The 52,315-nt window shown below is 70.6% G+C and carries 63 protein-coding genes (2 of these 63 only partly in view); 32 read left to right on the forward strand and 31 right to left on the reverse strand.

The window, feature by feature from the left end; translation table 11 throughout:
• The 3 genes in view from dapA to WG923_RS22155 are tightly spaced (at most 28 nt apart) and all read left to right on the forward strand, a layout consistent with a single transcriptional unit that may run on beyond the window.
• Positions 1-105: the 3' portion of a 4-hydroxy-tetrahydrodipicolinate synthase gene (gene dapA / locus WG923_RS22145; RefSeq protein WP_340353173.1), read on the forward strand. Its footprint begins 783 nt before the window's first position; 105 of the gene's 888 nt are visible here — the last part of the coding sequence; its start codon lies off the left edge, out of view; the stop codon is at positions 103-105.
• Between the two features lie 28 nt (positions 106-133).
• Positions 134-1,210, forward strand: coding sequence for an outer membrane protein assembly factor BamC (gene bamC / locus WG923_RS22150; RefSeq protein WP_340353174.1), 1,077 nt, complete (start codon positions 134-136; stop codon positions 1,208-1,210).
• 2 nt (positions 1,211-1,212) lie between these two features.
• Positions 1,213-1,992 carry an MBL fold metallo-hydrolase gene (locus tag WG923_RS22155; protein ID WP_340353175.1) on the forward strand — a complete coding sequence of 260 codons (780 nt, stop codon included), beginning with the start codon at positions 1,213-1,215 and terminating at the stop codon, positions 1,990-1,992.
• Positions 1,993-1,999: 7 nt separating this feature from the next.
• Here WG923_RS22155 and WG923_RS22160 read toward each other — a convergent pair whose 3' ends face one another.
• The 4 genes from WG923_RS22160 to WG923_RS22175 form a co-directional block, all read right to left on the reverse strand.
• Entirely contained in the window at positions 2,000-3,646 is a 1,647-nt protein-coding gene (locus WG923_RS22160) for a filamentous hemagglutinin N-terminal domain-containing protein (RefSeq protein WP_340353176.1), read from the reverse strand.
• A 265-nt stretch (positions 3,647-3,911) separates the two neighbouring features.
• Positions 3,912-4,163: a hypothetical protein gene (locus tag WG923_RS22165; protein WP_340353177.1), complete on the reverse strand. Its 252-nt coding sequence runs from the start codon at positions 4,161-4,163 to the stop codon at positions 3,912-3,914.
• Positions 4,164-4,326: 163 nt separating this feature from the next.
• Positions 4,327-4,836: a hypothetical protein gene (locus WG923_RS22170; RefSeq protein WP_340353178.1), complete on the reverse strand. Its 510-nt coding sequence runs from the start codon at positions 4,834-4,836 to the stop codon at positions 4,327-4,329.
• A 26-nt stretch (positions 4,837-4,862) separates the two neighbouring features.
• Positions 4,863-6,002: a cupin domain-containing protein gene (locus tag WG923_RS22175; protein WP_340353179.1), complete on the reverse strand. Its 1,140-nt coding sequence runs from the start codon at positions 6,000-6,002 to the stop codon at positions 4,863-4,865.
• A gap of 22 nt (positions 6,003-6,024) precedes the next feature.
• Here WG923_RS22175 and WG923_RS22180 point away from each other — a divergent pair, with 22 nt between their 5' ends.
• Positions 6,025-6,519, forward strand: a complete 495-nt coding sequence (locus WG923_RS22180; RefSeq protein WP_340353180.1) for an FKBP-type peptidyl-prolyl cis-trans isomerase — start codon at positions 6,025-6,027, stop codon at positions 6,517-6,519.
• A 186-nt stretch (positions 6,520-6,705) separates the two neighbouring features.
• Here the strand turns inward: WG923_RS22180 and WG923_RS22185 are convergent, their stop codons facing one another.
• The 3 genes from WG923_RS22185 to coaBC all read right to left on the reverse strand — a co-directional run bounded on the left by WG923_RS22185 (position 6,706) and on the right by coaBC (position 9,066).
• Positions 6,706-7,215, reverse strand: a complete 510-nt coding sequence (locus tag WG923_RS22185) for a glycine zipper 2TM domain-containing protein (RefSeq protein WP_340353181.1) — start codon at positions 7,213-7,215, stop codon at positions 6,706-6,708.
• Positions 7,216-7,381: 166 nt separating this feature from the next.
• The gene (dut, locus tag WG923_RS22190; RefSeq protein WP_340353182.1) at positions 7,382-7,828 is read right to left on the reverse strand and encodes a dUTP diphosphatase; all 447 of its coding nucleotides are present in this window, start codon (positions 7,826-7,828) and stop codon (positions 7,382-7,384) included.
• 11 nt (positions 7,829-7,839) lie between these two features.
• The gene (coaBC, locus tag WG923_RS22195; protein WP_340353183.1) at positions 7,840-9,066 is read right to left on the reverse strand and encodes a bifunctional phosphopantothenoylcysteine decarboxylase/phosphopantothenate--cysteine ligase CoaBC; all 1,227 of its coding nucleotides are present in this window, start codon (positions 9,064-9,066) and stop codon (positions 7,840-7,842) included.
• Positions 9,067-9,155: 89 nt separating this feature from the next.
• Here coaBC and WG923_RS22200 point away from each other — a divergent pair, with 89 nt between their 5' ends.
• The 6 genes from WG923_RS22200 (at position 9,156) to WG923_RS22225 (ending at position 14,352) form a co-directional block, all read left to right on the forward strand.
• Positions 9,156-10,838 (forward strand): CTP synthase, encoded by a 1,683-nt coding sequence (locus tag WG923_RS22200; RefSeq protein ID WP_340353184.1) that lies wholly within the window; start codon positions 9,156-9,158, stop codon positions 10,836-10,838.
• The gene (gene kdsA / locus WG923_RS22205; protein ID WP_340353185.1) at positions 10,835-11,689 is read left to right on the forward strand and encodes a 3-deoxy-8-phosphooctulonate synthase; all 855 of its coding nucleotides are present in this window, start codon (positions 10,835-10,837) and stop codon (positions 11,687-11,689) included. Before WG923_RS22200 ends, kdsA begins: the two co-directional genes overlap by 4 nt.
• Positions 11,682-11,972: a DUF1330 domain-containing protein gene (locus tag WG923_RS22210; protein ID WP_340353186.1), complete on the forward strand. Its 291-nt coding sequence runs from the start codon at positions 11,682-11,684 to the stop codon at positions 11,970-11,972. The genes kdsA and WG923_RS22210 overlap by 8 nt, the downstream gene beginning before the upstream one ends.
• 143 nt (positions 11,973-12,115) lie before the next feature.
• Positions 12,116-13,408, forward strand: coding sequence for a phosphopyruvate hydratase (gene eno / locus WG923_RS22215; RefSeq protein WP_340353187.1), 1,293 nt, complete (start codon positions 12,116-12,118; stop codon positions 13,406-13,408).
• Between the two features lie 12 nt (positions 13,409-13,420).
• Positions 13,421-13,696 carry a septum formation initiator family protein gene (locus tag WG923_RS22220; protein ID WP_340353188.1) on the forward strand — a complete coding sequence of 92 codons (276 nt, stop codon included), beginning with the start codon at positions 13,421-13,423 and terminating at the stop codon, positions 13,694-13,696.
• Positions 13,693-14,352, forward strand: a complete 660-nt coding sequence (locus WG923_RS22225; RefSeq protein WP_340353189.1) for an AAA family ATPase — start codon at positions 13,693-13,695, stop codon at positions 14,350-14,352. The genes WG923_RS22220 and WG923_RS22225 overlap by 4 nt, the downstream gene beginning before the upstream one ends.
• A 69-nt stretch (positions 14,353-14,421) precedes the next feature.
• Here WG923_RS22225 and hslO read toward each other — a convergent pair whose 3' ends face one another.
• Together hslO and WG923_RS22235 are read right to left on the reverse strand one after the other, a co-directional pair.
• Entirely contained in the window at positions 14,422-15,387 is a 966-nt protein-coding gene (gene hslO, locus WG923_RS22230; protein WP_340353190.1) for an Hsp33 family molecular chaperone HslO, read from the reverse strand.
• A complete protein-coding gene (locus WG923_RS22235; RefSeq protein WP_340353191.1) occupies positions 15,387-15,908 on the reverse strand; it encodes a gamma carbonic anhydrase family protein in 522 nt (173 codons plus the stop codon). The genes hslO and WG923_RS22235 overlap by 1 nt, the downstream gene beginning before the upstream one ends.
• 74 nt (positions 15,909-15,982) lie before the next feature.
• Between WG923_RS22235 and WG923_RS22240 the strand changes: the two genes are divergently transcribed.
• Positions 15,983-16,816, forward strand: coding sequence for a ferritin-like domain-containing protein (locus WG923_RS22240; RefSeq protein ID WP_340353192.1), 834 nt, complete (start codon positions 15,983-15,985; stop codon positions 16,814-16,816).
• Between the two features lie 6 nt (positions 16,817-16,822).
• Here WG923_RS22240 and WG923_RS22245 read toward each other — a convergent pair whose 3' ends face one another.
• The 3 genes from WG923_RS22245 to WG923_RS22255 all read right to left on the reverse strand — a co-directional run bounded on the left by WG923_RS22245 (position 16,823) and on the right by WG923_RS22255 (position 18,429).
• A complete protein-coding gene (locus WG923_RS22245) occupies positions 16,823-17,125 on the reverse strand; it encodes a GlsB/YeaQ/YmgE family stress response membrane protein (RefSeq protein WP_340353193.1) in 303 nt (100 codons plus the stop codon).
• 7 nt (positions 17,126-17,132) lie between these two features.
• Positions 17,133-17,402, reverse strand: coding sequence for a translation initiation factor IF-1 (infA, locus tag WG923_RS22250; protein WP_340353194.1), 270 nt, complete (start codon positions 17,400-17,402; stop codon positions 17,133-17,135).
• A gap of 238 nt (positions 17,403-17,640) precedes the next feature.
• Positions 17,641-18,429, reverse strand: coding sequence for a S1 family peptidase (locus WG923_RS22255; RefSeq protein ID WP_340353195.1), 789 nt, complete (start codon positions 18,427-18,429; stop codon positions 17,641-17,643).
• 78 nt (positions 18,430-18,507) lie between these two features.
• Here WG923_RS22255 and WG923_RS22260 point away from each other — a divergent pair, with 78 nt between their 5' ends.
• Positions 18,508-18,849, forward strand: a complete 342-nt coding sequence (locus WG923_RS22260) for a hypothetical protein (protein WP_340353196.1) — start codon at positions 18,508-18,510, stop codon at positions 18,847-18,849.
• A 218-nt stretch (positions 18,850-19,067) separates the two neighbouring features.
• Positions 19,068-20,804 (forward strand): cation:proton antiporter domain-containing protein, encoded by a 1,737-nt coding sequence (locus WG923_RS22265; RefSeq protein ID WP_340353197.1) that lies wholly within the window; start codon positions 19,068-19,070, stop codon positions 20,802-20,804.
• Positions 20,805-20,862: 58 nt separating this feature from the next.
• Here WG923_RS22265 and WG923_RS22270 read toward each other — a convergent pair whose 3' ends face one another.
• The 6 genes from WG923_RS22270 to WG923_RS22295 form a co-directional block, all read right to left on the reverse strand.
• On the reverse strand, positions 20,863-21,552 hold the full coding sequence (locus WG923_RS22270; RefSeq protein ID WP_445322962.1) for an RNA polymerase sigma factor: 690 nt from the start codon (positions 21,550-21,552) through the stop codon (positions 20,863-20,865).
• On the reverse strand, positions 21,549-21,872 hold the full coding sequence (locus WG923_RS22275) for a cupredoxin domain-containing protein (protein WP_340353199.1): 324 nt from the start codon (positions 21,870-21,872) through the stop codon (positions 21,549-21,551). The genes WG923_RS22270 and WG923_RS22275 overlap by 4 nt, the downstream gene beginning before the upstream one ends.
• Before the next feature lies 1 nt (position 21,873).
• On the reverse strand, positions 21,874-22,398 hold the full coding sequence (locus WG923_RS22280) for a DUF4142 domain-containing protein (RefSeq protein WP_340353200.1): 525 nt from the start codon (positions 22,396-22,398) through the stop codon (positions 21,874-21,876).
• Between the two features lie 113 nt (positions 22,399-22,511).
• Positions 22,512-23,480 (reverse strand): Bug family tripartite tricarboxylate transporter substrate binding protein, encoded by a 969-nt coding sequence (locus tag WG923_RS22285; RefSeq protein ID WP_340353201.1) that lies wholly within the window; start codon positions 23,478-23,480, stop codon positions 22,512-22,514.
• 32 nt (positions 23,481-23,512) lie between these two features.
• Positions 23,513-24,397, reverse strand: coding sequence for a site-specific tyrosine recombinase XerD (gene xerD / locus WG923_RS22290; RefSeq protein ID WP_340353202.1), 885 nt, complete (start codon positions 24,395-24,397; stop codon positions 23,513-23,515).
• A gap of 55 nt (positions 24,398-24,452) precedes the next feature.
• A complete protein-coding gene (locus WG923_RS22295; RefSeq protein ID WP_340353203.1) occupies positions 24,453-25,424 on the reverse strand; it encodes a tripartite tricarboxylate transporter substrate binding protein BugE in 972 nt (323 codons plus the stop codon).
• Between the two features lie 168 nt (positions 25,425-25,592).
• Between WG923_RS22295 and WG923_RS22300 the strand changes: the two genes are divergently transcribed.
• Positions 25,593-26,507: an AEC family transporter gene (locus WG923_RS22300; protein ID WP_340353204.1), complete on the forward strand. Its 915-nt coding sequence runs from the start codon at positions 25,593-25,595 to the stop codon at positions 26,505-26,507.
• A 35-nt stretch (positions 26,508-26,542) separates the two neighbouring features.
• Positions 26,543-27,001, forward strand: a complete 459-nt coding sequence (locus WG923_RS22305) for a hypothetical protein (RefSeq protein ID WP_340353205.1) — start codon at positions 26,543-26,545, stop codon at positions 26,999-27,001.
• Between the two features lie 46 nt (positions 27,002-27,047).
• Here the strand turns inward: WG923_RS22305 and WG923_RS22310 are convergent, their stop codons facing one another.
• Entirely contained in the window at positions 27,048-28,508 is a 1,461-nt protein-coding gene (locus WG923_RS22310; protein ID WP_340353206.1) for a hypothetical protein, read from the reverse strand.
• On the opposite strand from WG923_RS22310, the gene WG923_RS22315 reads away from it, so the two are divergent.
• Positions 28,486-28,911 carry a hypothetical protein gene (locus WG923_RS22315; protein WP_340353207.1) on the forward strand — a complete coding sequence of 142 codons (426 nt, stop codon included), beginning with the start codon at positions 28,486-28,488 and terminating at the stop codon, positions 28,909-28,911. The two genes, WG923_RS22310 and WG923_RS22315, sit on opposite strands and share 23 nt — an antisense overlap.
• 104 nt (positions 28,912-29,015) lie before the next feature.
• On the opposite strand, the gene WG923_RS22320 is transcribed toward WG923_RS22315, so the two are convergent.
• Positions 29,016-29,579 (reverse strand): helix-turn-helix transcriptional regulator, encoded by a 564-nt coding sequence (locus WG923_RS22320; protein ID WP_340353208.1) that lies wholly within the window; start codon positions 29,577-29,579, stop codon positions 29,016-29,018.
• 95 nt (positions 29,580-29,674) lie between these two features.
• On the reverse strand, positions 29,675-30,724 hold the full coding sequence (queG, locus tag WG923_RS22325) for a tRNA epoxyqueuosine(34) reductase QueG (protein WP_445322964.1): 1,050 nt from the start codon (positions 30,722-30,724) through the stop codon (positions 29,675-29,677).
• A gap of 15 nt (positions 30,725-30,739) precedes the next feature.
• Between queG and tsaE the strand changes: the two genes are divergently transcribed.
• The 4 genes from tsaE to WG923_RS22345 all read left to right on the forward strand — a co-directional run bounded on the left by tsaE (position 30,740) and on the right by WG923_RS22345 (position 33,590).
• Positions 30,740-31,246, forward strand: coding sequence for a tRNA (adenosine(37)-N6)-threonylcarbamoyltransferase complex ATPase subunit type 1 TsaE (gene tsaE / locus WG923_RS22330; protein WP_340353209.1), 507 nt, complete (start codon positions 30,740-30,742; stop codon positions 31,244-31,246).
• The gene (locus WG923_RS22335; RefSeq protein ID WP_340353210.1) at positions 31,246-32,574 is read left to right on the forward strand and encodes an N-acetylmuramoyl-L-alanine amidase; all 1,329 of its coding nucleotides are present in this window, start codon (positions 31,246-31,248) and stop codon (positions 32,572-32,574) included. Before tsaE ends, WG923_RS22335 begins: the two co-directional genes overlap by 1 nt.
• A 332-nt stretch (positions 32,575-32,906) precedes the next feature.
• Positions 32,907-33,113, forward strand: coding sequence for a glycine zipper 2TM domain-containing protein (locus tag WG923_RS22340; RefSeq protein WP_340353211.1), 207 nt, complete (start codon positions 32,907-32,909; stop codon positions 33,111-33,113).
• 252 nt (positions 33,114-33,365) lie between these two features.
• Positions 33,366-33,590: an osmotically inducible lipoprotein OsmB gene (locus tag WG923_RS22345; protein ID WP_340353212.1), complete on the forward strand. Its 225-nt coding sequence runs from the start codon at positions 33,366-33,368 to the stop codon at positions 33,588-33,590.
• On the opposite strand, the gene WG923_RS22350 is transcribed toward WG923_RS22345, so the two are convergent.
• The 3 genes from WG923_RS22350 to WG923_RS22360 all read right to left on the reverse strand — a co-directional run bounded on the left by WG923_RS22350 (position 33,587) and on the right by WG923_RS22360 (position 36,541).
• Entirely contained in the window at positions 33,587-34,063 is a 477-nt protein-coding gene (locus WG923_RS22350; protein ID WP_340353213.1) for an aromatic-ring-hydroxylating dioxygenase subunit beta, read from the reverse strand. The two genes, WG923_RS22345 and WG923_RS22350, sit on opposite strands and share 4 nt — an antisense overlap.
• 82 nt (positions 34,064-34,145) lie before the next feature.
• Positions 34,146-35,471 (reverse strand): aromatic ring-hydroxylating dioxygenase subunit alpha, encoded by a 1,326-nt coding sequence (locus WG923_RS22355; protein WP_340353214.1) that lies wholly within the window; start codon positions 35,469-35,471, stop codon positions 34,146-34,148.
• A gap of 416 nt (positions 35,472-35,887) precedes the next feature.
• Positions 35,888-36,541, reverse strand: a complete 654-nt coding sequence (locus WG923_RS22360; RefSeq protein ID WP_340353215.1) for a DedA family protein — start codon at positions 36,539-36,541, stop codon at positions 35,888-35,890.
• Between the two features lie 43 nt (positions 36,542-36,584).
• Here WG923_RS22360 and mutL point away from each other — a divergent pair, with 43 nt between their 5' ends.
• Both mutL and WG923_RS22370 read left to right on the forward strand, forming a co-directional pair.
• On the forward strand, positions 36,585-38,462 hold the full coding sequence (mutL, locus tag WG923_RS22365) for a DNA mismatch repair endonuclease MutL (RefSeq protein WP_340353216.1): 1,878 nt from the start codon (positions 36,585-36,587) through the stop codon (positions 38,460-38,462).
• Positions 38,463-38,515: 53 nt separating this feature from the next.
• Positions 38,516-39,358, forward strand: coding sequence for an alpha/beta hydrolase (locus WG923_RS22370; RefSeq protein ID WP_340353217.1), 843 nt, complete (start codon positions 38,516-38,518; stop codon positions 39,356-39,358).
• On the opposite strand, the gene aroD is transcribed toward WG923_RS22370, so the two are convergent.
• The 3 genes from aroD to WG923_RS22385 all read right to left on the reverse strand — a co-directional run bounded on the left by aroD (position 39,345) and on the right by WG923_RS22385 (position 40,910).
• Positions 39,345-40,127 carry a type I 3-dehydroquinate dehydratase gene (gene aroD, locus WG923_RS22375; protein ID WP_340353218.1) on the reverse strand — a complete coding sequence of 261 codons (783 nt, stop codon included), beginning with the start codon at positions 40,125-40,127 and terminating at the stop codon, positions 39,345-39,347. The two genes, WG923_RS22370 and aroD, sit on opposite strands and share 14 nt — an antisense overlap.
• Before the next feature lie 52 nt (positions 40,128-40,179).
• Positions 40,180-40,425 carry a hypothetical protein gene (locus WG923_RS22380; RefSeq protein WP_340353219.1) on the reverse strand — a complete coding sequence of 82 codons (246 nt, stop codon included), beginning with the start codon at positions 40,423-40,425 and terminating at the stop codon, positions 40,180-40,182.
• Between the two features lie 98 nt (positions 40,426-40,523).
• Positions 40,524-40,910 (reverse strand): response regulator, encoded by a 387-nt coding sequence (locus WG923_RS22385; protein ID WP_340353220.1) that lies wholly within the window; start codon positions 40,908-40,910, stop codon positions 40,524-40,526.
• A 123-nt stretch (positions 40,911-41,033) separates the two neighbouring features.
• On the opposite strand from WG923_RS22385, the gene miaA reads away from it, so the two are divergent.
• Complete coding sequence (gene miaA, locus WG923_RS22390) at positions 41,034-41,972, forward strand: tRNA (adenosine(37)-N6)-dimethylallyltransferase MiaA (RefSeq protein WP_340353221.1); 939 nt, start codon at positions 41,034-41,036, stop codon at positions 41,970-41,972.
• On the forward strand, positions 41,972-42,616 hold the full coding sequence (locus tag WG923_RS22395; RefSeq protein ID WP_340353222.1) for an ABC transporter ATP-binding protein: 645 nt from the start codon (positions 41,972-41,974) through the stop codon (positions 42,614-42,616). Before miaA ends, WG923_RS22395 begins: the two co-directional genes overlap by 1 nt.
• On the opposite strand, the gene WG923_RS22400 is transcribed toward WG923_RS22395, so the two are convergent.
• The 3 genes from WG923_RS22400 to WG923_RS22410 all read right to left on the reverse strand — a co-directional run bounded on the left by WG923_RS22400 (position 42,617) and on the right by WG923_RS22410 (position 43,940).
• Positions 42,617-43,222: a thioredoxin fold domain-containing protein gene (locus WG923_RS22400; RefSeq protein WP_340353223.1), complete on the reverse strand. Its 606-nt coding sequence runs from the start codon at positions 43,220-43,222 to the stop codon at positions 42,617-42,619.
• On the reverse strand, positions 43,219-43,614 hold the full coding sequence (locus WG923_RS22405; RefSeq protein ID WP_340353224.1) for a response regulator: 396 nt from the start codon (positions 43,612-43,614) through the stop codon (positions 43,219-43,221). Before WG923_RS22405 ends, WG923_RS22400 begins: the two co-directional genes overlap by 4 nt.
• A gap of 65 nt (positions 43,615-43,679) precedes the next feature.
• On the reverse strand, positions 43,680-43,940 hold the full coding sequence (locus tag WG923_RS22410; protein WP_340353225.1) for a hypothetical protein: 261 nt from the start codon (positions 43,938-43,940) through the stop codon (positions 43,680-43,682).
• Positions 43,941-44,163: 223 nt separating this feature from the next.
• On the opposite strand from WG923_RS22410, the gene WG923_RS22415 reads away from it, so the two are divergent.
• The 5 genes from WG923_RS22415 (at position 44,164) to hemG (ending at position 49,288) form a co-directional block, all read left to right on the forward strand.
• On the forward strand, positions 44,164-44,643 hold the full coding sequence (locus WG923_RS22415) for a hemerythrin domain-containing protein (protein WP_340353226.1): 480 nt from the start codon (positions 44,164-44,166) through the stop codon (positions 44,641-44,643).
• 37 nt (positions 44,644-44,680) lie between these two features.
• Positions 44,681-47,197, forward strand: a complete 2,517-nt coding sequence (locus WG923_RS22420) for an ABC transporter permease (protein WP_340353227.1) — start codon at positions 44,681-44,683, stop codon at positions 47,195-47,197.
• The gene (locus tag WG923_RS22425) at positions 47,197-48,246 is read left to right on the forward strand and encodes a lipocalin-like domain-containing protein (protein ID WP_340353228.1); all 1,050 of its coding nucleotides are present in this window, start codon (positions 47,197-47,199) and stop codon (positions 48,244-48,246) included. The genes WG923_RS22420 and WG923_RS22425 overlap by 1 nt, the downstream gene beginning before the upstream one ends.
• Positions 48,247-48,319: 73 nt before the next feature.
• Complete coding sequence (locus WG923_RS22430) at positions 48,320-48,652, forward strand: hypothetical protein (RefSeq protein WP_340353229.1); 333 nt, start codon at positions 48,320-48,322, stop codon at positions 48,650-48,652.
• Between the two features lie 108 nt (positions 48,653-48,760).
• Positions 48,761-49,288: a menaquinone-dependent protoporphyrinogen IX dehydrogenase gene (hemG, locus tag WG923_RS22435; RefSeq protein WP_340353230.1), complete on the forward strand. Its 528-nt coding sequence runs from the start codon at positions 48,761-48,763 to the stop codon at positions 49,286-49,288.
• Positions 49,289-49,337: 49 nt separating this feature from the next.
• On the opposite strand, the gene WG923_RS22440 is transcribed toward hemG, so the two are convergent.
• Positions 49,338-51,029 (reverse strand): acyl-CoA dehydrogenase family protein, encoded by a 1,692-nt coding sequence (locus WG923_RS22440; protein WP_340353231.1) that lies wholly within the window; start codon positions 51,027-51,029, stop codon positions 49,338-49,340.
• 114 nt (positions 51,030-51,143) lie between these two features.
• Here WG923_RS22440 and WG923_RS22445 point away from each other — a divergent pair, with 114 nt between their 5' ends.
• The 3 genes from WG923_RS22445 to WG923_RS22455 all read left to right on the forward strand — a co-directional run.
• The gene (locus WG923_RS22445; protein WP_340353232.1) at positions 51,144-51,566 is read left to right on the forward strand and encodes a nuclear transport factor 2 family protein; all 423 of its coding nucleotides are present in this window, start codon (positions 51,144-51,146) and stop codon (positions 51,564-51,566) included.
• A gap of 105 nt (positions 51,567-51,671) precedes the next feature.
• The gene (locus WG923_RS22450; protein ID WP_340353233.1) at positions 51,672-52,184 is read left to right on the forward strand and encodes a GFA family protein; all 513 of its coding nucleotides are present in this window, start codon (positions 51,672-51,674) and stop codon (positions 52,182-52,184) included.
• 20 nt (positions 52,185-52,204) lie between these two features.
• Positions 52,205-52,315, forward strand: partial view of a VOC family protein gene (locus tag WG923_RS22455; RefSeq protein WP_340353234.1) — the 5' end (the start) only. Its footprint extends 324 nt past the window's final position; 111 of the gene's 435 nt are visible here — the first part of the coding sequence; it begins with the start codon at positions 52,205-52,207; its stop codon lies beyond the right edge, outside the window.

The raw sequence follows: 52,315 nt of genomic DNA on the forward strand, positions 1-52,315 counted from the left end.
ATGGGCCTGATGGGAGGCGCGCTGCGCCTGCCGATGACGCCGCTCGCCAAGGCCAACGAAGCCGTGGTCGAGGGCGCGCTGCGTGCTTCCGGCCTGCTGGGCTAGGCACGCGAAGTATCCAAGAGGGGATTCCATGAAGTTGATCGCGAAGTTCGGCCTCGTCGCCGTCGTCGCCGCGCTGTCCGCCTGTTCCGTGCTGCAGGAAGAACGGATCGATTACAAGAGCGCCACCAAGGGCCCGACGCTCGAAGTCCCGCCCGACCTGACGCAGCTCTCGCGCGACTCGCGCTACGTGGCGCCGGGCGGCGCCGTCTCGGCCAGCAGCTACAGCATCGGCCAGGCCGTGCCCAACCTGCCGACCGCCGCCACCGCCGTGGGCGACGTGCGTATCGAGCGCGCGGGCAGCCAGCGCTGGCTGGTCGTCAACCGCTCGGCCGACCAGCTGTGGGGCCCGGTGCGCGACTTCTGGCAGGAGAGCGGCTTCCTGCTCGCCATGGACCAGCCGAACCTCGGCATCATGGAGACGGACTGGGCCGAGAACCGGGCGAAGATTCCGCAGGACATCATCCGCAACACGCTGGGCAAGCTGATCGACTCGGCCTACTCCACCTCCGAGCGGGACAAGTTCCGCACCCGCCTGGAGCGCTCGCCCACCGGAGGCACGGAGATCTTCATCAGCCACCGCGGCCTGGTGGAGGTCTACAACAGCGACCGCAAGGACAGCACCGCCTGGCAGCCGCGCCCGGCCGATCCGGAGCTGGAAGCCGAATTCCTGCGCCGCCTGATGGTCAAGCTGGGCGCACCGCAGGCGCAGGCCGCGGCCGCCGTCAACGTGGCGCCGGACCGCCCGACCTCGCGCATCGCCACCGTGAACAGCCAGCCCGTCGTGCTGATCGACGAAGGCTTCGACCGCGCGTGGCGCCGCGTGGGCCTCGCGCTGGACCGCACCGGCTTCACGGTGGAGGACCGCGACCGCAGCCAGGGCACCTACTTCGTGCGCTACGTGCCGCCGAACCCGGACAAGAAGGACCCGGGCTTCTTCGGCAGGCTGTTCAGCCGCGAGAGCGCCGAGCCGCCGCTGAAGTACCGCATCAACGTGAAGACGGAAGGCCAGACCACCACCGTCTCCGTGCTGAACGCGAACGGCGCGCCCGAGACCTCGGCCAACGCGCAGCGCATCGTGCAGGTCATCGCCGACGACCTGAAGTAGCGGTGATCCGGTTCAAGAGCCTGGGCAGTGGCAGTTCGGGGAACGCCACCGTGGTCCAGGCGCGCGGTGGCACCTCGGTGGCGCACCTGCTGGTCGACTGCGGCCTCGGCATCCGCGAGCTGGACAAGCGCCTGCGCGCCGCGGGCATGCTGGCCGACCAGATCGACGCCGTCTTCATCACCCACGAACACGGCGACCACATCGGCTGCGCGCGCGCCCTCGCCCTGCGCGAGCGCATCCCGGTGTACATGAGCGAAGGCACCTATGCCGCGATCGGCGAACCCGATTTCGAGGGCCTGCTGCGCATCGCCTGCGACGGCCTCGCCTTCGAGGTGGGAGCGCTGCAGGTGCGCCCCCTCACCGTGCCGCACGACGCGCGCGAGCCGCTGCAACTGACCTGCACCGACGGCGACACGCGCCTGGGCGTCGTCACGGACCTCGGCCACGTCACCGCGCACGTGATGCAGGAGCTGGCCGGCTGCGCCACCCTGCTGCTGGAGTGCAACCACGACGAGGACATGCTGCGGACCTCCAGCTATCCGCCCTTCCTCAAGCGCCGGGTGGGCGGGCCGTACGGGCATCTCGCCAACAGCGCCGCGGCAGCGCTCGCGCAGTCGGTGCTGGCGGCAGGTGGCCTGCGGCAGGTGGTGGCGGCGCACCTGAGCGAGCAGAACAACAAGCCCGAACTCGCGCGTGCGGCGCTCGCGCAGGCGCTGGGCTGCGGGCCCGGCGACGTGCACGTGGCCGACGGCGCCAGCGGCAGCGGCTGGCTGACGGCCTAGAAACGCGTCAGGAGCCGGCGCGGCACTGCGCGTCGGTCAGCACCACGCCGCCCTTCCCGCGCTTGCCCTTGCCGCCTTGCGGCCCCGCGCCCAGCACGCGCGCATCGGAGTCCGCGGAGCTACCCGCCGGTTGCGAGAGCGAAATGAAATCGTCCTCGGACGGATCGCGCAGCTGGCTGCCCTTGCCGAGGTAGTCCGCGGTCTCGCTCGCCGTCCCGACGGCGCCCGAGCGCACCTCGGTGGACTGGCCCGCGATCGGGATGATGGGAACACGCCCGCGCGTCGGTCCCGAGGAACCGCCGCCGTCGCCGCCCGCATCGGAGCCGCCGCCCCTGCCCGAGCCGGAACTCCCGGGACCACCGGAGTCGCGCGGACCGCCCGAGTCGCCGGAACGCCCGGGGCCCGAATCGTTGTCCGGGGCGGGGCCGCCCTTCGCGCCGTCGCCGTTCACGTCGACGCCGCCCTCGAAGCGGATGCGGCCGCGCGCCGAAACCTCCACCAGGCCGCCCGCGCCGCCGCCGGCGCCGCGCGCCAGGATGCGGCCGCGGAAGTCCATTTCGCCGTTGCTCCAGGCAACCACCGTGCCCCCGTCGCCACGCAGGGTGGCATCGGCACGCAGCAGCACGCCCTTGTCCACCTCCACGTCCCGGGCGTTGGCGATGCGCGGGTCGCGGCCGTCCAGCCCGCCGCCCACCAGGATCTCGCCGCCGCCGGCTGCGTGGCTCACGTCGATCACGGTTTCCGACTTCAACTTCAGCTTGTCGGCGGTCAGCTGGACGGACCCGCCCTTCGCTGCGGTCGTGGCCAGGATGCGGCCCTCGATTTCGGCCTTGTCGGTGGCCTGCAGCACCACCTTGCCGCCCACGGTGATGGCACTGCGCGCCTGGACCAGGCCGCTGTGGTGCAGGTGCCCGGCGAAGATCGCCACCGAATCGCCCCGCAGGGTGCCGAGGTTCACGGCGCCGTCGTCCGGCGCGCGCAGCTGCATGCGGATGCCTTCGAGGCCGCGCCCGGTCACTTCCACCGTGCGGCCCGCCGCCAGCACGACGTCGCCGCCGGTGGCCTGCAGCAGCGCCTTCGAGCCGGTCGCTATGTCGCGCCCGATCAGCACCACGTCGCCGCCGCTCGCCAGGATGCGGCCGTCGCCCTGCACCTGCAGGCTGCCGTCGTTGTGCCTGAATTCGCCCAGGTCGCCGGCGCCGAACAGCAGGCGGCCGGCGATCGCGTTGTCGCGGCTGATGCCCAGCGTAGACGCGGTGAAGCCCGCGGTGTCCACCACCGCGCCGGCGCCGACGGCGATGCCCGCCGGGTTGACCAGCACGAGGCGGCCGTTCGACCACAGCGTGCCCGCGATCGCGCTGGGGTTGCCGCCCAGCACGCGATTGATGGAGGTGCTCGCGGCGTCCGGCTGCTGGAAGCGCACCGACTCGCCCTGGCCGACGCCGAAGCCGGACCAGTCGAGGACGGAGCGCCCGCCGGCGCCGTTCACGGTCGTGACGGTGGTGACCTTGCCGTCGCGGCCGATGCTGGCCGAGCCGTGGACAGGCACCAGGCCGGAGGGCTCGGCCATCACGGTGAGGCCGAACGATGCCGCGATGCCGGCGCACAGCGCGCGACGGGCGAAGCCCAGGGTGGAGGTACTGCGTAACGCCATCTCTTCCCGCGCAACGAGTTGCAAAGGACTGCAGTGTTGAGGCGCTCGCCTGGCGCCAGTGAGGCGCAGGTCGCTAGATGCTGTCGGACAGAGCCGACAACCGTGAGCGGGGCGTGAAGGGATTCACGGATGGCGCGCCCCGATCGCCCCCGCGGCTTGCCCAGGCTGGGAAAAAGACACAGGCGCCCCCGAGTGCGGCGGGCAAAAGAAAAAGCCGCCCGAAGGCGGCTTTCTCATCGACGCGCGAAGCGCTTCGCGCGAAGGCTTACTTCGTCGCGGCGGACGCGGACGAAGCGGCGGCAGCGGCGGAGTCGGCAGCAGCCGCGGCCGAGCCTGCAGCGGCGGACGCCGCAGTGTTCGCCGCATCGGCGGCGGCGGGGGCCGGCGCCGGCGCCGGCGCGGGGGCCGGAGCAGCAGCGGGGGCCGGGGCGGGAGCGGGCGCCGGCTCTTCCTTCTTGCCGCAGGCGGCCAGGGCAGCGGCGGCGACCAGGGTGGCCAGAACGAGCGATTTCTTCATTTCAGTTTCCTTCTTAGGGATGGGGACAACGATTCCGGAACTTTGTCCTGGCGGGCGAAGCCGCTAGTGACCGAGTGGAGAGGCTCGAGCCCTTTCCAGCTCAGCCAAAAATTATAACCTCAAAGGGTTTTTCCTATGGGCGGCAGCCGGATCCAGGGAACTGTCAAAGGCCGAGCGTGGTGGCGGGAAAGGCGGGCGTCGCCTTGAGCAGCCACTCGTTGAGCGACTCGCGCAGCAGCACGCGGCGCTCGGGCTCGCTGCCGCAATAGCCGCTGCTGCGGTCCACGTTGCGGCGCTCCAGCACCCACGCCGGGCTCCACAGCGCGCTGGGCAGGTCGAGCCGGTCGGCGCCGGCACAGGCCAGCGGGGTGATGATGTGCGACCACTGCCGGCGCCACTGCACGAAGCGCGCGTGGTGCCGCAGCACCCCGTCGTAGCTGCGCGCGAGCAGCACCATCTTGCGTCCGCCATGCGACCACGCCTGCAGCGACTCGGCGACGCCGCGTTCGCCGAGGGGCCAGTCCTCGAAGTCGGGGTCGCTCAGCACGATCTCGCGCCAGCCCTCGCGGGCCGCGCAAGCCAGCGCGTCGCGCACCAGCTGGCGGAAGTCGTCGCGGCCCTCGAAGCGGCGCGAGGGCAGCGGCGCATCGGTGGCCCGGGATTCTTCGTTCATCGCTCTCCTCCGTACGCCAGGTTTCGCTATCGCCCGCCCCGGGCGTCGCCCGTGGCGTGGGCCCAGCCGGCTTCGCACCACGACAGCAGCAGTTCGCGCGCGCCGTCGCTCGCCAGCGCGAGCTCCTGCGCGTCGAGGCGGCGGCGGTCGGCCAGCCGGCGCATCAGCTTCGCGTCCGCGCCGCCGGCACGCCACGCCTCGCCGTTGATGAAGACATGCCGGGCATCATGCAGCATCCGCGTGCGCGGATCGAGTGCCAGCGCGCGCAGCCGGCGCGGCACGCGGCCCGGCTCGAACCAGACGTTCGCCTTGGGCTCGGTGAGGTATTCGCCCAGCGCGCGGTCCAGCGCCGAGGGGTCCTTCAGCGCCGCCGCCAGCGCCTCCTGCGCGAACGCGCGCAGGCCCTGCGGAATGGCGCCGGGCGACTCGGTGGCGGGCTGCGCCGGGTCCCTGTAGAGGCGCTGGGCGCCCTCCTCCGCGGCCTCGTCGCCGATGCGCTGCAGCAGCTCGCGCGCGAGCTCCGCCTGCGCGGGCGCGCGAAAGCCGATCGAGTAGGTCTGGCACTCGCCTTGCGCGATGCCGTCGTGCGCGTAGCGCGGCGGCAGGTACAGCAGGTCGCCCGGCTCCAGGAGGAATTCCTGCTCCGGCTCGAAGTGCGCCAGGATCTTCAGCGGCACGCCCTCCTGCAGCTGCAGGTCGGACTGGCGGCCGATGCGCCAGCGGCGCTGTCCCTGCGCCTGCAGCAGGAACACGTCGTAGCTGTCGAAGTGCGGGCCGACGCCCCCGCCGTCGCTCGCATAGCTGATCATCAGGTCGTCCAGGCGCGCGGCCGGCACGAAATCGAACTGGTGCAGCAGCGCATGCGCGCTGTCGTGGTGCAGGTCCACGCCCTGCACCAGCAGCGTCCAGCCCGGCTGCTTCAGGGGCGGCAGGGCCCGGCGCGCGAAGGGGCCGCGCTGCAGCCGCCAGGAGCGGCCCTCGTGCGCGACCAGGCGCGATTCGACCTCGCTGCGAGCGGCCAGCGCGAACAGTTCGCGCGGCGGCAGCAGCGCCCGGAAGCCGGGGATGGCCTGGCGGACCAGCAGGGGCTTCTTCTGCCAGTGCCGCTTCATGAACAGCGCCGGGCTCAGGCCGCCGAGCAAGGCCAGGGGTGCGGTGGGTTCCATGGGGAGCTGCGACAATTCTCCTATGGAAATCACACCGAACTGCGTCGTCGCGCTGACCTGGACGCTGAAGGACACGCTGGGAGAGGAGCTGGACCGGCTGGAGGAACCGGTGGAGTTCCTGGTCGGCGGCCGGGACCTGCTGGCGAAGGTGGAGGACGCCTTGCAGGGCCACGAGCCCGGCGACCGCCTCGACCTGCACCTGGAGCCGGAGGACGCCTTCGGCGACTACGACGAACAGCGCGTGTTCCTCGAGCCGCGCAGCGCGTTCCCGAGCGAGCTGGAGGAAGGCATGACCTTCGAGGGCCTGCCCCCGGGCGCCACCAGCGCCGACGCGCCGAAGAACCTGCTCTACACCGTCACCGAGATCTACCCCGAGCACGTCGTGGTCGATGGCAACCACCCGCTGGCGGGCATCGCGATCCGGCTGCACCTGAAGGTGGAGGCCGTGCGCGAGGCGACCGAAGACGAAGTGGGCCGCGGAACGCTGGGAACGGGCTTCTTCCGGATCGGGGAGTAAGACGGGTACCGGACGCAGAGGACGCGAAGGGTACGCAGAGGACGCAAAAGAAAACCATTAAAGTTTTCTTTGTCTTCTTTGCGTCCTCTGCGTACCCTTTGCGTCCTCTGCGTCCGGCTGTCCGGTTTTGACTGCGCAAAAAAAAACGCCCGGCCTGCACCGGGCGTTTCTCATTCGCAGCGACGCTTAGCCGCGATAGATCACGCCGTTGTCGACGCGCACGCGGTCGCCCACGCGCAGGTCGCCCGTGGCGGGCACTTCGTACGTGCGCACCACGCCCTGGTCCGACTGCATCGTGATGCGGTAGCCGGCCTGCGTCGTCACCCCCTGCGAGTTGCGCGCGATCTGGCTGCCGACCGCCGCGCCGGCCACGCCGCCCAGCACCGTCGCCGCCGTGCGGCCGGTGCCGCTGCCGATCTGGTTGCCCAGCAGGCCACCCACCACGCCGCCGACCACGGCGCCGAGGATGTTGTGCGTGGTCGGAGCGGTCGTGCCCACCGGCAGGTATTCGATGTTGATGATGCGGCCGTACTCGGTGCCCGCCACCGGGTAGCTGGAGGCCGGGTAGGTCGTCGTCGTGGTCGGATAGGTCGACGGATACGTCGAGGCCATCGGGCCGTAGGACGAGCACGCCGCGAGCATCGCGACGGCCAGGCCACCGGTCACCAGCGAAGTCAGACGGGAAATGGTGCGCATGGAATTCTCCTTCGTTGCTTGATCTGCACACGGCGCCACCCACATCGGGGGCGCCTTGTACAGCTCATTGAAACGAGGCCGGGCCGCGCGCGGGTGCAGGCTTTGGCGCACTTACACGTAGGACCGCGTTGGCGAGCTTGTCAGCCGGCACGCACCCGGCAGGTCATCAGCTCTTCCCTGTGGAGCCGTAACCGCCCGCGCCGCGCTCCGTCGCGGGAAAGTCGGCGACCACCCGGAACGAGGCCTGCACCACCGGCACGACCACCAGCTGGGCGAGCCGCTCCATCGGTTGCAGCGTGAAGGCAGTGTCGCTGCGGTTCCAGGCGCTGACCATCAGCTGGCCCTGGTAGTCGCTGTCGATCAGGCCCACGAGGTTGCCGAGCACGATGCCGTGCTTGTGGCCGAGGCCCGAGCGCGGAAGGATCAGCGCGGCGTAGGCGGGGTCCCGCAGCCAGATGGCGATGCCGGTGGGCACCAGCTGCCAGGCGTTCGGCGCCAGCGTGAGCGGCGCATCGAGGCAGGCGCGCAGGTCCAGGCCGGCGCTGCCCGGGGTGGCATAGGTGGGCAACTGGTCCGCCATGCGCGGATCGAGGATCTTGACGTCGACTTGCATTCGGGAGGGTGTCAGGTGGCGGCGGGGCCGGCGCGGCGGCGGGCGATCTCGGCGACCAGCTGGCGCGCCAGTGCGAGCTTGGAGGCGCGGGGCAGTTCGACCACGCCCTGCGCGTCCACCAGCAGCAGCTGGTTGTCGTCCTGGCCGAAGGTGCTCGGCCCGATGTTGCCCACCAGCAGGGGCACGCCCTTGCGTTCGCGCTTGGCGCGGGCGTTCTTCACGAGCTCGTGGCTCTCGGCGGCGAAACCGACGCAGAACAGAGCGCCGCTCTTCGCCCGCTCGCCGCGCGCCACGGTGGCGAGGATGTCGGGGTTCTCGGTGAAGCTCACGGTGGGCGGCAGGCCGCTGCCGTCCTTCTTGATCTTCTGGTCGGATTCGTTCGCCGGGCGCCAGTCGGCCACGGCGGCGGTCGCGACGAACACGTCGGCCCGCGGGACTTCCGCCTCGGTCGCGGCGAGCATCTGGCGGGCCGATTTCACGTCCACGCGCCTCACGCCGCGCGGGGTGGCAAGGCTCACCGGGCCCGCGATGACGACGACGTCGGCACCGGCCTCGCGGGCCGCGCGCGCAATGGCGAAGCCCATCTTGCCGGAGGAGTGGTTGGTGATGCCGCGGATCGGGTCGAGCGCCTCGAAGGTAGGCCCCGCGGTGACGACCACCTTGCGGCCGGCCAGCACCTTGGGCTGGAAGAAGGCGATCACGTCCTCCAGCAGTTCCTTGGGCTCCAGCATGCGGCCGTCGCCCGTCTCGCCGCAGGCCTGCAGGCCGCTGCCCACGCCCAGCAGCGTGGCGCCGTCGGCGGCGAGCTGCGCCATGTTGCGCTGAGTGGCGGGATGGGCCCACATCTCGCGGTTCATGGCCGGCGCGATCAGCAGGGGGACGCTGGCGATGGGGCGCGCCAGGCACATCAGCGAGAGCAACTCGTCGGCGCGGCCCTGCACCAGCCTGGCGATGAAGTCGGCGCTGCAGGGCGCGATGAGGATGGCGTCGGACTGCCGCGACAGGTTGATGTGCGGCATGTTGTTCGGCTCGCGCGGGTCCCATTGCGAGGTGTAGACCGGGCGGTTCGACAACGCCTGCATGGTCACGGGCGTGATGAATTGCTCGCTCGCCTCGGTCATCACGACCTGCACCGTCGCGCCCTCCTTGACGAGCCCCCGGCACAGTTCCGCGGACTTGTAGCACGCGATGCCCCCCGTGAGGCCCAGGACGATGTGCTTGCCGGCAAGGTCGTTCATGGGCGGGAGTGTACCGAGGGGCTGGAGGCAGGCCCTGACCTCTATAATCTCGCTTTACCACCTCCCCGGGAGCGCACCTCCCGATCGACATGACCAAATTCGTCTTCGTCACCGGCGGTGTGGTGTCCTCCCTGGGCAAGGGAATCGCCTCAGCCTCCCTCGCAGCGATCCTGGAGTCGCGGGGCCTCAAAGTCACCCTCATCAAGCTCGATCCGTACATCAACGTCGATCCGGGCACGATGTCGCCCTTCCAGCACGGCGAGGTGTTCGTCACCGACGACGGCGCCGAGACCGACCTGGACCTGGGCCACTACGAGCGCTTCGTCACCACGCGGATGCGCCGCGCCAACAACTTCACCACCGGCCAGATCTACAAGAGCGTGCTGGAAAAGGAACGCCGGGGCGACTACCTGGGCAAGACGGTGCAGGTGATCCCGCACGTCACCAACGAGATCCAGGAATTCATCCGCCGCGGCGCCGGCATGGGCACGCCCAGTGAAGTGGACGTCGCGATCGTCGAGATCGGCGGCACGGTGGGCGACATCGAGTCCCTGCCCTTCCTCGAAGCGGTGCGCCAGATGGCGCTCAAGCTCGGCCCCAACAACTCCGCCTTCGTGCACCTGACCTACGTGCCGTGGATCGGCGCCGCCGGCGAACTCAAGACCAAGCCCACGCAGCACACCGTGCAGAAGATGCGCGAGATCGGCATCCAGCCCGATGCGCTCCTGTGCCGCGCCGACCGCAACATCCCCGAGGACGAGGCCGACAAGATCAGCCTGTTCACCAACGTGCCGAAGTGGGGCGTGATCTCCATGCCGGACGTGGACACCATCTACAAGGTGCCGCGCGTGCTGCACGAGCAGGGCCTCGACGGCCTCATCTGCGACAAGCTGCGCCTGAACACGCCGCCGGCCAACCTCAAGCGCTGGGACCAGCTGGTGTACGAGGTGGAGCATCCGCGCGGCGAGGTCAACATCGCCATGGTCGGCAAGTACGTCGACCTGTCGGACAGCTACAAGTCGCTCAACGAGGCGCTGCGCCACGCGGGCCTGAAGAACCACGTGCGCGTGAAGATCGACTACGTCGACTCCGAGACGATCACGCCGGAGACGGTGGGCCAGCTCGCCAAGTTCGACGCCGTGCTGGTGCCGGGCGGCTTCGGCAAGCGCGGCGTGGAAGGCAAGATCCTGGCGGCGCGCTTCGCCCGCGAGCAGAAGGTGCCGTACCTGGGCATCTGCCTGGGCATGCAGGTCGCCACCATCGAGTACGCGCGAGATGTCGCCGGCCTGGAGGGCGCGAACAGCACCGAGTTCGATCCGCAGACCCAGCATCCCGTGATCGCGCTGATCACCGAATGGAAGGACTCGAGCGGCGCGATCCAGACCCGCACCGAGCAGTCGGACCTGGGCGGCACGATGCGCCTGGGCGCCCAGAGTTCGGACGTCGCCCAGGGCACGCTCGCGCACCAGATCTACGGCGACGTGGTGACCGAGCGGCACCGCCATCGCTACGAAGCGAACGTGAAGTACCTGGACCAGCTGCGCAAGGCGGGGCTGGTGATCTCCGCGCTCACGCAGCGCGAGCAGCTGACCGAGATCGTGGAGCTGCCGCAGGACGTGCACCCCTGGTTCATGGGCGTGCAGTTCCACCCCGAATTCAAGTCCACGCCCTGGGACGGCCATCCCCTCTTCAACGCCTTCATCTCCGCCGCCTGCCAGCACCAGTCGCAGCGGCAGGGGACGAGCGCGAAGTCGCTCAAGGCGGTGGCATGAAGCTCTGCGGTTTCGAGGTGGGGCTGGACAAGCCCTTCTTCCTCATCTCGGGGCCCTGCGTCGTCGAATCCGAGCAGCTGCAGATGGACGTGGCCGGCCAACTCAAGGAGATCACGGCCTCCCTGGGCATCCCCTTCATCTTCAAGAGCAGCTACGACAAGGCCAACCGCTCCTCGGGCGCCAGCTTCCGCGGCCCGGGCATGGAAAAGGGCCTGGAGATCCTGGCCAAGGTCAAGCGCGAGCTGAAGGTGGCGATCCTGACCGACGTGCACACGGAGGCGGAGATCCCGGTGGTGGCGCAGGTCGTCGACGTGCTGCAGACGCCCGCCTTCCTGTGCCGCCAGACCGACTTCATCCGCGCCGTGGCCCAGTCCGGCAAGCCGGTGAACATCAAGAAGGGCCAGTTCCTCGCGCCCGGCGACATGAAGAACGTGATCCAGAAGGCCCGCGAGGCCGCGCGCGAGAAGGGCCTGCCGGAGGACAGCTTCCTCGCCTGCGAGCGCGGCGCCAGCTTCGGCTACAACAACCTGGTTTCGGACATGCGCTCGCTGGCGATCCTGCGCGAGACGGGCGCGCCGGTGGTGTTCGATGCCACGCATTCGGTGCAGCTGCCTGGCGGCCAGGGCACGAGCTCCGGCGGCCAGCGCGAATTCGTGCCGGTGCTCTCGCGTGCGGCGGTGGCCGTGGGCGTGGCGGGCCTGTTCATGGAGACGCATCCCGATCCGGCCAAGGCCCTGTCCGACGGGCCGAATGCGGTGCCCCTCAAGCACATGCGCGCATTGCTGGAGACGCTGGTGGCGCTCGACCGCGTCACCAAGAAGAACGGCTTCCTGGAGAACGACTTTGCCTAGTGCCTACATCCTCGCCAACGTCGAAATCACGAACCCGCAGCAGTACGAAGAGTACAAGCGGCTGTCCACCATCGCGATGAAGGCGCACGGCGCCGAAGTCTGCGTGCGCGGCGGCGCGCTGCAGGTGCTGGAAGGCGACTGGACGCCGGGCCGCACGGTGATCCTGAAATTCCCCTCCGTCGAAAAGGCCCGCGCGTTCTACGACTCCCCCGAATACGCCGCCGCGAAGAAGGCGCGCGAGGGGGCTGCGGTGATGCGCATGGTGCTGGTCGAAGGCACCTGAAACCCAAGGCAGGACGCAGAGGACGCAAAGGGTACGCAGAGAACGCAAAGAAGACATTTATGAATTGGTTGTCTTTTGCGTCCTCTGCGTACCCTTTGCGTCCTCTGCGTCCGGAAGTTTTTTGAAACTCAAAAGAGAAACGAATGAGCGCAATCGTTGACATCGTCGGCCGCGAGATCCTGGATTCGCGGGGCAATCCCACCGTGGAGTGCGACGTCCTGCTGGAGTCGGGCACCATGGGCCGCGCCGCCGTGCCCTCCGGCGCCTCCACCGGCTCGCGCGAGGCCATCGAGCTGCGCGACGGCGATCCCAAGCGCTACCTGGGCAAGGGCGTGCTCAAGGCCGTGGAGCACATCAACACCGAGATCTCCGAATCGGTGCTGGGCCTCGACGCCTCCGAGCAGAACTTCCTGGACAAGACGCTGATCGACCTCGACGGCACCGAGAACAAGAGCCGCCTGGGCGCCAACTCCATGCTGGCGGTGTCGATGGCGGTCGCGCGCGCGGCCGCCGAGGAATCCGGCCTGCCCCTGTACCGCTACTTCGGCGGCATGAACGGCTGCCTGCTGCCGGTGCCGATGATGAACGTGGTCAACGGCGGCGCCCACGCCAACAACAACCTCGACCTGCAGGAGCTGATGATCATCCCCCTGGGCGCGCCGTCGTTCCGCGAGGCGCTGCGCTACGGCGCCGAGGTGTTCCACGCCCTGCGCAAGATCATCCACGACAAGGGCATGAGCGTGGCCGTCGGCGACGAAGGCGGCTTCGCCCCCAACGTGGAGAACCACGAGGCCGCGATCCAGATGATCCTGCAGGCCATCGAACGCGCCGGCTACAAGCCGGGCGAGCAGATCGCCCTGGGCCTGGACTGCGCCTCCAGCGAGTTCTACAAGGAAGGCGAGAACCTGTACGACCTGTCCGGCTCCGAAGGCGAGAAGCTCTCGCCCGAGCAGTGGGTCACCACCCTCGAATCCTGGGTCGGCAAGTACCCGATCATCAGCATCGAGGACGGCATGGCCGAAGGCGACTGGGACGGCTGGAAGCTGCTGACCGAGCGCCTGGGCAAGCGCGTGCAGCTGGTGGGCGACGACCTGTTCGTCACCAACACGAAGATCCTCAAGGAAGGCATCGAGCGCAACATCGCCAACTCGATCCTCATCAAGATCAACCAGATCGGCACGCTGACCGAGACCTTCGCCGCCATCGAGATGGCCAAGCGCGCCAACTACACGGCGGTGATCTCGCACCGCTCGGGCGAGACCGAGGACTCCACCATCGCCGACATCGCGGTGGGCACCAACGCCGGCCAGATCAAGACCGGCTCCCTCTCGCGTTCGGACCGCATGGCCAAGTACAACCAGCTGCTGCGCATCGAGGAAGACCTCGGCGAGGTCGCCCAGTACCCGGGCCGCTCGGCGTTCTACAACCTGCGCTGACCGGAAGACCGCTTGAGCGGACGCTTCGTCGCTGCCTTGCTGATCGGCCTGCTGGCCGTGGTGCAGGCCCAGCTCTGGCTGGGCCGCGGCAGCGTCGGCGACGTCGCCCAGATGCAGCAGAAACTGGCCGACCAGAAGGCGCGCAACGCCGCCGCACAGCAGGCCAACGAGCAGCTGGCCGCCGAGGTGCGCGACCTGCAGGAAGGCCTGGAGATGGTGGAGGAGAAGGCCCGCGCCGAACTGGGGATGGTGCGGCCCAACGAGGTGCTGGTGCAGATCGCCAAGTGACGCGGCGCATCGCGCTCCTCGGCGCCGCAAGCACCGGCAAGACCACGCTGGCGACCGACCTGGCCGCGCACCTGCGCGAACGCGGGCTAGCCGCCGTCGTGGTGCCCGAAGTCCTGCGCGAATGGTGCGCGCGCGAAGGCCGCGCCCCGGGGCCCGGGGAACAGCTCGCGATCGCGCGGGAACAGGAACGCCGCGTGGACGACGCCGCTGCGACGGCCGCCGTCGTGATCGCGGACAGCACCGCACTGGCGATCGCGATCCACGCCGGCATGCGGTTCGAGGACGGCGCGCTCCACCGCTTCGCCAGCGAGCGGCAACGCGGCTACGACGCGACCCTGCTCACCGGCCTGGACCTCGCGTGGCAGCCGGACGGCCTGCAGCGCGATGCGGCGTCACGCGAACGGGCGGATGCGCTCCTGCGCGACCATCTGCAGCACGCGGGTGTGGCCTACCAGGTGGTGTACGGGCACGGGCCGCAGCGCCTGCGGTCCGCCCTGCAGGCCCTCGCCGCGGCCGGCCTCCTGCCGCCGGCGCTGCGCCAAGGCGCAGGCGCTGGGGAAGCCGGCGGCGCGGGCTGGGTCTGGGCGTGCGACAAGTGCAGCGACCCGGCCTGCGAACACCGGCTCTTCACGCGACTGAAGAACGCCCGCGGCTGAGGCCGCGGGTTCCCGGTTCCTGTCCTTCCTGGCGGTCTCCGGGCGGCCGGATGCGCCAACGGCCCGGGCTCAGTGCATCGTCGACGAACCCGGCGGCCTGTCGCCGGGAGAGGTGAAGATCTGCGCGGCATCGACCGCGTCGAAGCGATAGTGCTGGCCGCAGAAGTCGCACGACACGTCGATCTCGCCGCGCTCGGCCAGGATGCCGCGGGCCTCCTCCTCGCCCAGCCCGCGGATCATGCCGGCCACGCGCTCGCGGCTGCAGGTGCAGTGGAAGCGCGGGGTCTGCGCATCGAAGCGCAGCAGCTTCTCCTCCCAGAACAGGCGGCGCAGGATGGTTTCCACATCGAGCTCCAGCAGCTCCTGCGCGGTCAGGCTGCCCGCCAGCGTCGCGATGCGGTTGAAGTGTTCGAGCTGCTCGGCCGGCTCCATCTCGGTGCCCGCCGCGATGTGGCTGCCGCCCTCGGCCGGCAGGCGCTGGATCAGCAGGCCCGCGGCCACCGATTCGTTCGCCGCCAGCACCAGCTTCGTGTCCAGCTGTTCGGACTGGCGCATGTAGTGCTCCAGCACGTCCGCCAGCCGCGGCGCGCCGCCGCCGGTGGTGGCATTGAGCGGCACCACCCCCTGGTACGCCTGCTGGCCCGGGAGGCGGTCCTTCGGATCGAGCGTGATCGCGCAGCGCCCGCGGCCGTTGACGTTCACCAGCTCCTGCAGGTGCGCGCCGGCGGCGACCTCGCCGACCACCTTGGCCGTCACGCGCAGGCTCAGGTCGTGCTGGACCTCGGCGACGGCGACCTTCACCGGCCCTTCGCCGAAGATCTGCATCACCAGCGCGCCATTGAACTTGATGTTGGACTGCATCAGCGCGCCCGCGGCCGCCATCTCGCCGAGCAGTTCCACCACCGGCCACGGCCAGGTGGAGGCGGCGTCGTCGGCGCGGCGGCGCGACAGGATCTCCGTCCAGGCGTCCGTCAGGCGCACGATGTTGCCGCGCACCGGCAGGCCCTCGAACAGGAACTTGTGCAGCTCGGACATCAGCCGATCTTCTTGGCGCGGGCGTGCCGCTGCGCGTTCTGCACGTAGTGCGGCGGGATGCGGCGGAACTTCGCCACCGCCTCGTCGTCGAGCGTGCGGATCGCCTTGGCGGGCGCGCCGACGATCAGCGAGTTGTCCGGGAACTCCTTGCCTTCCGTGACCACGCTGCCCGCGCCCACGATGCAGTTCCTGCCGATCTTCGCGTTGTTCAGGATCACCGCCTGGATGCCGACCAGCGTGCCGTCGCCGATCGTGCAGCCGTGCAGCATCACCTGGTGGCCCACGGTGACGTCGTCGCCGATGGTGAGCGGCACGCCGGGGTCGGCATGCAGCACGGAAAGATCCTGGATGTTGGTGTTGCGGCCGATGCGGATCTTCTCGGTGTCGCCGCGCACGACGCAGCCGTACCAGACGCTGGCGTTCTCCGCCATTTCCACCTGTCCGATCACCTCCGCGCTGCCGGCGACCCATGCGCCTTGCGCCAGTTGCGGCGCCATGCCGTCGAGTTCGTAGATCGCCATTCCTGCGGTTTCCAAGGGAAAAGGGGACATTGTAGGCAGGCACGGCGGCGCGGCCGGGTCCTTAGAATCGGCGCATGGAGCTTCGCCAGCAGGCCCTAGAGGCTCTTTGCGCCGCCGATCCGCGGGAGAAGGTGGCGCTGGTCACGGCCTTGCATGCGCGTGCGGGACAACTGCACCTGGATCCCAGCGCACCGGTGCCGCCCGCAGCCTTGCCGGGCCGGCCGCTGCGTCCGCAGCTCGTTCATCCGGCCCGGGTGCCGCGGCGCTCGCCGGCCACGCCGCAGGGACTGGCCGCGCTGCTGCACGCGATCGCGCACATCGAGTTCAATGCGATCAACCTGGCGCTGGACGCGGTGTGGCGCTTCGAAGGCATGCCCGAGGCGTTCCACCACGACTGGCTGCGCGTCGCGGCGGAGGAATCGCTCCACTTCACCCTGCTGGCCGATCACCTCGCCACCCTCGGCCACGCCTATGGAGACTTCGACGCCCACGACGGCCTGTGGTCCATGTGCGAGAAGACGCAGGGCGACATCGTGGCGCGCATGGCGCTGGTGCCGCGCACGCTGGAGGCGCGCGGGCTGGATGCGACACCGCAGATCCAGGCCAAGCTGCGCCAGGCGGGCACGCCGGCGGCGCTGCGCGCAGTGGAGATCCTCGACGTGATCCTGCGCGACGAGGTGGGCCACGTCGCGATCGGCAATCGCTGGTACCGGTTCCTGTGCGAGCGCGAGGGGCTCGATCCGGTGGCGCACTACGCGGTGCTGGCGCAGCGCTACGGGGCGCCGAAGCTGCATCCGCCCTTCAACGAGGAAGCCCGCTTGCGGGCGGGCTTCACTCCAGCGGAACTGGAGCACCTGGAGCGCGCCAGCGCCCCTTCCCCGACCCTCCCGCGGACGGGGAGGGACTGAGGGGGCTCAAGGCCGCGGCTTCTTGCGCAGCTTGTGGGGGCGCATCGGCCCGACGGCCTTGCGCATCACGGACAGCAGGCCCAGCAGGCCGATGGCGCCGGCGATCGCCAGCATCAGCGACGAGGCCTGGAAGCCGCTCCCCGGCGTGGTGCCCAGCGCGACACGCGCCACGAACTCGCCGCCGATGAAGGCGCCGAACACGCCCACCAGGACGTTCTCGATCCGGTTGATCAGGCTGCGCGTCGGCACGAACACTCCGGCGATCCAGCCCGCCAGCGCGCCCACGACGCACCAGATGAAGGGATTCATCCCGTTCTCAGCGCTTGATCGGGGGACGGCGCGGGGCGGCCGGCGCGCCACGGCGCTCCGGAAGGTGGCGGAACATGATGCGGCCCTTGCTCAGGTCGTAGGGCGACAGCTCCAGCGTCACGTCGTCGCCGGCGATCACGCGGATACGGTGCTTGCGCATCTTGCCGCCGCTGTACGCCACGAGCTCGTGCCCGTTGTCCAGCGTCACGCGGAAGCGCGAGTCGGGCAGCACTTCGGCCACGCGCCCACGCATTTCGATCAACTCTTCTTTGGCCATGGAAATTCCTTTTTGCGTGCAGTCCGGCCACGGCCGGAGCAGGGAGGGGCCATGTCGGGACGCGCGGGGTGCGCGGCGGAACATGGGGAGGTGGAAGGCCGGCCCTGGCGGGCGGGGCACGCAAATCCCGGAGGAGCGATCCTCTCGTCGATCAGGAATCTGCCTGGGGAGGCCGCGGGTCGCGGCGAAGGAGGAAGTTGTATTGTACTCCGCAGCGGCGCTGCGCGCTGGGCACGCCTCAGCCGGTCCGGGCGGTGACGCGGCGGCCCCGCCGGGGGCCCATTTCCGCCGGGCTGGGCGCCGCGTCGTCCTCGGTGAGCGTCATCAGGATGTCCGCGTACCAGGCGCAGTTCAGGCCCAGCGATTCGTCCTGCAGCAGGTCGCGGGTGCCCATGTCCATGCGGGCCGCGTGCACGCCCAGCAGCCGCCACGGCATCTCCGTGCCCGCGCCGGGCCAGCGCATCACCACCGGCGCGCCGCTGGAGCCGCGGTGCATCCGCCCGTCGGTCAGGAAGTAGCCCTCCCCCTGGAAGCGCACGCCGAAGGACGAGGCCACGATCGCGTGCCGCACCACGGGCAGGTGGTGCAGCGTGTCGTAGAACCCGAGCGGAAAGCCGACCACCAGCAGCGAGGCGCCCACCTCCACGTCGGGAATCGCGGACAGCACGTTGCGCGGCTCGAAGGCGCGCAGCACCACGTTGGCCGGCAGCGTCTTGCGATCCAGCTCCAGCACCGCGATGTCGACCGGTCCGCCCGAATCGGTGCCCTGGCGCCACAGCGCCCGGCCGTCGGCGTACAGCGGCACCGACAGCACCGCCCGGCGCGTGAGGTCCGTGGCATCGACGTGCAGCACGAGCTCCACGCGGTCCGGGAAGTGGCCGCTCGGCTCGTCGTGCAGCACGTGGCGGCTGGTGACGGCGTACAGGCGCTCCTTGCGGGCGAAGAAGAAGCAGGTGGCCGCGGTAAGCAGCTGGCGGCCGCGGAAGGTCGACATCCGCGTCGCGCTGAAAAGGAGCGGCTCGGTCACGGGCGAACGCCCTCCCCTGCGGCAGCCCCGCGCCGAAATGGGGCGAGAATGCGTCCAGCAGCATGACGGGAGCGCCACATGAGCGGCAACGAGCAACGCAAGCAGTGGGCGGAACACATCCGGGACGAGGCCCGGGCCCTGGAAGTGCAGCAGCACTCGGCGGGAGCCTCGCACACCCCGCTGGAAGGCCCGCTGCCGTACAGCGCCGACCAGCTCGCCGCCGCGGTGGCCAGCGCCGTGGCCGCCGAGCGGCAACGCTGCGCGGAAGTGGCGGACAGCTGGAGTTCCGAGGCCAGGCTGCTCGAGGCCTTCGGCGACTTCACGGAATGGGAGCTGCGCGCCGCCAGCGCCACCGCGCGCGCGGTGGGCAGCGAGATCCGGGGTGGCGCGGCCACGGGCCGGCCTCGCGGGCCGAAGTGACCCCTTGCCGGTTTCTGGTCCATGCTCCAGTGTGCCTCGTTTCGCTGACCGGAGCGCATCCGCAAGTGTAGGACTGGACCCCGTATGGTGCGCGCCACGCCGCGCGTCGCCACCCGCGTCCTCGGGATCGCGCGGTCGGTCGCCGCGGCGCTCGCGGGTTGGCTGATCCAGCTCAGTCTCTCCGGCGCACCGCGTTCCTAGAATGGGGCGCACCCCTGATGGACCATCCCGCCTCCCTGCCCTTCCTGCGCGAAACCCTCCTGTTCCTGGCGCTGGTGGGCATCCTGATCCCGCTGCTGCAACGCTTTCGCATCAACCAGGTGATCGGCTTCCTGGTGGTGGGCGCCATCGCGGGGCCCTACGGCAGCGGCAGCCTGGCGACGCACTTCCCGGTGCTGTCCTTCCTCAGCTTCCCGCGCGAGCAGGGGGTGCGGGCGCTGGCCGACCTCGGCGTCATCTTCCTCATGTTCCTGATCGGGCTGGAGCTGTCGATCCAGCGCGTCTGGGAGTTGCGGCGCTGGGTGTTCGGCGCCGGTTCGGCGCAGGTGCTCCTGAGCGGCTTGCTCATCGGCGGCCTCGCCTGGGCGTTCGGCAACGAGCCCAGCGTGGCGCTGGTGCTCGGGCTGGTGCTGTCGCTGTCGTCCACCGCGGTGGTGATGCAGCTGCTGGTGGAATCGCGCGCGCTCGCCACCCCCGTGGGGCAGGCGAGCTTCTCGGTGCTGATGTTCCAGGATGTCGCGGTGGTGCCGATCCTGATCCTCGTCGAACTGCTGGGCCGGGACTCCGGCACCGGCCTGTTCCAGAAACTCGGCTACCAGATGGTCGCCTCGCTGATGGTCGTGGCGCTGATCCTGGTGGTCGGCCCGCGGCTGATCCGCCCGCTGTTCCGCACCTTCGCGCGGCGGCGCCAGCCCGAGGTGTTCACCGCGCTGTGCCTGCTGGTGGTCCTGAGCATCGGCGGCGCCACGGCGGCGGCGGGCCTGTCGATGGCGCTGGGCGCCTTCCTGGCCGGCCTGCTGCTGGCCGAGACCGAATACCGGCACGAGGTCGAGATCACCGTCGAACCGTTCAAGGGCCTGCTGATGGGCCTGTTCTTCATGTCGGTGGGCATGGAGATCGACCCGCGCGAGGTGCTGCGCGAGCCGCTGTGGCTCACGTTCTCGGTGGTGGGCCTGCTGGCGATCAAGGCCGTGGTCGCCGCGTCCGTGCTGAAGGTGGCCGGCCTGCGGCGCGGCCAGGCCGTGGAGGCCGGGCTGCTGCTCGGACAGGGCGGCGAGTTCGCCTTCATCGTGATCGGCGCGGCGATGGCGGCGGGCACGCTCACGCGCGACATCGGCCAGTTCATGTTCCTGGTGGTGAGCCTGAGCCTGCTGGTGACGCCGCTGGTGGCGCGGCTCGCGCACCGCCTCGGGCGCTGGATCGACGCCGAATCGCTGGAGCACCAGCGCGAGGCGCAGGAAAGCATGCTGCCGCCCGCCACCGGCCACGTGGTGGTGATCGGCTTCGGCCGCGTGGGGCGCATGCTGGGCGAGGTGCTGTCCGAACAGAACGTGCCCTACATCGCGGTGGAGCACGATGGCGATCGCGCGGCGCGCCTGCGCGAGCAGGGCTTCCCGGTCTACTACGGCAATGCGGCGCGCACCGAGCTGCTGCGCAAGCTGAAACTCGACGAGGCCACCAGCCTGGTGGTGACCATGGACTCCCCCTCGGCGGCGCGGCGCGTGGTGCAGGCCGCGCGCGAACAGGCGCCGCAGCTGAAGATTTTCGCCCGCTCGCACGACGAGGCGCACGCGCGCGAACTGGAGGCCGCGGGCGCGACCAACGTGGTGCCGGAGATGCTGGAGGCGGGCCTGCTGCTCACCTCGCACGCGCTCGGCTCGCAGGGCCTGGGCGCCGCAGCCATCGAGGGCATCATCGCGGCCGAACGGGCGCGGCGCAGCGGCGCGCCGGCTTGAGGCGCCGGGGGCTGCGCGGATGGGCCGGCCCCCCCCCGGGGCGGAGCAAGGAAGAGACTCAGGGGAGGCGGCGGAGCACGTTCGCCACGATGCGGTCGCAGCGTTCGCCGGCGAAGGCGAAGATGTCGCGTTCGGCCACGTCGATTTCCTGCGCGAGCGATTCGCGCAGCATGCTGCGGGCCCGGAAGTGGCGGCTGCGCACGGTGGCCTCGGGCAGGTTGAGGGTCTGCGCCGTTTCCTCGACGCTCAGTTCCTCGACCGAGCGCAGCACGAACACGGTGCGGAAGCTCTCGGGCAGTTCGTCGAGCTTGCGCTCCAGCACGGCCCGCAGCTCCGCCCGCACGAGGGCGCGGTCGGGCGTGTCCTTCTCGTCGGCAGGCATGTGCGTGGCCTCCTGTTCGTCCGGGCCGCCCATGGAGACCATGGGGACGATGTTGTCGCGGCGGGCCTGCCGGCGCATCCGCGCGAGGCACTGGTTCACCACCACGCGCGACAGCCAGGTGGACAGGCTCGCCTCGCCGCGGAAGGCACCCATCGACTGGTAGGCGGCGAGGTAGGCGTCCTGCACGGCCTCCTCGGCGTCGGCCGGGTTGCGCAGCATCGAGCGCGCGAGGCGGTAGAGGCGCTGGTTGTAGCGGCGCATCAGCAGCTCGAACGCCCCCACATCGCGGGCCTGCACCCGGGCCGCGAGGGAGATGTCGTCCAGCTCCTGGGGGAGCGCTTCGGTCTTGAGGTTCATGCGTGTCATTGCACCACCACCACTGCTTTCATGCCAGGGTGGAAGGTGCAGACGTAGTCGTAACGCCCGGCCTTCGTCATGGCACGGCTGAAGCTCTTGCCCGCGGCGATGTTGCCGGAGTCGAACCTGCCCTTCGCGGTGGCCGTGTGGGGCACCATGTCCTTGTTCTGCCACACCACCTTGTCGCCGCGCTTGACGGTGACGGTCCCGGGCACGAACTTCATGCCCTCGATCGTCACCGTGTGCGTGGCGCCGGCCGCCCAGCCGGGCAGCGCGCACGCTGCGGCCAGGCCGGTGGCAAGCAGCAGCTTGCGCGCGCCTTGTTTCATGTCACTTGCCCAGGTCCGCCTGCAGGTGCTTGGCGTGGTCCAGGTGGGCCGCGATGGCGGGGCGCACCTTCTCGATCAGGCCCTTGAGCTCCGCGTTCTTGGCCGAGGGAATCAGCGTCTTGTCGATCGCGTCGAGCACGGCCTGGTGGTACGCCACTTCGTGGTCCACGTACTCCTTGTCGAAGGCCTTGCCCTTGAGCTTCTTGAGCTTGGCGATGTTCTCGTCGCCGCCCTTCTTCAGGCTCTTGCTGGTGTCGTTGTCCTCGGGCTTGACCTTGAGCTTCTTGGCCAGCGCCACGGCCTGCTTGTTGACGCCGGTGTGGTCCGTGATCATCTGCTGGGCGAACTTGTCCACTTCCTTGTTCTTCGACCGGCTCTTGGCCAGCTTGCCGGCGTCGACGTCGATCTGGTTGGCGGTCACGACGATGTGGGCGATCTGCGGGTCGCTGGGGCCTCCCTGGGCCTGGGCGGACAGGGCGAAGGCGGCCAGCGCGGCCAGCACGAAGGGGGGCATCGTTCGGATCATGGTTTGCTTTCTCCTTGGGAGCCCGGCCGGACCGTTGGTCCGCAAATACCGGGTCTGCCGGCATAGATGTCACGGCACGCCGGCGCGTTCCGGCGGCGGGCGCTGCCCGGGGTTTACTCGGCCCGGATGCCCACGGCGCGCACGATGGCCATCGTGCTGTCCGCCTCGGTGGCGATCTGCCGCGCGAAGTCGCGCGCGGTGCCGCCGGTCGGCACGTTCTCGCCTGCCAGCATGCGGGCGCGCACGCCTGGCTCTTCCATCGCGGTGTTGACTTCGCTGTTGATCCGGTCCAGCAGCCGCACCGGCAGGTTGCCGGGCGCGAAGATGCCGAAGTGCGAGGCGAGGTTGGCGCGCGGGAAGCCCAGCTCGGCGAACGTGGGCACCTGCGGCAGGCTCTCGAGCCGGCGCGGCGCGGCCACGGCGAGCGGCCGCAGCCGCGCGGCCTTGATGTAGTCGATCAGCGCCGGCGAAGCATTCACCGACAGCACCTCGAACTGCGCACCGAGCGCGTCGTTGATCTGCTGGCTGCCGCCCTTGTAGGGAATGTGGACGAAGCGCACCTTCGCCGTGGCCTGCACCTCCTCCAGCATCAGGTGGCCCAGCGATGCGAGGCCCGAGGTCGCCCAGCGGATCGTGTCGGGCCAGTCGCGGGCGCGCTGCAGGAATTCGCGGAAGTCGCGCACCGTGATCGCATTGGTGGCGAGCAGGAGCACCGGCGACACCATCACGCTCGCCACCGGAGTGAAGTCGCGCGCGGGGTCGTACGGCACCTTGCCGAGCGCGGGGCTGAGCACCAGCGGGCTGATGGCCGAGAAGGCGAGCGTCAGGCCGTCGGGCGGCGCCTTGGCCAGGGCCTCCATGCCGATCGTGCCGCTGGCCCCGGCGCGGTTCTCCACCACCACCGGCTGCCCGATGCTCGCGGCCATGCGTTCGGCCATCGCGCGCGCGATCAGGTCGCTGATGCCGCCGCTGGGATAGGGCACGATCATGCGCACCGGCCGGCCCGGCCACTGCTGGGCGCGGGCGGGCAGCACCGTGGCCGCCGCGGCGGCCAGCAGGGCGCGGCGCGAGAAGTGCGTCATGCCGTTGGCTCCTCCCTTGCTTGTCCCTTGGTTCAGCCGCGCGGATGGTGCTGCGCGTGCAGCACCTTCAGCCGCTCGCGGGCCACGTGAGTGTAGATCGTCGTGGTCGAGATGTCCGCGTGCCCCAGCAGCATCTGCACCGCGCGCAGGTCGGCACCGTGGTTCAGCAGGTGCGTGGCGAAGGCATGCCGCAGCGTGTGCGGCGACAGCGGCGCCGTGATGCCGGCGGTGGCGGCGTGCTTCTTCACGATCACCCAGAACATGGCCCGGGTCATGCCGTGGCCGCGCGCGGTGACGAACAGGTCCTCGGTCTGCTGGCCGGCGAGGATCGCGGGGCGGGCATCCGCCAGGTAACGCACGATCCAGTCGCGCGCCACCTCGCCGAAGGGCACCAGCCGCTCCTTGCTGCCCTTGCCCAGCACGCGCAGCACGCCCTCGTTCATGCCGAGGTTGAAGGCCTTGAGCGTGACCAGCTCGCTCACGCGCAGGCCGCTGGCGTACATCAGCTCCAGCATCGTGCGGTCGCGCAGGCCCAGCGGCGTGTCCACGTCGGGGGCGGCCAGCAGCGCCTCGACCTGGGCTTCGGTCAGCGTCTTGGGCACGCGCAGCGCCTGCCTGGCCGACTGCAGGCGCAGGGTGGGATCGACGGTGATCAGGCGCTCGCGCAGCGCCCAGCGGAAGTAGCGCTTGAAGACGGTCAGGCGCCGGTTGGCCGAAGTGGCCTTGGTCTGCGCATGGCGGGCCGAGAAATACCCTTGCAGGTCGCCTTCGTCGGTGGCGGGCAGCCGGCGGCCCCGCTGGGCCGCCAGCCACTGCTCGTACAGCGCGAGGTCGCGCCGGTAGGCCGCCAGCGTGTTGCGCGACAGGCCCTCCTCGAGCCAGAGGGCGTCGATGAAGGCATCGATCGCGTCGGACATGGGCGAAGCCACGCTGCCCCGTCGTCCCCGCCGAGGCGGGGAGGACGGGTCCAGGTCAATCCAGCTTCAGCTTCGCCGACTCCACCACCTTCTTGTACACCGCGTACTCGTTGCGGATCTGCTCGGCGAACTGCTCCGGGGTGTTGCCGATGACGATCGAGCCGGTGTCCTCGATGCGCCTGCGCACGGCGGGATCCTCCAGCGCCTTCTTCGTGGCGTCGTGGATCCGCGTGACCACCTCCTTCGGCAGGCCCTTGGGCCCGACGATGCCGTAGTAGGCCAGGCGGTTCACGGGCTCCAGCCCCACTTCCTTGAAGGTCGGCACGTCGGGCAGTTCCTTCAGGCGCTGCGGCGCGGCCACCACGATCGGCACCAGCCGGCCTTCCCTGATGAAGGGCAGCGCCGAGGGCAGGTTGTCGAACATGATCGGCACCTGGCCCGCCACCACGTCGTTGAGGGCCGGACCCGCGCCGCGGTAGGGGATGTGCGTGATGAAGGCGCCCGACAGGCTCTTGTACAGCTCCATCTGCAGGTGGCCGATGCCGCCCGTGCCGGAGGACGCGAACGAGTACTTGCCCGGGTTCTTCTTGATCTCCGCGATGAAGGACTTGTAGTCCTTGGCGGGGAACTTCGGGTTCACGGCGATCACGTTGGGCGTGGCCGCGATGTTGATGATCGGGGTGAAGTCCGTCAGCGGGTTGTACGGGATCTTGGGGTTGATCGCCGGGTTGGCCGCGGTGGTCGACACCGTGGCGATGCCCAGCGTGTAGCCGTCCGGCGGCTGGTGCGCGGTGTCGGTGGCTCCCACCACGCCGCCGGCGCCGGCCTTGTTTTCCACGATCACGGGCTGGCCCAGCACGCGGCCCAGCGGGTCCGCGATGACGCGCGCGATGATGTCGGTGGTGCCGCCCGGCGCGAACGGCACCGTCAGCTTGACCACCTTGTTCGGGTAGCCCTGCGCGAGCGCCGGAGCGGCCGCGGCGCCCAGCAGCGTCGCCGCGGCGGCGATCCAGACACGTCGTTTCATTCGAGTCTCCTTGCGATTTGCTGAAAACGTGCATCGTACGTGCAGATGACGGCTGGGCCAGGCCGGCGTCCGACGAAGCGCGCCGGCCCTCAGCCAGCCGCAAGCTTGCGTTGACAAGGCGGACACGCTGGCCCCGGCAGCCCCGGCGCCTCGGCTATCCTCGCGCGCGTGCATTTTGTCCAGCTCCTCCTGCCCGATTTCTCGCTGATCCTGTGCGGCTACCTCGTGTGCCGCTACACGGCCCTGGACCGCACCGTGTGGGAGCAGGTGGAAAGCCTGGTCTACTTCTTCCTCTTCCCGGTGCTGCTGTTCCAGTCGATCGTGCGCAGCCCGCTGGACCTGGGGGGTGCCTCCAGCATGATCGCCGCCGGCCTGCTGCTGGGGGTCAGCGGCATCGCCCTCGCCTACGCGCTGCCGCACCTGCCCGGCCTGGCGCGCGTGATCGACGCGCGCGAGCACGCGGGGGCGGCGCAGGTGGCCTTCCGTTTCAATTCCTTCATCGCGCTGGCCCTGTCGGAGCGGCTGGCGGGCCCGCGGGGCCTGCTGCTGATCGCCGTCCTGATCGGGGTGTGCGTGCCCCTCTTCAACGTCGGCGCCGTGTGGCCCATGGCCCGGCACGGGCGCACCGGCTTCGGCCGCGCGCTGCTGCGCAACCCGCTGATCATCGCCACCGCGCTGGGGCTGGCCGCCAACTTCGCCGGCCTGCGGGTGCCGCCCTGGCTGGAGCCCACCGTCAACCGGGTCGGCGGCGCCTCGCTGCCGCTGGGCCTGATGGCCGCGGGCGCCGGCATGCAGTTCGGCCACCTGGCGCAGCAGAAGGCGCTGGCCGTGGGGCTGCTCTCGATCCGCCACCTGTTGCTGCCGCTGATCGCGGCCCTGCTCGCGTGGGCCCTGCGGCTGGATGCGGCGCAGACCGTGGTGCTGCTGGCGTTCTCCGCCCTGCCCACGGCCTCCAGCTGCTACGTGCTGGCGTCGCGCATGGGCTACAACGGCGCCTATGTGGCGGGACTCGTGACACTCTCCACGCTTCTGGGGATGGCAAGCCTGCCTTTTGCGCTGGGAGTGCTAGGCCGCACCGGCTGAGCCGTTTACGATCTCCTCATCGTTAGGAGAGCGGGATGCACAAGAACAACATGCCCGCGCTGCTGGGCGCCCTCGCCTTGTGCGTGGCCGCGCCGGCTTCGGCGGCTCTGTACCGATGCGGCAACGTGTTCCAGGACCGTCCGTGCGACGCCCCGGTCGCCAGGGAGGTGTCGCCGCCGGCAGGCGGCACCACGCCCGCGGCGCGGCGACCGGCCAGCGCAGCCTCGGCGGAAGCCGCCCATGGCGCGCACGAGCCCGCCTCCTCCCCTGCCCGTCCCGAAACGGCCGGCGTCCCGGCTCCGGCCGGCGCGGTCGCCGCCGCCTCCGCACCCGCCCGCAAGGGCCCGCCCAGCCTGGCCTGCCCCAACCTGCGCGACCAGCGCACGGCCATCGAAACACAGCTGCGCGCGGCCAGCCGGCCCGAGACGACGCGCATGTACGAACGGCAGTTGCGCGGGGTCGAGCGCAACCTCGACGAAGGCAACTGCCGCTGAAACATCGCCGGCCGCCCCTCCCGGGACGGCCGGCAAACCTACGCGCTCACTGCTTCGTGAGGCCGTAGACCACCATCGAACGCTCCCCGTTGAAGCCGTTGGTGCTGACGTTGAGGTTCACCGTCAGCACGGGCTGGCCGTTGCACGTGGCGGGAATGTCTATCGTGCCGCTGGTGGCATTGGCTGCCACGAGCGTCTCCACGATGCACTGGAAGCCGAGGCCCTGCGTCTGGTCCCCGGTGAACACCAGGGCCGTCAGCTGGACGCGCTCCACCGCATAGGTGGTCGGCAGCGTCCAGGCCACCGTGGCCGTCCCGGTGCCGATGGTCGTGCCGGTGGGCGTCGTGACCTGGATCAGTTCGGTCGTGAAGGCATTCAGCGGCAGCGTGTACGAGACGGTTCCGCCGGCAGTCCGGTTCAGCATGAAGGTGACGGGCGTTCCCGCCGCAGGCAGCGGAGGCGTCAGCGGACCGGTGTTGGCGAAGAACACGTCGAGAATGCCGGTCGACTGCACCTCGGGCGAGCCGGGCTGCATGGTCGTGATGTTCAACGTGCTGCTGATGTCGACGGACGTGACGAGGCCCTGGGGAACCCGCACGTCGGCATTGACGGACGGACCGTTGTTGCCGGTGAACGTGCCCTGGTTGCGGCGGCCCTCCGCCTGCACGCTCACCTGCCCGATGCGGCCGTCGCCGCCGAAGCGCCACTGGCCGTCGGAGCCACGCACGAAGGTGTTGGGGCTGCGCTCGACGCTGGTCTGGCCGCCCACCGTCTGGCTGAACCGCACCATGATTTCGGCCTTGCCGGCGGTGAGGTCGAGCGAGAGGACGCGGTCCACGGAGACGGAGATGGTGCGAGCGCCTTGCTTGAAGTCGTCCACCATCCGGGTGAGCACCTGCGTTCTGGTCTGGCCCTGGTCCAGCAGGCTGGCGTCGAAGAAGGGTTCCAGGTCGGCGACGGCGAGGTTGGTCCCCTTCGTGTTGATCGCCGTGGCCACCGCGTTCATGCCGGCGGAGATCTGCTCGATCGCCGTGAGCTGCGTGCCCTGGACCGGCACCACTTCGGTGGACTGCACGGTGGTCGTCACCGAGCCGCTGGTGGTGCTGCTGGAGGCGGTGATCGAGGAGGTCGTGGTGCTGAAGGCCAGCGCGGTGGTCTGCGTCGCGGTGCCCGCCGTGAGGACGAGGTCGGCGCCGTCGCTGCGCACGGTGACGCGCGCGTTGTCCAGCAACTTGTCGATGCCGGTCCCGTCGGCCGTGAAGGGCTTGGCGATCAGGTCCAGCGGATCGGTGACCGGCGCGCCGTTCGCGCTGATGGCGAGCTGCAGGTTGTTCAGGACGACCTGCGCCATCGTTCTCACCTGTGCCGGCGAAGGCGGCGCCAGCGTGGCCGGGTTGGCGAACGCGGTGTCGGCGGAGCGGCCCTGCACGTTGTACCAGGAGCGCACGACGAGGTCCGTCAGCGGCGTGATGTTGATGGTGGCCGTGACGTTCGCATCGGTGCTCACGCTCAGGAGCCTGGTGCCGCTGGGAAGCGACACCTGCAGCATGAATGGCGGGGTGAGGTTCGAGGAGTCGAGGGAGAACGCGCCCGACGTGCTGGTGGTCGCAGTGACAGCCTTGTTGGTGCTGTCCTTCAGCGTCACCAGCGTGTTGGCGATCGCCGCACCCATGGCGGCCGTGCCGGTCACGATGCTGCTGGCCGCCGGCGGGGTGGTCGGCGTGCTCGGCGTGCTCGGCGTGCTCGGCGTGCTCGGCGTGCTCGGCGTGCTCGGCGTGCTCGGCGTGCTCGGCGTGCCGGGCGTCGCCGGCGGGATGAAGTCGCCCGATCCGCCCCCGCAGGCCACGAGGGTGGCCGAGAAGGCGATGGCAAACAAAAGGAGCAGGCGCCAGACGGCGTCGGTGCTGTAACGCAAGACACGGAGCATGGTTCTCTCCAACGACTGAGTCAGGAATTTCAATCTAGGCGCGATGCGCCCGCGGCCCGCTGCGGAATCGTGCGGCGCGCTGCGGTTTCAGGTGCTTTCTTGCATCGCGGCGCGCAGGCGCCGGTAGTCGCCCGGCACCAGCCCGTGCGTCTTGCGGAAGGCGGCGATGAACTGGCCGTAGGATTCGAAGCCGCACTGCGCCGCCACCTCCGCGAGGGTGCACTGCGGCTGGCTGTCGATCAGGCTGCGGGCGTATTCGGCACGGCGGCGCAGCACGTACTGCCAGAGGCTCTCGCCAGTCGCCTCGCGGTAACCGTGCCCGAGGTGGCAGGGGCTGAGGAACGCGGCCGCCGCGATGTCGGCCACGCGGATGTCGCGCCCGAGATTGGCCTCGACGAATTCATGCACCTTGCGCAGCGTGCGCGCCGACAGGGGGTTGCGGCGGGCGCGTGCCGAGGCGAGCCCGCCGGCGCTGCCGAGTGCCTGCCGCAAGGCGGGCTCGAAGGCGAGCCCGCGCGCCGCGCCCGAGCGCAGGTAGGCTTCGAGCGCGCCCGCCGCCTGCGCGGAAAGCGTGAACGTCACCGTGGCCTCGGAATCGGCCTGCTGTGCGCCCGGTACTTGCGGCGGATCTTGTTTGTCCCGAGCGTCCATCGAATCCCCTCCGGATCGCGGCGCTTGCCCTGCCAATGCAAGTCTGCTCTTGCTGCAAACTACTCCAAAGCCCTGCGCAGTGCAACGCGCAGGGGTCAAGGTTTGCGCGCGAGCGACACTTCGAGCGCCCAGCGCACGTGTTCCTGCACGAGTGCACTGGGGTGGTCGAGGCGCGCCTGCAACGCCGCGCGGATCTGCGCGTCGTCAGCCTTGCACAAGGCGTTGCCCAGCGCCACCGCGATGTTGCGCAGCCAGCGCTCGTGGCCGATGCGGCGGATCGGGCTGCCTTCGGTGTGGCGCAGGAACTCGTCTTCCGACCAGGCGAAAAGGGCCGTGAGCGGCTGCCCCACGAAAGCCCCCCGGGGGGCGAAGTCCGGCAGCACCGCGGGCTGGGCGAACTTGTTCCAAGGACATACGAGCTGGCAGTCGTCGCAGCCGTAGATGCGGTTGCCCATCAGGGGCCGCAATTCGACCGGAATCGCGCCTGCGTGTTCGATCGTGAGGTAGGAGATGCAGCGCCGCGCATCGAGCCGGTAGGGCGCGACGATGGCGCCGGTGGGGCACACGTCCATGCAGGCGGTGCACGAGCCGCAATGGTCGGCGACGCGTTCGGTCGGCGGCAGCGCGAAGTCGACATACACCTCGCCCAGGAAGAACATCGAGCCGCCCTCGCGGTTCAGCACCAGCGTGTGCCGGCCCCGCCAGCCCTGCCCGCTGCGCGCGGCCAGTTCCACCTCCAGCACCGGGGCCGAATCGGTGAACACGCGGTGGCCGAAAGGCCCGATCTCCCCGGCAATGCGCTCCGACAGTTTCTGCAGCCGCGCGCGCAGCACCTTGTGGTAATCCCGCCCCCGCGCGTAGAGCGAGACGATGGCTTCACGCGATCTTTGCAATCGTTCGAATTCGATCGCCTGCCAGCCCTCGGGTGTGGCGGCCAGGTAATCCATGCGTGCGGTAATCACGCTGGCCGTGCCCGGCACCAGTTCCGCAGGGCGTGCGCGGCGCACGCCGTGGGTTTCCATGTAGGCCATCTGGCCGTGAAATCCGTTGGCCAGCCATGCGAGCAGCCCGGGTTCCGCGGCAGAAAGATCGACGCCGGCCACCCCGATTTGGGAGAATCCCAGATCGCGGGCCCACTGCCGGATCCGGGCCAGCAGGACATGAGCATCGAATTGACCAGGGGTGACCGTCACCCGCCGATTGTAGGAACCGCCTCCCGACCCCTGCTCTGGGCCGGTGAGGAGGACACGCGCGCCTTCGCCGAGCGGCTGGCGGGCCACCCGGCCATCGCCGACGCCTTCATCGCCCTGCACGGCGACCTCGGCGCCGGCAAGACCACCCTGGTGCGCCACCTGCTGCGCGCGCTCGGCGCCCAGGGCCGCATCAAGTCGCCCACGTATGCCGTCGTGGAGCCGTACGAACTGCCGGCGCATCCGGCCTGGCACTTCGACTTCTACCGCTTCGACGACCCGCGCGAGTGGGAAGACGCGGGTTTCCGCGAAATCTTCGCGGGCGCGGGGCTCAAGCTCGCCGAATGGCCCGAGAAAGCCGGTACCCTGCTGCCCGTGGCCGACCTCGACATCCACCTCTCGCTGGCCGAAGACGACGCGCACCGGCGCGTGACGGTGCGCGCCAACACGCCGCGCGGCGCGGAGCTGCTGTCGTGATGCAGCGCCGCCGCCTCCTGCAGGGCAGCGTGGTGTTGCTGCTCGGCGCGCACCAGATCGCCCGCGGCGCCGGCGTGCTGGCGGTGCGCCTGTGGCCCGCGCCCGAGTACACGCGCCTGACCATCGAATCGGACACGCTGCTGGCCAGCACCACGCTCACGGGGCCGGAGCGCCTGTCGCTGGACATCCAGGGCATCACGCTCGATCCCACGCTGCGCGAACTGGTCGCCAAGGTGAAGGCCGACGACCCCTACATCGCCGGCATCCGCGTGCTGCAGCACGCCGCCGGCGTGGTGCGCCTGCAGGTGGACCTGAAGCAGCCGGCCGTGCCGCAGGTGTTCCAGCTGCCGCCGGTGGCCGCGTACCGGCACCGCCTGGTGGTGGACTTCTTCCCGCCCAAGCCGGTGGACCCGCTCGAGGCCCTGATCGCGGAGCGGCTGAAGGACAAGTCCGCGCCGCCCGTCTCGATCGCCGGGGCGCCCATGCCCGCGCCGGAGCCGGCCGATCCGCTGGGCGAGCTGATCGCGCAGCGCGTGCAGCGCCCGGCGCGGCCCACCATGCAGGCCTCCGAGGTCGCGCGGCCCGCCCTGGCGCTCGCCAAGACCGATCGCCTGATCATCGTGGCGCTGGACCCCGGCCACGGCGGCGAAGACCCGGGCGCGGTCGGCCCGAACGGCACCCGCGAGAAGGACGTCGTGCTGCAGATCGGCCACCTGCTGCGCGAGCGCATCAACGCGCTGACGATCAACGGCAACCCGATGCGCGCCTTCATGACGCGCGATGCCGACTTCTTCGTGCCGCTGCACGTGCGCGTGGACAAGGCGCGGCGCGTGCAGGCCGACCTGTTCGTGAGCATCCATGCCGATGCCTTCATGACGCCGACGGCGCGCGGGGCCAGCGTGTTCGCGCTGAGCCAGGGCGGCGCCTCCAGCACCGCGGCGCGCTGGATGGCGGACCGCGAGAACAAGGCGGACCTGATCGGCGGCGTGAACATCAAGACGCAGGACGTGCACGTGACGCGCGCGCTGCTCGACATGAGCACCACCGCGCAGATCAAGGACAGCCTCAAGCTCGGAAGCGAGCTGCTGGGCGAGATCGGCAGCGTCGGCCGCCTGCACAAGGGCCAGGTCGAACAGGCCGGCTTCGCGGTGCTGAAGGCGCCGGACATCCCCAGCGTGCTGGTGGAGACGGCCTTCATCAGCAACCCGGAAGAAGAACAGAAGCTGCGCAGCGCCGGCTACCAGGAGCAGCTCGCCAGCGCGGTGGTGCGGGGCATCGAGCGCTATTTCTCGCGCAACCCGCCGCTGGCGCGCAGCCGGCCGCTGTGAGAGGCCGCGCGCCACGCGCACGTCTTGACGCGGGCTGGCGGTGAACCGCGCCAGCGCGTGAACGCTGGCGGTGAACCGCGGCGCGTGAACGTAGGCTGGCGGTGAACCGCGCCAGCGCGGTGAACCCCAGCGGTACCCAGCACAAGTTCGAACACCTCGGCACAACCCGACACCTCCCTGTCGTGCCTGCCCCGCCCCTCATCGGATGATGGGCACAGACGACACTCCACCCCGCGCCGTTCCTACAACCCGCGAACGCAGGGCTACCTACAGTTCTCCGTACAGGTTGCCGCGCCTCCAGCGGTTGCAAAGAATCAATCCAAGGGGTTCTCATGAAAACCAAGATCATTTCCGCGGCCATCGTCGCCGCCTCGCTCCTGGGCCTCGGTGGCTGTGCCACGATGGACCGCACGACCGTCGGCACCGTCGGTGGCGCCGTGGTGGGCGGCCTGGTGGGCAGCGCGGTCGGCGGCACGGGTGCCACCATCCTCGGCGCCGGCGCCGGCGCCTACCTGGGCAACCAGGCCGCCAAGCGCTGAGCGCATCGGCGCTCACGCGCCGTGCGGATGCAGGGACATGGGGTCACGCAGGTGGCCCCATGCCCTTTTGGAGCGGCCGGAACCGGGTGTCCGGACGCCGCAATCCTGGCCTTCACCATTCCCATTGCGCCGACGACAAGCCGCATTGAACGCTTCCTACAGTGCCGCCCAGCCGGCCTTCCTACATTGGGAAAACACAGGTAGGCCGCACCTCCAGCGGCCGTGCGAACAACGCGATTGGAAGGTGATCCCATGAAGACGAAGTTGATTTCCGCGGCCCTGCTGGCCGCTTCCCTGATGGGCCTGGGCGGTTGCGCCACGATGGACCGCCAGACCGTCGGCACCGTCGGCGGCGCCGTGGTCGGTGGCCTGCTGGGTGACGCCGTCGGCGGCACCGGCGCCACGATCCTGGGCGCGGGCGCCGGCGCCCTGGCCGGCCGCGAGCTGACCAAGCCCGGTCACGCGCTGAACCGCTAGATCGGGTAGATCAGCGAGTTGAGCACCATCTCGCTGTCGTACACGCACAGCCGGCTGGCCAGCTTCAGGCCGGCCGGCGTGCGTTCGATCTCGTCGATGTAGCGCCCCACGTTGTAGACCTCGCTGGCATCGCCCGGCCTGGTGCGGAAGACGGCGTAGTGGGCCTGGGCGCGGATGCGCCCGTTCTCCTCCCCCAGCACCTGCGCGGGGCTCACCACGTGGCGCGTGTAGTAGGGCCCGTGGTAGATGGTCTGCGTGATGCCGTAGACCCGGTCCTTCATCATCCCCTGGCTTTCCAGCGCGATCAGCGCGAGCGGCAGCCCGCGGTCGAAGTTCTCGCGCGCCTGCACCTTGTAGTGGCCCTCGGGCAGGAAGAACTCCGGCCAGGCGTCGAAGCGGCGTTCGTCCAGCGCCGCGGCATAGGCGGCATTCAACTGGTCGACCTCCAGCTGCAGCAACAGGCGCTCGTTCATGCCAGAGCCCCCACGCGTGTCACTTCGGGTACTGCGCTGCCCCCCGAGGGGGACTTCGCGTCCTGGGGCGGCCCGGCGACGCTCATTCGCCCATCACCTTGCGCCAGTAGGCGTACATGCTGCGGATCAGCGTCTCGGTCACCATGTGCTCGGTGCCCTGCGTGCCGGTGCCACCGAGTTCGCACAGCGTCTCGCCCTGCTCGCCCCATTGGGCGAAGCCGTCCTGGCTGAACTGGATCACCTCGCCGTCGTCGGCGCTCACGAAGCCGGCGGGGCCGAACAGGTTGGCCTGGCGCAGGCGCCGGCGCGTCATCTCCTCGCTGTCGTCGGCGAAGCCGAAGTGCGTCCAGACGAAATCGAAGCTGCCCTCGCCGCGCGGCTGGATGTGCCGGGTGGAGAGCGAATTGACCTGCTGCTGGATGATCAGGCTCGGGAACAGCGTGATCATGGTCACGCTGGGCATGATCTGCGTGCCGGGATGCGCCGGATCGGGCACCTTCCACCAGGGCTCGGGCACCACGTCGAGCAGGCGCGTGTCGTGCAGCGCCATGTCGGCCTTGAAACTCGTCACGCCCTGCGTCACCGCCTTGTTCTCGCCGCCCTCGTTGCGGCGCGAGATCATCACCGCGTGCCGGCCCTGCGCGTCCATCACCATGCGGCTCTTCTGGTCCGCGCGCCACAGGCCGAAGGTGACGAACCACGTGTGCAGCAGGCCCGGGTGGTAGGGGTCCTTGATGTTCTCCATCATCAGCTTCCAGTTGCCCGGAATGCGCTGGCGGTTGTACCCCAGGAGCGAGAGCTTGCGGCCGGCGAAGATGCGGTCCAGCCACGGCAGGATCTCGGGGCCCAGATAGTCCGCCAGCGGCTCGGCCTGCTCGCTGAAGGTCGCGAACACCAGGCCGTGCAGCACCGCCACGCGCAGCTTCGTCAGGCCGTGCTGCTTCATGTCGAAGTCCGCCGGCATGCCGCCGTGCACGCAGGCGTTGCCGTCCGCGTCGGTGGCCGGCACGCCGTCCTTGAACGGCAGCCCGGCGAGTTCGCCATTGAGCTTGTACGTCCACTGGTGGTAGGGGCAGACGAAGCTGCGCGCGTTGCCGTGCGGCTGCTGGCAGAAGCGCACGCCGCGGTGCGCGCAGCGGTTCTCGACGACCCGGATGCCGTGGTCCGTGCCGCGGTCCTTCGGCGCGACGCGATCGCGCACCATGATCACCTGCCGCTCGCCGACGGAGGTGAGGCGATAGTCGCCGACGTTCGGGATCTCGACTTCGAGGCCGACGTAGCACCAGTGCGGGCCGTAGAAGATCTTCTGCAGTTCCTGCTGGTACAACTGCGGGTCGGTGTAGGCCCAGAAAGGCACGCGGCTCGAGCCGGTGCCGGCCCAGCGCGAAAGAGTCTCGGGGGCGTTCATGCGGGGTAGTATGCCGCTCGGAGCGCTGCCGCCCTCACGCCGGACCAGTTCGGGACTGTCCGTCTCTGCGACTGTCCCCCGGCGCGGATGAGAACCGTTGCCCGTGATGGCATCGCGCCCGCGCCTCCTCCCTTATGTCGCCGAGCCGGACAGTCCCGAACTGGTCCTGCAGCGCGCGGGGGTGAGCGAAGCTGCTTCGTTTGGCCCCGAAGAAAGCTCACCGGAGGAACAGGGGCCCGATCACGCACGGCGCAGGACAGGGATGGGGAGAGCCGTCTCAGCGAAATCAAGGAGGAGGCGCGGGCGCGGCGTGCCCTTGGGGCACGGGTCTCATCCGCGCCGGGGGACATTCGCCGAGACGGCTCTCCCCATCCCCGTCCGACCCAAGAGGCGCGTTGCCGCCTCCCGGCAAGGCGTCACGCCCGCGCGATGCTCCCCTTGCGCCGCGCCTTCCAGGCCCCGAACAGCACGATCGCGCCCGGCACCAGGATCATCGCCCAGATGATCTTCTCCAGGTTCGCCTTGACCCACGGGATGCTGCCGAAGAAGTAGCCGGCGGTGACGATGCCGCCCACCCACAGCGTGCCGCCCGTCACGTCGTAGAAGCTGAACTTGCGGCGCGTCATCTGCGCCACGCCGGCCACGAAGGGCGCGAAGGTGCGCAGGAACGGCATGAAGCGCGCCAGCACGATCGTGATGCCGCCGTACTTCTCGTAGAAGGCATGCGCCTGCTCGAAGGCGCGCCGGTTGAAGAAGCGCGAGTTCTCCCACTGGAACACGCGCGGGCCGAAGTGCCTGCCGATCGTGTAGTTGCTCTGGTTGCCCAGGACGGCCGCCGCGATGAGCAGCGCGACCGAGAACGGGTAGTTCATCAGTCCCAGCCCGCACAGCGCGCCGACCACGAACAGCAGCGAGTCGCCGGGCAGGAAGGGCATCACCACCACGCCCGTTTCCACGAAGATGATGAGGAACAGCAGGGCGTAGACCCAGGCGCCGTAATTCGTCACGAAATTCTCGAGGTAGCGGTCGACGTGGAGCACGAAGTCGACCAGCAGCATCACCAGGTCCATGGGGCGCGATTATGGCGGCACGCGGCCCTCTAGAATGCCGCCGATGAGCGCCGTCCTGTCTTCCGCCCCGCGCCGGCCGATCCGCGAGCTGCCCGATGAACTGGTCAGCCAGATCGCCGCCGGCGAGGTGGTGGAGCGCCCGGCCTCCGTGGTGCGCGAACTGGTGGACAACGCGCTCGATGCCGGCGCCACGCAGGTCGCCGTGCGCCTGCTCGCCGGCGGCGTGCGCCTGATCTCGGTGGAGGACGACGGCTGCGGCATCGCCCGCGAGGAACTGCCGCTGGCCCTCAAGCGCCACGCCACCAGCAAGATCGGCTCGCTGTCGGACCTGGAGTCGGTCGCCACGATGGGCTTCCGCGGGGAAGCGCTGGCGGCCGTCGCCTCGGTGTCCGAGCTGCACCTGCTCTCGCGCACCGCCGGCCAGGCGAGCGCCTTCCTGCTCGACGCGGCCAGCGGCGAGTTGCGGCCGGCGGCGCGCGCCACCGGCACCACGGTGGAAGTCAAGGAGCTGTTCTTCAGCACGCCGGCGCGACGCAAGTTCCTCAAGAGCGACGCGACCGAGTTCGCGCACTGCCTGGAGGCGGTGCGCAGGCACGCGCTCGCGCGGCCGGACGTCGGCTTCACCGTGTGGCACGAGGGCAAGCTGTGCGAGCAATGGCGCGCCGCCAGCCGCGAGCAGCGCCTGGCCGACGTGCTGGGCGAGGACTTCCTGGCCGACAGCGTGGCGATCGATTTCGCCGCCGGGCCGCTGCGCGTGCGCGGCCGCGCCGGCATCCCCGATGCCGCGCGTTCGCGCGCCGACTGGCAGTTCGCGTACGTGAACGGCCGCTACGTGCGCGACAAGGTGATCACGCACGCCGCGCGCAGCGCCTACGAGGACCTGCTGCACGGCCAGCGCCAGCCGGTCTACGCGCTGCACCTGGAGATCGATCCGACGCGGGTCGACGTCAACGTGCATCCGACCAAGATCGAGGTGCGCTTTCGCGACAGCCGCGAGGTGCACCAGGCGGTGCGGCGCGCGCTCGAGTCGGCGCTGTCGGCGCCGCGGGCGGGGGGCGTGGCGGGGCCGGCGGTGCAGCCGGGATTGGGGTTGACACCCAGCCCCGCGGCACCGGCGGGCCTGCCGGCGTGGCGGCAACCGTCGATGGCGTTCGGGCCGCAGGGGGGGCATGTCGTCTCCGATGTCGGGGCGCTGTGGAATTCCGGTGCTTCGGTCGCACGGGGTGACGAAGCCCCCGTAGGCTGGGGTGACGCAGGAACCCCAGCGATCGGCGAGCGCAGCGAAGCTGGGGTTCCCTCCGGTCACCACCAGCCTACGAACACCGACCCTGACGCCGACTGGCCCCTCGGCAAGGCCCTCGCCCAGCTCCACGGCATCTACATCCTCGCCGAGAACGCCCACGGCCTGATCCTCGTCGACATGCACGCGGCGCACGAACGCATCGTCTACGAGCGCCTGAAATCGCAGATGGACGCCCAGGCCATCACCTCGCAGCCGCTGCTGATCCCGGCCACCTTCGCCGCCACCCCGGCCGAAGTGGCCACGGCCGAAGCCTGCCAGGCGACCCTGGAAGCCCTGGGCCTGCAGGTCACGCCCTTCAGCCCGAAGACGCTGGCCGTGCGCGCCGTGCCGGCCACCCTGGCGCAGGGCGATGCGGTCGAACTCGCCCGCAGCGTGCTGGCCGAACTCGCGCAGCACGACGCCAGCAGCGTGGTGGAACGCGCCCGCAACGAACTGCTGGCGACCATGGCCTGCCATGGCGCCGTGCGCGCGAACCGCAAGCTGACGCTCGAGGAAATGAACGCCCTGCTGCGCCAGATGGAGGCCACCGAGCGCTCCGACCAGTGCAACCACGGCCGGCCCACCTGGCGCCAGCTCACCCTGCGCGAGCTCGACGGCCTGTTCCTGCGCGGCCGGTAAACCGGCGGCAAACGGCTGAACTTCCGCGCCGGCCGCGACTCTGCAGGAGAGCCATGAAGCGCCGCCTCCTCCTCGCCGCCGTCGCCGCGGCCACCCTGCTGTCCGTGGGCTGCGCCACGCTCGACGAGCGCCAGCGCGAATGGATCTTCCAGCCCGGCGACCGCAGCTGGGGCGGCGCCGCGAGCTACGCGGACGGCATGGACGACGTCTGGATCGAGTTCGCCTCGCAGGTCACCGGCAAGCCCTCGCGGCTGCACGGCCTGTGGCTGCCTGCCGCGCAGGATCCCGCGGCGCGGCCCGTGATGCTGTACCTGCACGGCGCCCGCTGGAACGTGAGCGGCTCCGCCCCGCGCATCCGCCGCATGCAGGAACTGGGCTTCAACGTGCTGGCGATCGACTACCGCGGCTTCGGCAAGTCCACCCGCGAGCTGCCCTCGGAGGAAACCGCGTACGAGGACGCCCGCGCGGCCTGGGAGTGGCTCGCGCGCAGGTATCCGCGGCAACCGCGCTACGTCTTCGGCCATTCGCTGGGCGGCGCGGTCGCGATCGACCTGGCCGCCCACGTGGAGGACGAACAGGGCGTGATCGTGGAAGGCACCTTCACCTCCATCCCCGACCTGGCCAGTTCCATGAAGTGGGGCTGGCTGCCGATCGGGCCGCTGATCACGCAGCGCTTCGAGTCGATCCGCAAGGTGGCCGAAGTGCACTCGCCGCTGCTGGTGGTGCACGGCGCCAACGACTCGCTGATCGACGCCTCCCTGGGCCGGCGCCTGTACGAGGCGGCGCCGGGCCGCAAGCGCTTCCTGCTGGTGGAAGGCGGCTCGCACCACAGCACGATGGCCGTGGGCCAGGCGCAGTACCGCGAGGCGCTGGCGCAGTTCTTCAGCCTGAAGTAGGGCCCTGCATCGCGCCCTGCAGTACCGCCAGGGCGGCGCGCACTTCCTCGATCGCGATCTGCCCCGGCGCGGAAGCGGCCGCGCCCACCGCGAAGGTCAGGGCCGAGCCGAACACGCCGCCGCACAGCCGCGTGACGGCGCCCAGCCCGCCCATGGCCATGCTGATCACGGGGATGCCCAACGAGCGGCTGGCTTGCAGCGTGGCACCGAGGAGCCGGTGCACGTCTTCCACCGACTGCGGCATGACGGCAACCTTGGCGATGTCGGCCCCGAGCTGGCGTGCCTGCGCGAAGCGCGCCCGCAGGTCCGCATCGGGGGGCGTGCGCTGGAAATCGTGGAACGACAGCACCAGCGGCAAGCCGCGCCGGTGCGCCAGCGCGCGCACCTGCGCGACGTCCGCCGCGTCGTTGCCCATCTCGAAGTCCAGCAGGTCCACGCAGCCGCTGGCCGCCACCGCTTCGTACAGCGCCAGCACCTGCGGTTCGGCGAGGGCGATCGGCTGGCCGCCTTCGCGCTGGCAGCGGCGCGTGAACAGGATCGGAATGCCGCCGCTGGCAGCGCGCAGGTCGGCCGCCGCCGCGAGCACCTCGCGCGTGTCCGCGATGGGTCCGAAGAAGTCGACGCGCCACTCCAGCAGGTCGGGGCGCTTGGCGGCCACGGCCGCCGCTTCGGTGGCCAGGGCCGCGCGCGTGCGACCGACCAGCGGCGCGCACACGGCCGGCAGCCGCCCGCCGGCCAGGGGGCGGCCTTCGACTTGGATCGGGATCATCGAGGGATTCTAAGCAGCGGCGCCGTGGTGGCCGCTGCCCGGGGCTGCGACCTCAGTCGGCGTGTTCCGCCGCGGTGCTGCCGTCCGCCTGGGGATGCGAGGACCCTGCGTCACCCTGCTGCTGCGAGCCGCCGTCACGCACCGACGGCGAGCCGCCCTGGGCCGCCGCCTTGCGGAAGCCCAGCTTGTTCAATTCGCGTTCCAGCAATTCCTTGCGCACGGACATGGGCAGCGTCTCGGTCGCCCAGTTGCCGGCGTCGGCATCGTCCGGCCCGTTGCCTGACCTTGTTGCACTCATACCATGCATCCTAGGCAGCGCGGGGCGCAACCGTGTCGGACGCAACGGAGATTGCTGTCGGCAGGCACCGACAATGCCGTGCTGGCGCAGGCCGGGCCTCAGGGACCGGAGTTCTCCCGGTCCTCCAGGTCGTGGAACCACTGGATGAAGCCGCCGGTGTCGCTCTTGTCGAACACGGCGTCGGCGCCGAGGTCCAGGCAGTGCTGCTGCACCCCGGGGGTGGCGTAGCTGCTGAACACCACGATGCGGCCGCCCGCGGGGTCCGACTTGCAGCGCCGGATGACGTTCATCCCGGCCCCCTGTTCCAGCACGAGGTCGATCACCGCCACGTCCCAGCCGCCGGGGTGTTCGTCCAGCCACAGGTTCGCTTCGGCCTCGGTGCTGGCGTTGGCCACGACCGAGAAGCCTCCCATCGAATCGAACAGCTCGCCGAGCAGTCCGCGCATGCGCTGCAGGTCCTCGACGAGGAACACCCTCAGGTCCACGCCCCGATATCTCCCTTGGTACTCTGGTGTCCCCATTGTCCCCGCGAAGGGGCCCACCACGGGGCCAGTGCAACCATTTGCGTATCGCGCTGCGCGGCAGTCGCATCTGCTAACCTCGACCGGATGCCGCCCTGCGCCCTGCCCGCCACGGTGGCGCTCGCCGGGCCCACCGCCTCGGGCAAGAGCGCCGCAGCGCTCGTCCTGGCCGAACGGCTGGAGGCGGAGATCGTCAGCGTCGATTCCGCGCTGGTCTACCGCGGCATGGACATCGGCACCGCCAAGCCGACCGCGGCCGAGCGCGCGCGCGTGGTCCACCATCTCGTCGACATCCGCGAGCCCGCGCAGGCCTACAGCGCGGCGGAGTTCGCTGGCGACGCGCGCCGGCTGATGGGCGAGATCGCCGCGCGCGGCCGGCGCGTGGTGCTGGCCGGCGGCACCATGCTGTACTTCAAGGCCCTGTTCGAAGGGCTGGACGCCATGCCCCCCGCGGATGCGCAGGTGCGCGCGGCCCTCGAGGCGGAAGCAGCGCGCGACGGCTGGCCGGCGCTGCACGCGCAGCTCGCCACGGTCGATCCCGCCACGGCGGCCCGGCTGGCACCGAACGACGCGCAGCGCATCCAGCGGGCGCTGGAAGTGTTCCGCGTCAGCGGGCAGCCGCTGTCACGCTTTCACCGCAAGGGCGCGCGCGAGGCCTGGCCGCAGCCGGACCTGTTCCTGTCGCTCGAACCCACGGACCGTGCCTGGCTGCACGCCCGCATCGCCCAGCGCTTCGATGCGATGCTGGCGGCGGGCTTCGTCGACGAAGTGCGGCGCCTGCGCGCGCGCGGCGACCTGCATCCCGCGCTGGCCAGCATGCGCTGCGTGGGCTATCGCCAGGCGTGGGAAGCACTGGACGGCGCCTGGCCGCTGGACGAGCTGCGCGAACGCGGCATCGCGGCCACGCGGCAGCTCGCCAAACGCCAGCTCACGTGGCTGCGCGGCATGCCGCAGCGGCGCGTGATCGCCTGCGATGCGCCCGACGCGCTGGCGCAGGTGCTGCGCGCGGCGGGAGTGGAGGCCTGATGCTGCAAGTGCAGGGACTCGCCAAGCGCTACGGGGAGGTCGACGTGTTCCGCGACGTGACGCTGGCCGTGGCCGCGCGCGAGTTCGTGGCCATCGTGGGCGAGTCGGGCGTGGGCAAGTCCACCCTGCTCAATTGCATGGCGGGCCTGGACGTGTGGCAGGCCGGGCGCATCGAGGTCGACGGCGTGGACCTGGCGACGCTGGACGACGAGGGCCGCGCGCTGCTGCGGCGCGCGAAGCTCGGTTTCGTGTTCCAGGCCTTCCACGTGCTGCCGCACCTGGACGTGGCGCAGAACGTGGGGCTGCCGCTGCTGCTGCTCGGAAGGCCCGACGCCGCCCGGGTGGAGGCCATGCTGCACGCCGTGGGGCTGGAGGGCCTGGGCCACCGGCTGCCGCAGGAACTCAGCGGCGGCCAGCTGCAGCGCGTGGCGATCGCCCGCGCGGTGGTGCACGGCCCGAAGCTGCTGCTGGCCGACGAGCCCACCGGCAACCTCGATCCGAAGACCGCGGCGCGGGTGATGGAGGTGCTGCGCGCGCAGGCGCAGGAAAGCGGCGCGGCGCTGGTGCTGGTGACGCACTCGGCCGCCGCGGCGGCGCAGGCGGACCGGATGCTGCACCTGCGCAGCGACGGGATCGAGCGGTGATCAGCCGCCCGCGGGCGACCAGCCGAGTCTCTGCTGCAGCGTGACCGCCGGCACCGAGCCGTCGATCGTCACCAGGCCGCCGGTCTGCGCATGCTTGCCGACGATGGTGGGCACGCCGGTGAAGCCGAAGCTGGTGAACAGCGCGGTGTTCGCCTTGACGATCTCCTTCTGCGCGTCTTCGACGCCCATGGCGCCGATGCCGCCCTGCTGGGCGCGCACGGAGGCCTCGTTCTCCTCCATCTTGGTCACCGGGTCCGCGGCGCCGAGGATGCCCGCGCCTTGCGCGATGCTCTTCTCGCCGATCAGGCCCACCGGGATCCAGACGAAGCGCGCCTGCGACTTCAGCGGCTTCACGCTCTCCCACAGCACCGCGCAGTGCGGGCACTGCGGGTCGAAGAAGACGTAGACCACGCGCGTGGCCATCGTGGCGCCGACGTTGAAGCCCTTGGCCTTCTGCTCGATCGCCTCGATCGAGACCGGCTGCGGTGCAGGCTTGCCGCCGCTGCCGCCGGCGGCGGTGCGGCCGCCGGAAGAGGAGGATTCCTTGCCGCAGGCGGCCAGCAGGCAGGCCGCGGCGCAGGCCGTGAGGACGAGGCGGCGCCTCATGGTGCGGGCGCGGCCGTGAGGCCGCCGAGCTCGGAACAGTAGTCCATGAATTCCTGGGTCTGGGATTTGAGGAACACGGCGTCCGCGCCGAGCTTCAGGCAGTGGTTGCGGATGCCGTCGCTCGCGTAGTCGCTGAACACCACGATGTTACCGCCCTCGCCCCCCGCCGCCTCCCGGGCGCGGGGGACCACGGCCATCCCCGTCCCTTGATCCAGGACAAGGTCGATGACCGCCAGGTCCCAGGCGCCGGGATTTTCCTGCAGCCACAGCTTCGCTTCGGCCTCGGTGCGCGTGGCGCCCACCAGCCGGAAGTCACCGAGGCTCGCCAGCAGGTCGGCCAGGACGCCCTGCACCTGCTTCATGTCCTCGACCAGGAATACACGCACGCTCACGTCGGCTAGCCCCCGTTACTGCGACTGCCTTTCGATTCTAGCCCCGGGTCAGCCCGGCCATGCCCTCATGCACCGGCCTGCACCTGCTCGAGCAGCTCGGTGACCTGCTCCAGGTCCTCCGCGGCCTGCTGCACCTTGCGTTCGAGTTCCGCGTTCTGGCGGATCGCCCAGGCCACGTCGCTCTTCTGCTTGACCGTCTGCGGGACTTCGCGCTCGAGGGCGCCATGCGTCAAACCGAGTTCGGCGCTCGCGACCTCGAGTTCGCGCTGGACCTCCTCGGTCTTGGTCCGGGCCTGTTCGATATTGGGATGCGGCGGCTGGTTCATGGCGCTCCTTTTCGTTCCTGCAAAACTGCCTGAAGACTAAGGAAAGCACGAGCCTCGGCGGGTCCGACGATGACGCGCGCGCCCGCCGGATCAGCCCGCATCCGCAAAGGGCCCGCACCCGCATGTACGTCGGCCAGGCACAGCCACGGATGCCGCAGTTTTCCTACACGGGAGTGCATCGCCGCTCACCATCATGGCCGGACCTTTCGAAGGAGAACGATCCATGCCCAACGCCCGAGGCGAAAAAGACGCCTGCGACCTGCTCGACGCGGACCACCGCGCAGTCAAGAAGATGTTCAAGCAATACGAGGAACTCACCAACTCGCGCGGCCGCACCGTCGCGCAGAAGAAAATGGAGCTGGCGCGCCAGATCTGCCATGAACTGACGGTGCACGCGCAGATCGAGGAGGAGATCTTCTACCCCGCGCTGCGCGGCGTGCTCAAGGACACCGACATGATCGCCGAGGCCGAGGTCGAGCATCAGTCCGCCAAGGACCTGATCGCGCAGATCGAGGGCATGGACGAGGCCGACGAGATGTTCGATGCCAAGGTCACCGTGCTGGGCGAGTACATCGACCACCACGTCAAGGAAGAGCGCAACGAGATCTTCCCCAAGGCTCGCGCCGGCCGCAAGCTGGACCTGGTGGCGATGCGCGACGAGATGATGGCGCGCAAGGAAGAACTGATGGGAGAAATGGCGTAAGCCATCGCAGGCGGAGCGTGACCGGCACAATGGGCCGATGCTCGCGCTCCTGGCGACCTATTCCTGGCAGGAACTCAAGTCCCACGCCTGGCGCAGTGCGACCGCGATCTTCGCGGTCATGCTGGGCGTGGCGCTCGCCTTTTCCGTCCACCTGATCAACGCATCGGCGCTGGACGAATTCGCCAGCGCCGCCCGTTCCGCCGGCGGCGAGCCGGACCTGGAACTGCGGGCCGCGCAGGGCGCCCTGGACGAATCCCTCTACGGGCGCATCGCGACCGATGCTCGCGTCGCCTGGGCCAGCCCCGTGCTCGAACTGCAGACGCTGGCCTCCACCCGTGACGGCGGGCGCGCCCCGGTGCGCGTGCTGGGCATCGACGCCCTGGTGGTCGGCGCGACCGCGCCGCAACTCGTGCCCGTCCCCGGCGAAGGGGCCGACCGCCTCGCCGTGCTGGCGCCCGACACCGTCTTCCTCAATGCAGCCGCGCGCCAGCTGCTGGCCGCCGACAGCGTGCGGCTGCAGGCCGGCATGGCGCTGCGCGAGTTGCGCGTGGCCGGCACCACCGGCGCGGGGGGCGGGCCGCTGCTGGTGATGGACCTCGGCGCCGCGCAGGACCTGTTCGGCCGCCTGGGGCAGCTCACGCGCATCGACGTCCGGTTGAAGGCCGGCGTGAACCAGGGCGAGTGGTTGCGCACGCAGGCGCTGCCCCCCGGCGTGCAGGCCCTGGAACCGAAGGATGCCGGCCAGCGCGTGAGCCAGCTCTCGCGGGCCTATCGCGTCAACCTCACGGTGCTGGCGCTGGTGGCCCTGTTCACCGGGGCCTTCCTGGTGTTCTCGGTGCTCGCGCTGAGCGTCGCGCGCCGCGCGCAGCAGTTCGCGCTGCTGGGGGTGCTGGGACTCACGGCGCGCGAGCGCCTGCGGCTGGTGCTGGCCGAATCCGCCTTGCTGGGCCTCGTGGGCAGCGCCGCCGGCGTCGCGCTCGGCGCGGGGCTCGCGGCGGCGGCGCTGTCGCTGCTCTCCGGCGACCTGGGCGGCGGCTACTTTCCCGGCGTGAAGCCGCAACTGCAATGGGACGGCGTGGCGGCCGCGGGCTACGGCGTGCTCGGCGTGGTCGCGGCCATGGCCGGCGGCTGGCTGCCCGCGCGCAGCGCCGCGCGCCTGCCGCTGGCGCAGACGCTCAAGGGCCTGGGCACCGGGCTGCCGCGCGGGCGCCGCCACTGGCTCGGGTGGCTGGCGCTGGCAGCGGCCGTCCTGCTCGCCTTCGTGCCGCCGATCGCCGGCATCCCGCTGGCCGCCTATGTTTCCGTCGGCCTGCTGCTGGTGGGCGGCATCGCGGTGCTGCCCGCCGGCGTCGGCTGGTTCTACGACCGGCTGGCGCCCCTGGTGGCGCACCGGCTGCTGCCGCTGCTGGCCGTGGAACGCGCGCGCCGCGTGCGCGAGAGCGCCGCGGTCGCGGTGAGCGGCGTCGTGGCCGCGCTCAGCCTCGCGGTGGCGCTCACGGTGATGGTGGCGAGCTTCCGCCAGTCCGTCTCCGACTGGCTGCGGGTGCTGCTGCCGGCGGACCTGTACCTGCGCACCAGCTTGAGCACCGCCACCGGCGACACGGCCTACCTCACGCCGGAACTGGTGCGCGCCCTGCCGCAGGTGCCCGGCGTCGCGCGCGTGACGACGCAGCGCGTGCGCCTGCTGCTGCTGGATCCGGCGCGGCCGCAGGTGGCCCTGCTCGCGCGGCCGCTGGGCGATGCGCGCCGCAGCCTGCCGCTGGTGGGCGATCCCGTGACTGTGCCCGCCGGCGCGGTGCCCGTCTACGTGAGCGAGGCGATGGTGGACCTGTACGGCGCGCGCAAGGGCCAGCGCCTGGCGGTGCTGGAAGGCGCGCTGGGCCGCGGCCCTTTCGTGGTGGCGGGCGTGTGGCGCGACTACGTGCGGCAAAGCGGCGCGGTGGTCCTCGACCAGGCCGACTACCTGCGCCTGACCGGCGACACCCGCGTGAACGACGCGCAGCTCTGGCTGGCGCCCGACGCCTCCGCGCAGGACGTGCAGGCGCGCATCCGCGCCATCGTGGCGCGCGAGACCGGCAACCAGGACCTGGTCGATTTCGCATCGGCCTCCGAGGTGCGCAGCATCTCGCTGCGCATCTTCGACCGCAGCTTCGCCGTGACCTACTGGCTGCAGGCGGTGGCGATCGGCATCGGCCTGTTCGGCGTGGCGGCGAGCTTCAGCGCGCAGGTGCTCGCGCGCCGCAAGGAGTTCGGGCTGCTGGCGCACCTGGGGCTCACGCGCCGGCAGATCCTGGCCGTGGTCGCCGGCGAAGGCGCGGCATGGACCGTGATCGGTGCGCTGGCCGGGCTGGCGCTGGGGCTCGCCGTGGCCGTGGTCCTGGTGCACGTGGTGAATCCCCAGAGCTTCCACTGGACGATGGACCTGCTGCTGCCCTGGGCACGCCTGCTGGCGCTGTGCGCCGCCGTCGTCGTGGCCGGCACCGTCACCGCCTGGCTGGCCGGTCGCGCGGCGGCATCGCGCGATGCGGTGCTGGCCGTGAAGGAGGACTGGTGATGCGGCGCCGGCCCTTGCTCGCCGCCCTGCCCCTGCTGGCGCTGGCGCGGCACGCCTTCGCCTTGCCCGCGCGGCGCCTGGCCTTCCCCGCCGACCACGGCGCGCATCCCGGGTTCCGCACCGAATGGTGGTACGTCACGGGCTTCGCGCAGGCCGGCGAGCGCAGCTTCGGCTTCCAGGTGACCTTCTTCCGCTCGCGCGTGGAGGGCACCCAGCAGATGCAGTCGAAGTTCGCGGCCAAGCAGCTGCTGTTCGCGCATGCCGCCGTGACCGACGTGCAGTCCGGCCGCCTGCTGCACGACCAGCGCATCGCGCGCACCGGCTTCGGCATCGCCGAGGCGGCGCCGGACGACGGCCGGCTGCGCCTGCGCGACTGGTCGCTCGCGCGCGAGGCCGGCGCCTGGCATGCCGTGGTGCCCGCCGGCGACTTCGCGCTGGACCTGCGCTGCGCCCAGACGCAGCCGGTGCTGCTGCAGGGCGACCAGGGCCTGTCGCGCAAGGGGCCGCAGCCGGACCAGGCCAGCTACTACTACAGCGAGCCGCAACTCGCGGTGAGCGGCCGCCTCACCGTGCAGGGCCGCGCCTTCGAGGTCACCGGCCGCGCCTGGATGGACCACGAGATCAGCGACGAGTACCTGCACCCCGAGGCGGCGGGCTGGGACTGGATCGGCATGAACCTCGACGACGGCAGCGCGCTCATGTCCTTCCGCATCCGGCGCAAGGACGGCAGCACGGTGTGGGACGGGGGCACCTTCCGCAGCGCGCGCGGCGAGCGCTATGTGGCCAGCCCCGGCGAGACCGAGTTCCGGCCGCAGCGGCGCTGGACCAGCCCGCTGTCGAATGCGAGCTATCCGGTGGAATGGCTGGTGCGCACGCCGGCGGACATCTACACCGTGCGCGCGGTGCTCGACAACCAGGAGCTGGACAGCCGCGCGTCCACGGGCGCGATCTACTGGGAAGGCCTGTCGGAGCTGCTGGACAGCAACGGCAAGCGGGTGGGCCGCGGCTACCTGGAGATGACGGGGTATGCGGCAAAATTGAGGATGTAGCGGCAAGCTTCGTGCAAGCCTTCGCAGGCCTGATGCCGCCGGCGGCCACGCGCCGCCTTGCCGCTCCGATGCCATGAAAACAACCCCCCGCTCGCCCGCAGAACTCGCCGACGCCCTGATCGCCATCTTCCCCTCGCTGCCGCGCGACTTCGGTGCGTCCGGAGAATCGGTGTTCGTCGACGCCGGCCCGACCTACCATTCCGTGCTGCGCGAATTCGCCTACTTCCTGGCCAAGGACCTGCAGGAGTTCTCGGACCGCCAGCTGCGCCGCTTCGCCGAGCTGGTGGAGCGCTCGCAGCAGGGCGATGAAGACCTGGCCGATGCCATTCGCGCCTGCCTGCTGCCGCAGATGCGCCAGCCCCAGGTGCAGCAGCGGCTGGCGCCCTTCCTGGCGCTGGACGCCTGAGGCGAGGCTGGCGCGCCACGCGGCCAGCGCCAATCGCACGTCCCTTGGCCGTCGTCAAGACGCCGTGCGCCGCCCGGGCGCATTCTCGGGAGGAGTCCGCACCCTTCCATGTCCCGCATCCTCCTCGCCTATTCCACCGTCGACGGCCACACCCGCACGATCTGCGAACGCATGCAGCAGTCGCTGAATGCCGACGGCCATGCGGTGACGCTGGCGTCGCTGAGCGAGGCGCGGCCGCCGGAAGCCGCCGCCTTCGACAAGGTCGTGATCGGCGCCAGCATCCGCTACGGCAAGCACCGGCCGGAGGTCTTCGACTACATCCGGCGGCACCAGCCGGCGCTGGAAAGCCGGCCCAGCGCGTTCTTCACCGTCAACGCGGTCGCGCGCAAGCCGGGCAAGGACACGCCGGAGGGCAGCCCCTACATCCGCAGCTTTCGCAAGCTCACGCCGTGGCGGCCAGCGCTGGTGGGCGTGTTCGCGGGCAGGATCGACTACCGGAAGTACCAGTTCTTCGACCGCCAGATCATCCGCTTCATCATGTGGCTCACGCGCGGGCCGACGCATCCCGATGCGTGCGTGGAGTTCACCGACTGGGACAGCGTGGAGGCGTTCGCGCAGCGCGTGGCCTTGCTCTGAGGCGCTTCCCGGCGACCGGGGGCCCAGGTTCCGGCGCCCCGGGGCGCCCCTAAGCGGCCGTGGGCGCGACGCCCAGCGCGCGTTCCATCAGGCTGCGCGCCACCACCTTCAGCGCCAGCGTCTCCTCGGCGCCCTCGAAGATCGACAGCACGCGCGCGTCCACGAAGTAGCGGCTGACGGCCGACTCCTCCGCGTAGCCCATGCCGCCGTGCAGCTGCAGCGCCTCGCGCGTGACCATCTCGGCGGAGCGGCAGGCCAGCAGCTTGACGAGGCTGGCTTCCATCCGCCCTTCGCCGCGGTCCACCAGCGCCGCCACCGAGCCGGCGAGCTGCCGGCAGGTGGCCAGGCGCGCGCCCATGCGCGCGAGCTTGGCGCGCGTGAGCGGGAATTCGACCAGCGCCTGGCCGAACACCTTGCGGTCGTGGCAGTAGCGGATCGCGGCGCGCAGGGCGGCGCGCATCACGCCGCAGGCGCGCGCGGCCGTCTGCATGCGGCCGCCGACCATGCCGGCCATCGTGTAGTAGAAGCCCTTGCCGAGGCCCGCCTCGCCGCCGACGACGTTCGCGTCCGGCACGAAGAAGTCCTCGAACGACAGGTCGAAGGAATGCATGCCGCGGTAGCCGATCGTGGGGATCGCGCGGCCGCTGAGCGTGCCGCCCTCGGGCTGGCGGAACACGAAGTCGTGGCCTTCGAACGCCGGCTTTTCCACCAGCACGAGGCTCAGGCCCCTGTGGCCCAGCGCGCGGTCCGGGTCGGTGCGCACCACCACCATCAGCACGCCGGCCTTGCCCGCGAAGGTGCACCAGGTCTTGGCGCCGTTCAGGCGCCAGCCGCCCGCCACGCGCGTGCCGCGCAGCGCGAGCCCGGCGACGTCGGAGCCGTAGTCCGGCTCCGTGATCGCGATCGCGCACAGCGGATCGCCGGCGGCCAGCTTCGGCAGCCACCTGGCCTGCTGCTCGCGCGTGCCGCCCGCCAGCAGCGCGCGGGTGAGGATCTCGGGCCGGGTGATCAGGCTGCCGGCCGCCGCGAGCGAGCCCTCCGACAGGGCTTCGGTCACCAGCACCATCAGCAGCGAGTCCTCGCGCTCGTCGGGCGCGCTGCCGCCGTACTGCTCCGGCACCGACAGGCCGAAGACGCCCATCTCGCGCAGCGGCTGCAGCAGCGACTCGGGCACCGTGAGGTTGTCGCGGTGGATGGCCTCGGCCTGCGGCGCCACCACTTCGGCGGCGAAGCGGCGGAATGCATCCTGCGCCATCGCGTGCGGCTCGTCGAGCGCGAGCTGGCCGACTTCGCCGTCGGATGCGGCGACGGCCTCGCCGGCCGCCTCCAGCGCCTTCGAGCCGGCGGCGGACAGGCACAGCGCCTCCCAGCCTGCGTCGTCGCGCAGGCCACGCAGCGCATCGCGCGGCAGGCCCAGCTCCAGGTGCAGCGTGTCCAGGCGCCCCAGCACTGCGTTGCCCGCTTCCACGGCGAACAGGAGCGCCAGGCGCGCATCGAGTTCGCTGCCGCCGGAGCGCACGTTGGCGACGCCGGCCTCGGCGGCCAGCAGGTCCGCCGCCGCCCACGCCAGCTCGAAGGAGGCGACCTGCCGGGCATCGAGCTTGCGGCCACTGAGCTTGCCCTCGGTGCTGCAGCCTTGCGCCAGGGCGAGCGTGGCCGCGTCGAACGCCGTGCGCAGCCGCGCGAGGAAGCTGCGGGCGGTGGCGACGGGGTCCTGCGGGTTCTGCGGGTTCTGGGGCATGGTCTCCTCCGGGTGCAGCCGGCATCATGCACGAAGGGCTCGGGAGGGTTCTGCGCCCGCTCAAGCCGCCATTGGACAGAACACCTGCGCGGGGAGACTCACGGAAAGCAAGCCATGACCATCGACGACTTCATGCGCGGCTACCAGGCCGCCTGGCAGCAGCGCGACGACAAGCTCTTCACCGCGCTGTTCGCGGCCGACGGCCGCTACCACAACACGCCCTTCGCGGTGCAGCGCGGGCCCGCGGAGCTGGCCGCCTACTGGCAGCGGGTGAAGCTGCAGGAGGATGTGCGGGTGGACTACGAGATCCTCGCGCGCAGCGGCGACGGCGGCATCGCGCACTGGCACGTCACCTACCAGGTGGCGTCGGAGGAACTGTTCCAGGTCTGGGCGCGTTCGACGGGCACCAACCTGGTCGCCCGCCAGCCGGGCGATCCCCTGCCCCGCATGGTGCTCGATGGCATCCTGCAGGCGCGCTTCGCCGGCGGGCTGTGCCAGGAAGCGCGCATCTGGTGGCACAGCATGCCGCAGGCGTGAGGATGCGCACCGACGCCTGATCTTGCGACGCGCCGGGCGCGGTGCCACACTCGCCCCCACCCCGGCCCTCCCCCGGAGGGAGAGGGAGAGGGAGCAAGAGTCACCATGCCCGAGATCCTGTCCCTGGAAGGCGGCTGCGACTGCCGCCACGTGCGCTACCGCATGACGTCGCGGCCGCTGTTCGTGCACTGCTGCCATTGCCGCTGGTGCCAGCGCGAGACCGGCGCCTCCTTCGCGCTCAACGCGCTGATCGAGAGCGAGCGGGTGGAACTGCTGGCGGGCGAGGTGGTGCTGGTCGACACGCCCTCCGAAAGCGGCCAGGGCCAGCAGATCGCGCGCTGCCCCCGTTGCCACCTGGCCTTGTGGAGCCACTACGCGGGCGCCGGGCCGGTGGTGAAGTTCATCCGCGTGGGCACGCTCGACAACCCCGACGCGCTGCCGCCGGACATCCACATCTTCACCGCCTCGAAACAGCCCTGGGTGGTGCTGCCGCAAGGCACGCCGGCGGTGCCGGAGTTCTACGAGCGCACGGCGTACTGGCCGCCGGAGAGCCTGGAGCGGCGGCAGGCGCTGCTGCCTCGGATCGAAGCCTGGAAAGCCGCGCAGCGCCGGCCCTAGCCTGCTCCGGGAGACCCACCATGCGACCGCGCATCACCCTCATCACGCTGGCCGTCGACGACCTGCAAAGGGCGCTGGCCTTCTACCGCGACGGCCTCGGCTGGCCCACCGAAGGCATCGTCGGCCAGCAG

Origin of the sequence: Ramlibacter sp. AN1133, from assembly GCF_037890035.1 — a bacterium.
In the GTDB taxonomy this organism is placed as follows: domain Bacteria; phylum Pseudomonadota; class Gammaproteobacteria; order Burkholderiales; family Burkholderiaceae_C; genus Ramlibacter.

Bases quoted from the DNA above. Each gene is read 5' to 3' on its own strand.
- infA (WP_340353194.1), bottom strand. From the start codon at position 17,402: ATGGCCAAAGAAGAGTTGATCGAAATGCGTGGGCGCGTGGCCGAAGTG.
- WG923_RS22445 (WP_340353232.1), top strand. From the start codon at position 51,144: ATGACCATCGACGACTTCATGCGCGGCTACCAGGCCGCCTGGCAGCAG.
- WG923_RS22170 (WP_340353178.1), bottom strand. From the start codon at position 4,836: ATGAACGAAGAATCCCGGGCCACCGATGCGCCGCTGCCCTCGCGCCGC.
- WG923_RS22425 (WP_340353228.1), top strand. From the start codon at position 47,197: ATGCGGCGCCGGCCCTTGCTCGCCGCCCTGCCCCTGCTGGCGCTGGCG.
- WG923_RS22420 (WP_340353227.1), top strand. From the start codon at position 44,681: ATGCTCGCGCTCCTGGCGACCTATTCCTGGCAGGAACTCAAGTCCCAC.
- WG923_RS22160 (WP_340353176.1), bottom strand. From the start codon at position 3,646: ATGGCGTTACGCAGTACCTCCACCCTGGGCTTCGCCCGTCGCGCGCTG.
- WG923_RS22260 (WP_340353196.1), top strand. From the start codon at position 18,508: ATGAGCGGCAACGAGCAACGCAAGCAGTGGGCGGAACACATCCGGGAC.
- aroD (WP_340353218.1), bottom strand. From the start codon at position 40,127: ATGATCCCGATCCAAGTCGAAGGCCGCCCCCTGGCCGGCGGGCGGCTG.
- xerD (WP_340353202.1), bottom strand. From the start codon at position 24,397: ATGTCCGACGCGATCGATGCCTTCATCGACGCCCTCTGGCTCGAGGAG.
- WG923_RS22180 (WP_340353180.1), top strand. From the start codon at position 6,025: ATGGAAATCACACCGAACTGCGTCGTCGCGCTGACCTGGACGCTGAAG.
- hslO (WP_340353190.1), bottom strand. From the start codon at position 15,387: ATGTCCGAGCTGCACAAGTTCCTGTTCGAGGGCCTGCCGGTGCGCGGC.
- WG923_RS22380 (WP_340353219.1), bottom strand. From the start codon at position 40,425: ATGAGTGCAACAAGGTCAGGCAACGGGCCGGACGATGCCGACGCCGGC.
- WG923_RS22265 (WP_340353197.1), top strand. From the start codon at position 19,068: ATGGACCATCCCGCCTCCCTGCCCTTCCTGCGCGAAACCCTCCTGTTC.
- miaA (WP_340353221.1), top strand. From the start codon at position 41,034: ATGCCGCCCTGCGCCCTGCCCGCCACGGTGGCGCTCGCCGGGCCCACC.
- bamC (WP_340353174.1), top strand. From the start codon at position 134: ATGAAGTTGATCGCGAAGTTCGGCCTCGTCGCCGTCGTCGCCGCGCTG.
- WG923_RS22285 (WP_340353201.1), bottom strand. From the start codon at position 23,480: ATGACGCACTTCTCGCGCCGCGCCCTGCTGGCCGCCGCGGCGGCCACG.
- WG923_RS22440 (WP_340353231.1), bottom strand. From the start codon at position 51,029: ATGCCCCAGAACCCGCAGAACCCGCAGGACCCCGTCGCCACCGCCCGC.
- WG923_RS22360 (WP_340353215.1), bottom strand. From the start codon at position 36,541: ATGGACCTGGTGATGCTGCTGGTCGACTTCGTGCTCCACGTCGACCGC.
- WG923_RS22175 (WP_340353179.1), bottom strand. From the start codon at position 6,002: ATGGAACCCACCGCACCCCTGGCCTTGCTCGGCGGCCTGAGCCCGGCG.
- hemG (WP_340353230.1), top strand. From the start codon at position 48,761: ATGTCCCGCATCCTCCTCGCCTATTCCACCGTCGACGGCCACACCCGC.
- WG923_RS22340 (WP_340353211.1), top strand. From the start codon at position 32,907: ATGAAAACCAAGATCATTTCCGCGGCCATCGTCGCCGCCTCGCTCCTG.
- WG923_RS22200 (WP_340353184.1), top strand. From the start codon at position 9,156: ATGACCAAATTCGTCTTCGTCACCGGCGGTGTGGTGTCCTCCCTGGGC.
- WG923_RS22270 (WP_445322962.1), bottom strand. From the start codon at position 21,552: ATGACACGCATGAACCTCAAGACCGAAGCGCTCCCCCAGGAGCTGGAC.
- WG923_RS22395 (WP_340353222.1), top strand. From the start codon at position 41,972: ATGCTGCAAGTGCAGGGACTCGCCAAGCGCTACGGGGAGGTCGACGTG.
- tsaE (WP_340353209.1), top strand. From the start codon at position 30,740: ATGAGCATCGAATTGACCAGGGGTGACCGTCACCCGCCGATTGTAGGA.
- WG923_RS22415 (WP_340353226.1), top strand. From the start codon at position 44,164: ATGCCCAACGCCCGAGGCGAAAAAGACGCCTGCGACCTGCTCGACGCG.
- WG923_RS22240 (WP_340353192.1), top strand. From the start codon at position 15,983: ATGGAGCTTCGCCAGCAGGCCCTAGAGGCTCTTTGCGCCGCCGATCCG.
- WG923_RS22165 (WP_340353177.1), bottom strand. From the start codon at position 4,163: ATGAAGAAATCGCTCGTTCTGGCCACCCTGGTCGCCGCCGCTGCCCTG.
- WG923_RS22335 (WP_340353210.1), top strand. From the start codon at position 31,246: ATGCAGCGCCGCCGCCTCCTGCAGGGCAGCGTGGTGTTGCTGCTCGGC.
- WG923_RS22355 (WP_340353214.1), bottom strand. From the start codon at position 35,471: ATGAACGCCCCCGAGACTCTTTCGCGCTGGGCCGGCACCGGCTCGAGC.
- kdsA (WP_340353185.1), top strand. From the start codon at position 10,835: ATGAAGCTCTGCGGTTTCGAGGTGGGGCTGGACAAGCCCTTCTTCCTC.
- WG923_RS22320 (WP_340353208.1), bottom strand. From the start codon at position 29,579: ATGGACGCTCGGGACAAACAAGATCCGCCGCAAGTACCGGGCGCACAG.
- mutL (WP_340353216.1), top strand. From the start codon at position 36,585: ATGAGCGCCGTCCTGTCTTCCGCCCCGCGCCGGCCGATCCGCGAGCTG.
- WG923_RS22245 (WP_340353193.1), bottom strand. From the start codon at position 17,125: ATGAATCCCTTCATCTGGTGCGTCGTGGGCGCGCTGGCGGGCTGGATC.
- WG923_RS22350 (WP_340353213.1), bottom strand. From the start codon at position 34,063: ATGAACGAGCGCCTGTTGCTGCAGCTGGAGGTCGACCAGTTGAATGCC.
- coaBC (WP_340353183.1), bottom strand. From the start codon at position 9,066: ATGAACGACCTTGCCGGCAAGCACATCGTCCTGGGCCTCACGGGGGGC.
- WG923_RS22370 (WP_340353217.1), top strand. From the start codon at position 38,516: ATGAAGCGCCGCCTCCTCCTCGCCGCCGTCGCCGCGGCCACCCTGCTG.
- WG923_RS22280 (WP_340353200.1), bottom strand. From the start codon at position 22,398: ATGATCCGAACGATGCCCCCCTTCGTGCTGGCCGCGCTGGCCGCCTTC.
- WG923_RS22295 (WP_340353203.1), bottom strand. From the start codon at position 25,424: ATGAAACGACGTGTCTGGATCGCCGCCGCGGCGACGCTGCTGGGCGCC.
- WG923_RS22410 (WP_340353225.1), bottom strand. From the start codon at position 43,940: ATGAACCAGCCGCCGCATCCCAATATCGAACAGGCCCGGACCAAGACC.
- WG923_RS22185 (WP_340353181.1), bottom strand. From the start codon at position 7,215: ATGCGCACCATTTCCCGTCTGACTTCGCTGGTGACCGGTGGCCTGGCC.
- WG923_RS22430 (WP_340353229.1), top strand. From the start codon at position 48,320: ATGAAAACAACCCCCCGCTCGCCCGCAGAACTCGCCGACGCCCTGATC.
- WG923_RS22450 (WP_340353233.1), top strand. From the start codon at position 51,672: ATGCCCGAGATCCTGTCCCTGGAAGGCGGCTGCGACTGCCGCCACGTG.
- eno (WP_340353187.1), top strand. From the start codon at position 12,116: ATGAGCGCAATCGTTGACATCGTCGGCCGCGAGATCCTGGATTCGCGG.
- WG923_RS22400 (WP_340353223.1), bottom strand. From the start codon at position 43,222: ATGAGGCGCCGCCTCGTCCTCACGGCCTGCGCCGCGGCCTGCCTGCTG.
- WG923_RS22235 (WP_340353191.1), bottom strand. From the start codon at position 15,908: ATGGCGATCTACGAACTCGACGGCATGGCGCCGCAACTGGCGCAAGGC.
- WG923_RS22305 (WP_340353205.1), top strand. From the start codon at position 26,543: ATGCACAAGAACAACATGCCCGCGCTGCTGGGCGCCCTCGCCTTGTGC.
- WG923_RS22275 (WP_340353199.1), bottom strand. From the start codon at position 21,872: ATGAAACAAGGCGCGCGCAAGCTGCTGCTTGCCACCGGCCTGGCCGCA.
- WG923_RS22345 (WP_340353212.1), top strand. From the start codon at position 33,366: ATGAAGACGAAGTTGATTTCCGCGGCCCTGCTGGCCGCTTCCCTGATG.
- dut (WP_340353182.1), bottom strand. From the start codon at position 7,828: ATGCAAGTCGACGTCAAGATCCTCGATCCGCGCATGGCGGACCAGTTG.